The sequence below is a fragment of the Salinivibrio sp. SS3 genome (genome assembly GCF_001722105.1).
GTDB classification, from domain to species: domain Bacteria; phylum Pseudomonadota; class Gammaproteobacteria; order Enterobacterales; family Vibrionaceae; genus Salinivibrio; species Salinivibrio kushneri.
The window spans coordinates 1-57,671 of sequence record NZ_MEBQ01000012.1 but is presented as its reverse complement, the minus strand read 5'-3'; the positions used below and the strand labels follow the sequence as shown (position 1 = coordinate 57,671).

The 57,671-nt window shown below is 52.1% G+C and carries 56 protein-coding genes (1 of these 56 running past the window's edge); 39 read left to right on the top strand and 17 right to left on the bottom strand.

The window, feature by feature from the left end; genetic code table 11:
- Both BGL48_RS06385 and metF read left to right on the top strand, forming a co-directional pair.
- Positions 1–359: the 3' portion of a bifunctional aspartate kinase/homoserine dehydrogenase II gene (locus BGL48_RS06385; protein ID WP_069361876.1), read on the top strand. The gene continues 2,083 nt to the left of window position 1, outside the view; the window shows 359 of its 2,442 coding nt (coding positions 2,084–2,442); its start codon lies beyond the left edge, outside the window; it ends in the stop codon at positions 357–359.
- Between the two features lie 261 nt (positions 360–620).
- Positions 621–1,520 carry a methylenetetrahydrofolate reductase gene (metF, locus tag BGL48_RS06380; protein ID WP_069361875.1) on the top strand — a complete coding sequence of 300 codons (900 nt, stop codon included), beginning with the start codon at positions 621–623 and terminating at the stop codon, positions 1,518–1,520.
- Positions 1,521–1,578: 58 nt separating this feature from the next.
- On the opposite strand, the gene BGL48_RS06375 is transcribed toward metF, so the two are convergent.
- The 3 genes from BGL48_RS06375 to ppc all read right to left on the bottom strand — a co-directional run bounded on the left by BGL48_RS06375 (position 1,579) and on the right by ppc (position 6,288).
- Complete coding sequence (locus BGL48_RS06375) at positions 1,579–2,127, bottom strand: PadR family transcriptional regulator (RefSeq protein WP_069361874.1); 549 nt, start codon at positions 2,125–2,127, stop codon at positions 1,579–1,581.
- Positions 2,128–2,193: 66 nt separating this feature from the next.
- Entirely contained in the window at positions 2,194–3,471 is a 1,278-nt protein-coding gene (locus BGL48_RS06370; RefSeq protein WP_069361873.1) for an O-acetylhomoserine aminocarboxypropyltransferase/cysteine synthase family protein, read from the bottom strand.
- Positions 3,472–3,654: 183 nt separating this feature from the next.
- Positions 3,655–6,288 (bottom strand): phosphoenolpyruvate carboxylase, encoded by a 2,634-nt coding sequence (ppc, locus tag BGL48_RS06365; protein ID WP_069361872.1) that lies wholly within the window; start codon positions 6,286–6,288, stop codon positions 3,655–3,657.
- Positions 6,289–6,816: 528 nt separating this feature from the next.
- On the opposite strand from ppc, the gene argC reads away from it, so the two are divergent.
- The 5 genes from argC to BGL48_RS06340 all read left to right on the top strand — a co-directional run bounded on the left by argC (position 6,817) and on the right by BGL48_RS06340 (position 13,479).
- Positions 6,817–7,827 (top strand): N-acetyl-gamma-glutamyl-phosphate reductase, encoded by a 1,011-nt coding sequence (argC, locus tag BGL48_RS06360; protein ID WP_069361871.1) that lies wholly within the window; start codon positions 6,817–6,819, stop codon positions 7,825–7,827.
- Positions 7,828–7,836: 9 nt separating this feature from the next.
- Positions 7,837–8,616, top strand: coding sequence for an acetylglutamate kinase (gene argB, locus BGL48_RS06355; RefSeq protein ID WP_069361870.1), 780 nt, complete (start codon positions 7,837–7,839; stop codon positions 8,614–8,616).
- Positions 8,617–8,670: 54 nt separating this feature from the next.
- Positions 8,671–9,882, top strand: a complete 1,212-nt coding sequence (locus tag BGL48_RS06350) for an argininosuccinate synthase (RefSeq protein WP_069361869.1) — start codon at positions 8,671–8,673, stop codon at positions 9,880–9,882.
- Positions 9,883–9,917: 35 nt separating this feature from the next.
- Positions 9,918–11,798, top strand: a complete 1,881-nt coding sequence (gene argH / locus BGL48_RS06345; RefSeq protein WP_069361868.1) for an argininosuccinate lyase — start codon at positions 9,918–9,920, stop codon at positions 11,796–11,798.
- Between the two features lie 214 nt (positions 11,799–12,012).
- The gene (locus tag BGL48_RS06340) at positions 12,013–13,479 is read left to right on the top strand and encodes an alkaline phosphatase (protein ID WP_141698065.1); all 1,467 of its coding nucleotides are present in this window, start codon (positions 12,013–12,015) and stop codon (positions 13,477–13,479) included.
- Here the strand turns inward: BGL48_RS06340 and BGL48_RS06335 are convergent.
- From BGL48_RS06335 to BGL48_RS06325, 3 genes are all read right to left on the bottom strand, one after another.
- Complete coding sequence (locus BGL48_RS06335; protein ID WP_069361866.1) at positions 13,476–13,748, bottom strand: DUF3624 domain-containing protein; 273 nt, start codon at positions 13,746–13,748, stop codon at positions 13,476–13,478. The two genes, BGL48_RS06340 and BGL48_RS06335, sit on opposite strands and share 4 nt — an antisense overlap.
- Before the next feature lie 160 nt (positions 13,749–13,908).
- Positions 13,909–15,360, bottom strand: coding sequence for a dihydrolipoyl dehydrogenase (locus tag BGL48_RS06330; protein WP_069361865.1), 1,452 nt, complete (start codon positions 15,358–15,360; stop codon positions 13,909–13,911).
- Between the two features lie 52 nt (positions 15,361–15,412).
- Positions 15,413–16,144, bottom strand: a complete 732-nt coding sequence (locus BGL48_RS06325; RefSeq protein WP_069361864.1) for a glutathione peroxidase — start codon at positions 16,142–16,144, stop codon at positions 15,413–15,415.
- A gap of 147 nt (positions 16,145–16,291) precedes the next feature.
- Between BGL48_RS06325 and oxyR the strand changes: the two genes are divergently transcribed.
- The gene (oxyR, locus tag BGL48_RS06320) at positions 16,292–17,200 is read left to right on the top strand and encodes a DNA-binding transcriptional regulator OxyR (protein WP_069361863.1); all 909 of its coding nucleotides are present in this window, start codon (positions 16,292–16,294) and stop codon (positions 17,198–17,200) included.
- 82 nt (positions 17,201–17,282) lie between these two features.
- On the opposite strand, the gene BGL48_RS06315 is transcribed toward oxyR, so the two are convergent.
- Positions 17,283–19,775, bottom strand: coding sequence for a penicillin-binding protein 1A (locus tag BGL48_RS06315; protein WP_069361862.1), 2,493 nt, complete (start codon positions 19,773–19,775; stop codon positions 17,283–17,285).
- A 142-nt stretch (positions 19,776–19,917) separates the two neighbouring features.
- Here BGL48_RS06315 and BGL48_RS06310 point away from each other — a divergent pair, with 142 nt between their 5' ends.
- The 9 genes from BGL48_RS06310 (at position 19,918) to dam (ending at position 28,562) form a co-directional block, all read left to right on the top strand.
- Entirely contained in the window at positions 19,918–20,814 is an 897-nt protein-coding gene (locus BGL48_RS06310) for a hypothetical protein (RefSeq protein ID WP_069361861.1), read from the top strand.
- On the top strand, positions 20,811–21,392 hold the full coding sequence (locus tag BGL48_RS06305) for a PilN domain-containing protein (RefSeq protein ID WP_077458671.1): 582 nt from the start codon (positions 20,811–20,813) through the stop codon (positions 21,390–21,392). Before BGL48_RS06310 ends, BGL48_RS06305 begins: the two co-directional genes overlap by 4 nt.
- Positions 21,389–21,970, top strand: a complete 582-nt coding sequence (locus tag BGL48_RS06300) for a type 4a pilus biogenesis protein PilO (RefSeq protein WP_158012902.1) — start codon at positions 21,389–21,391, stop codon at positions 21,968–21,970. The genes BGL48_RS06305 and BGL48_RS06300 overlap by 4 nt, the downstream gene beginning before the upstream one ends.
- Before the next feature lie 20 nt (positions 21,971–21,990).
- Entirely contained in the window at positions 21,991–22,518 is a 528-nt protein-coding gene (locus BGL48_RS06295) for a pilus assembly protein PilP (protein WP_069361859.1), read from the top strand.
- Positions 22,515–24,260, top strand: a complete 1,746-nt coding sequence (locus BGL48_RS06290; protein WP_069361858.1) for a type IV pilus secretin PilQ — start codon at positions 22,515–22,517, stop codon at positions 24,258–24,260. Before BGL48_RS06295 ends, BGL48_RS06290 begins: the two co-directional genes overlap by 4 nt.
- A 144-nt stretch (positions 24,261–24,404) precedes the next feature.
- Positions 24,405–24,923, top strand: a complete 519-nt coding sequence (aroK, locus tag BGL48_RS06285) for a shikimate kinase AroK (RefSeq protein ID WP_025739049.1) — start codon at positions 24,405–24,407, stop codon at positions 24,921–24,923.
- A 19-nt stretch (positions 24,924–24,942) separates the two neighbouring features.
- Positions 24,943–26,022: a 3-dehydroquinate synthase gene (gene aroB, locus BGL48_RS06280; RefSeq protein WP_069361857.1), complete on the top strand. Its 1,080-nt coding sequence runs from the start codon at positions 24,943–24,945 to the stop codon at positions 26,020–26,022.
- Between the two features lie 11 nt (positions 26,023–26,033).
- Positions 26,034–27,659 carry an AAA family ATPase gene (locus BGL48_RS06275; RefSeq protein WP_069361856.1) on the top strand — a complete coding sequence of 542 codons (1,626 nt, stop codon included), beginning with the start codon at positions 26,034–26,036 and terminating at the stop codon, positions 27,657–27,659.
- Positions 27,660–27,731: 72 nt separating this feature from the next.
- Positions 27,732–28,562, top strand: coding sequence for an adenine-specific DNA-methyltransferase (dam, locus tag BGL48_RS06270; RefSeq protein ID WP_069361855.1), 831 nt, complete (start codon positions 27,732–27,734; stop codon positions 28,560–28,562).
- Positions 28,563–28,583: 21 nt separating this feature from the next.
- Here the strand turns inward: dam and BGL48_RS06265 are convergent, their stop codons facing one another.
- Positions 28,584–28,772, bottom strand: coding sequence for a DUF2970 domain-containing protein (locus BGL48_RS06265; RefSeq protein WP_069361854.1), 189 nt, complete (start codon positions 28,770–28,772; stop codon positions 28,584–28,586).
- Between the two features lie 150 nt (positions 28,773–28,922).
- Here BGL48_RS06265 and rpe point away from each other — a divergent pair, with 150 nt between their 5' ends.
- The 9 genes from rpe to BGL48_RS06220 all read left to right on the top strand — a co-directional run bounded on the left by rpe (position 28,923) and on the right by BGL48_RS06220 (position 39,494).
- Positions 28,923–29,597, top strand: coding sequence for a ribulose-phosphate 3-epimerase (gene rpe, locus BGL48_RS06260; protein WP_069361853.1), 675 nt, complete (start codon positions 28,923–28,925; stop codon positions 29,595–29,597).
- 9 nt (positions 29,598–29,606) lie between these two features.
- Positions 29,607–30,287, top strand: a complete 681-nt coding sequence (locus tag BGL48_RS06255; RefSeq protein ID WP_069361852.1) for a phosphoglycolate phosphatase — start codon at positions 29,607–29,609, stop codon at positions 30,285–30,287.
- A gap of 61 nt (positions 30,288–30,348) precedes the next feature.
- A complete protein-coding gene (trpS, locus tag BGL48_RS06250; protein ID WP_069361851.1) occupies positions 30,349–31,362 on the top strand; it encodes a tryptophan--tRNA ligase in 1,014 nt (337 codons plus the stop codon).
- Positions 31,363–31,561: 199 nt separating this feature from the next.
- Entirely contained in the window at positions 31,562–33,904 is a 2,343-nt protein-coding gene (locus BGL48_RS06245; RefSeq protein WP_069361850.1) for an ExeM/NucH family extracellular endonuclease, read from the top strand.
- A gap of 92 nt (positions 33,905–33,996) precedes the next feature.
- Positions 33,997–34,572, top strand: coding sequence for an anthranilate synthase component II (locus tag BGL48_RS06240; RefSeq protein ID WP_069361849.1), 576 nt, complete (start codon positions 33,997–33,999; stop codon positions 34,570–34,572).
- Between the two features lie 367 nt (positions 34,573–34,939).
- Positions 34,940–36,157 (top strand): aspartate aminotransferase family protein, encoded by a 1,218-nt coding sequence (locus BGL48_RS06235; RefSeq protein ID WP_069361848.1) that lies wholly within the window; start codon positions 34,940–34,942, stop codon positions 36,155–36,157.
- Positions 36,158–36,186: 29 nt separating this feature from the next.
- Positions 36,187–37,209, top strand: coding sequence for an arginine N-succinyltransferase (astA, locus tag BGL48_RS06230; RefSeq protein ID WP_069361847.1), 1,023 nt, complete (start codon positions 36,187–36,189; stop codon positions 37,207–37,209).
- A gap of 1 nt (position 37,210) precedes the next feature.
- On the top strand, positions 37,211–38,692 hold the full coding sequence (gene astD, locus BGL48_RS06225) for a succinylglutamate-semialdehyde dehydrogenase (protein ID WP_069361846.1): 1,482 nt from the start codon (positions 37,211–37,213) through the stop codon (positions 38,690–38,692).
- Between the two features lie 10 nt (positions 38,693–38,702).
- Positions 38,703–39,494 carry a DUF1338 domain-containing protein gene (locus BGL48_RS06220; protein ID WP_069361845.1) on the top strand — a complete coding sequence of 264 codons (792 nt, stop codon included), beginning with the start codon at positions 38,703–38,705 and terminating at the stop codon, positions 39,492–39,494.
- 69 nt (positions 39,495–39,563) lie between these two features.
- Here the strand turns inward: BGL48_RS06220 and BGL48_RS06215 are convergent, their stop codons facing one another.
- From BGL48_RS06215 to BGL48_RS06185, 7 genes are all read right to left on the bottom strand, one after another.
- Entirely contained in the window at positions 39,564–40,430 is an 867-nt protein-coding gene (locus tag BGL48_RS06215) for a hypothetical protein (RefSeq protein ID WP_069361844.1), read from the bottom strand.
- Positions 40,431–40,560: 130 nt separating this feature from the next.
- On the bottom strand, positions 40,561–41,193 hold the full coding sequence (crp, locus tag BGL48_RS06210; protein WP_002535199.1) for a cAMP-activated global transcriptional regulator CRP: 633 nt from the start codon (positions 41,191–41,193) through the stop codon (positions 40,561–40,563).
- Between the two features lie 249 nt (positions 41,194–41,442).
- Complete coding sequence (locus BGL48_RS06205; RefSeq protein ID WP_069361843.1) at positions 41,443–42,312, bottom strand: phosphoribulokinase; 870 nt, start codon at positions 42,310–42,312, stop codon at positions 41,443–41,445.
- A 56-nt stretch (positions 42,313–42,368) separates the two neighbouring features.
- Positions 42,369–42,587, bottom strand: a complete 219-nt coding sequence (locus tag BGL48_RS06200) for a YheU family protein (protein ID WP_069361842.1) — start codon at positions 42,585–42,587, stop codon at positions 42,369–42,371.
- Positions 42,588–42,715: 128 nt separating this feature from the next.
- Positions 42,716–43,705 (bottom strand): hydrolase, encoded by a 990-nt coding sequence (locus BGL48_RS06195; RefSeq protein WP_069361841.1) that lies wholly within the window; start codon positions 43,703–43,705, stop codon positions 42,716–42,718.
- Positions 43,689–44,165, bottom strand: coding sequence for a TIGR02444 family protein (locus BGL48_RS06190; protein ID WP_100297956.1), 477 nt, complete (start codon positions 44,163–44,165; stop codon positions 43,689–43,691). Before BGL48_RS06190 ends, BGL48_RS06195 begins: the two co-directional genes overlap by 17 nt.
- Before the next feature lie 8 nt (positions 44,166–44,173).
- Entirely contained in the window at positions 44,174–46,102 is a 1,929-nt protein-coding gene (locus tag BGL48_RS06185; RefSeq protein ID WP_069361839.1) for an ABC transporter ATP-binding protein, read from the bottom strand.
- Positions 46,103–46,298: 196 nt separating this feature from the next.
- Here BGL48_RS06185 and kefG point away from each other — a divergent pair, with 196 nt between their 5' ends.
- Genes kefG through slyD form a run of 4 tightly spaced genes read left to right on the top strand, consistent with a single transcriptional unit; the run spans position 46,299 to position 49,427 of the window.
- On the top strand, positions 46,299–46,880 hold the full coding sequence (gene kefG, locus BGL48_RS06180; RefSeq protein WP_069361838.1) for a glutathione-regulated potassium-efflux system ancillary protein KefG: 582 nt from the start codon (positions 46,299–46,301) through the stop codon (positions 46,878–46,880).
- A complete protein-coding gene (kefB, locus tag BGL48_RS06175; RefSeq protein ID WP_069361837.1) occupies positions 46,873–48,672 on the top strand; it encodes a glutathione-regulated potassium-efflux system protein KefB in 1,800 nt (599 codons plus the stop codon). Before kefG ends, kefB begins: the two co-directional genes overlap by 8 nt.
- Before the next feature lie 9 nt (positions 48,673–48,681).
- Positions 48,682–48,885 (top strand): YheV family putative zinc ribbon protein, encoded by a 204-nt coding sequence (locus BGL48_RS06170; RefSeq protein WP_046074780.1) that lies wholly within the window; start codon positions 48,682–48,684, stop codon positions 48,883–48,885.
- 50 nt (positions 48,886–48,935) lie between these two features.
- On the top strand, positions 48,936–49,427 hold the full coding sequence (slyD, locus tag BGL48_RS06165; RefSeq protein WP_046074781.1) for a peptidylprolyl isomerase: 492 nt from the start codon (positions 48,936–48,938) through the stop codon (positions 49,425–49,427).
- A gap of 52 nt (positions 49,428–49,479) precedes the next feature.
- On the opposite strand, the gene BGL48_RS06160 is transcribed toward slyD, so the two are convergent.
- Both BGL48_RS06160 and BGL48_RS06155 read right to left on the bottom strand, forming a co-directional pair.
- Positions 49,480–49,701: a SlyX family protein gene (locus tag BGL48_RS06160; RefSeq protein ID WP_069361836.1), complete on the bottom strand. Its 222-nt coding sequence runs from the start codon at positions 49,699–49,701 to the stop codon at positions 49,480–49,482.
- 12 nt (positions 49,702–49,713) lie between these two features.
- Positions 49,714–50,697, bottom strand: a complete 984-nt coding sequence (locus BGL48_RS06155) for a WD40 repeat domain-containing protein (protein ID WP_069361990.1) — start codon at positions 50,695–50,697, stop codon at positions 49,714–49,716.
- 126 nt (positions 50,698–50,823) lie between these two features.
- Between BGL48_RS06155 and fkpA the strand changes: the two genes are divergently transcribed.
- From fkpA to BGL48_RS06110, 9 genes are all read left to right on the top strand, one after another.
- Positions 50,824–51,609, top strand: coding sequence for an FKBP-type peptidyl-prolyl cis-trans isomerase (fkpA, locus tag BGL48_RS06150; protein WP_069361835.1), 786 nt, complete (start codon positions 50,824–50,826; stop codon positions 51,607–51,609).
- 159 nt (positions 51,610–51,768) lie between these two features.
- Positions 51,769–52,458, top strand: a complete 690-nt coding sequence (locus BGL48_RS06145; RefSeq protein ID WP_069361834.1) for a helix-turn-helix transcriptional regulator — start codon at positions 51,769–51,771, stop codon at positions 52,456–52,458.
- Positions 52,455–52,847 (top strand): sulfurtransferase complex subunit TusD, encoded by a 393-nt coding sequence (gene tusD / locus BGL48_RS06140; RefSeq protein WP_069361833.1) that lies wholly within the window; start codon positions 52,455–52,457, stop codon positions 52,845–52,847. Before BGL48_RS06145 ends, tusD begins: the two co-directional genes overlap by 4 nt.
- 7 nt (positions 52,848–52,854) lie before the next feature.
- Positions 52,855–53,211 (top strand): sulfurtransferase complex subunit TusC, encoded by a 357-nt coding sequence (tusC, locus tag BGL48_RS06135; protein ID WP_069361832.1) that lies wholly within the window; start codon positions 52,855–52,857, stop codon positions 53,209–53,211.
- Between the two features lie 10 nt (positions 53,212–53,221).
- Positions 53,222–53,512: a sulfurtransferase complex subunit TusB gene (tusB, locus tag BGL48_RS06130; protein ID WP_069361831.1), complete on the top strand. Its 291-nt coding sequence runs from the start codon at positions 53,222–53,224 to the stop codon at positions 53,510–53,512.
- 177 nt (positions 53,513–53,689) lie between these two features.
- Positions 53,690–54,064, top strand: a complete 375-nt coding sequence (rpsL, locus tag BGL48_RS06125; protein ID WP_025673238.1) for a 30S ribosomal protein S12 — start codon at positions 53,690–53,692, stop codon at positions 54,062–54,064.
- Between the two features lie 97 nt (positions 54,065–54,161).
- A complete protein-coding gene (gene rpsG / locus BGL48_RS06120) occupies positions 54,162–54,632 on the top strand; it encodes a 30S ribosomal protein S7 (RefSeq protein ID WP_025673237.1) in 471 nt (156 codons plus the stop codon).
- Between the two features lie 75 nt (positions 54,633–54,707).
- A complete protein-coding gene (fusA, locus tag BGL48_RS06115) occupies positions 54,708–56,804 on the top strand; it encodes an elongation factor G (RefSeq protein WP_069361830.1) in 2,097 nt (698 codons plus the stop codon).
- A gap of 100 nt (positions 56,805–56,904) precedes the next feature.
- Positions 56,905–57,671: elongation factor Tu (locus tag BGL48_RS06110; RefSeq protein ID WP_141698064.1), on the top strand; the 767-nt coding region annotated here is incomplete at its 3' end.

Here is a 57,671-nt window from a genome sequence, read left to right as displayed (position 1 = left end):
TCAAGGTCGAGTCCCTGGTGCCTAAATCACTGGCTGATCTGTCTTTGGATGCGTTTCTTGATCATGCCCACCAAATGGATGAACAACTACAAGAGCGATTAGACAAGGCGCATAAAAACCGGTCAGTGCTCCGCTATGTCGCGCGCTTAAATGCTGACGGTAAAGCGCAAGTGAGCCTAGAAACCTTACCCAGCGAGCACCCACTGGCTCATCTGTTGCCGTGCGATAATGTGTTTGCGATTGAAAGCCATTGGTATCGCGAGAATCCCTTGGTGATTCGTGGCCCTGGGGCGGGACGCAATGTCACGGCGGGCGCCATTCAATCCGACTTAAATCGCTTGATAAGTCGCCTTCACTAGTTTGCTCGTGGATAACCGTGATCAAGCTGTCTACGCGTTGCGGAGGCAGCTTTTTTTGTGTGAAACATGGACAATCTAGGCGCATTTTGGTGGCCGCGTCGTCTATCTTCATCATACCATGAGTATTTTTCATAGCCCGTATCGTTGACATTTTCATCGAATCACGACAATCTTTAGACATATGGACGTCTAAACGTATAAGTATAAAACACAGCAGATACAGTCATACTGAACAGCGCCGTTCGGTGTCAGGGAGAGGATATGAGCTACACGCACGCAGGCCACATTGATGCACTCAATCAGAATATTGCTGACTTAGATGGCGATATTAATGTCTCATTCGAGTTTTTTCCGCCCAGCACCCCAACCATGGAGGAGACGCTTTGGAACTCCGTGCATCGCTTAAAAGCGCTCAAACCTAAGTTCATGTCGGTGACCTATGGCGCCAACTCGGGTGAGCGTGATCGCACCCATGACATCGTGAAAAGCATTCATGATCAAACCGGTATCGCCGCGGCGCCCCATCTAACCTGCATTGATGCCACTGAAGATGAGCTTCGCCACATTGCCCGCGACTATTGGCAGAATGGCATCCGTGACATTGTGGCGTTACGCGGGGATTTACCCTCGCCAGAGAAAAAGCCGGATATGTATGCGGTGGACTTGGTGCGTTTGCTCAAAGAGGAGCATGACTTTGATATCTCGGTTGCCGCTTACCCTGAGGTACATCCAGAAGCGAAAAGCGCACAGGCGGATTTAATTAACCTTAAACGCAAAGTGGATGCGGGGGCCAGCCGTGCCATTACCCAGTTTTTCTTCGATGTTGAAAGCTATCTGCGCTTTCGTGACCGCTGTGTGGCCGCGGGGATTGATGTGGAGATTGTGCCGGGGATTTTGCCCGTCTCTAACTTCAAGCAGGCGTCACGCTTTGCCAAGATGACCAATGTGCGTGTGCCGCAGTGGATGCACAAACAGTATCAAGGATTGGAAGATGATCCCGTCACGCGCCAGATGGTGGGCGCCTCGATTGCGCTTGATATGGTGCGGGTGCTAAGCCGCGAAGGGGTGAAAGATTTTCACTTTTATACCCTTAACCGTGCGGAATTAACCTATGCCCTGTGTCATACCTTGGGGGTTCGCCCACTTGCGGTCACACCTTAAAAATACGCCCCGGTTATGTCGGGGCGTATTAGGTTGCGTGTTGTGTTTGTTGTATTGATTAAGCACTGGCCGCGAGCATAGTGAGTTCGTCGCGCACCTCCTGCGCCCAGGCCAACCAGGCGCGGCGTTGATGAATACTGCGTCGCAGTGCGAGGCGCATTAAACGTTGTTGTGAAGTCAGTAGTGTGACTTGGCCATATTCACGTTGTTCCAGTAGCGTATAGTGATTAAGTAGCTGCTGAGACTCGGCAATCAAGTTATTCACATGATCCAGCATGGGAGCGGGGTCGAGCACCTCACAACTGAGTAATCTTGCCACGTACTCGTCACGCGGTGGCGCTAACTTGGGCGTTTGAATAAACCACGCTTCTAGCATGTCGGTGCCAACAGGCGTGATGGCGTACACCTTTCTATCCGGTTTCCCGACTTGCGGTTCAAGCCGGTAGGTGACCGCACCTCGATCGGCGAGCTTATTGAGTTCACGATATACCTGTTGATGGCTGGCTTTCCACACATTACTGATGGTGGTGGAAAACGCCTTGGTAATATCATAACCCGTCGCCTCACAGTTGCTTAGCACTGTCAGTATTACATGGGGAAGTGACATCTCTTATATCCACAGTTTTGTTGGTACAACGATTGTTTAGCCCGGGAGCGGCTAGCCTTCTTTGGGCTATTTCGCCGTCGCCAAGGCTTGTTCTAAGTCGGCAATGATGTCATCGATATGCTCAATGCCGACACAAAGACGGATCATCTCGGGTGTCACCCCGGCTTTCGCTTGCTCTTGCTCGTTCAACTGGCGGTGCGTGGTCGAGGCGGGATGGCACGCCAGTGACTTGGCATCACCAATATTCACCAAGCGCTTGAAAAGATTCAGCGCATCATAAAATTTCACTCCCTCGTCAAAGCCGCCTTTTAAGCCGAATGACAGCAATGAGGCCGGCAGTCCACCGCGGATAAGCGACTTAGCACGTTGGTAATGAGGGTGATTGAGTTGACCGGCATAGTTGACCCACGCTACGGCCGGGTGATTGGCAAGGTAATCGGCCACGGCTTTGGCGTTCTCGCAATGGCGCTCCATACGTAGGCTTAAGGTTTCTAACCCCTGCATCAACATAAAAGCATTCATCGGCGAGAGGGCCGCGCCACTGTTACGTAGCGGCACTGTACGTGCGCGGGCAATAAACGCGGCTGGGCCAAAGGTCTCACTATAAACCACGCCGTGATAGGCCGGCTCCGGTTGTGAGAATTGCGGGAAGCGGGCTTGATGGGCCACCCAGTCAAAGGTGCCGCCATCGACAATTATACCGCCAAGGGTAGTGCCATGACCGCCAATGTACTTGGTGAGTGAGTGCACCACGATATCGGCACCATGCTCAATCGGTTTGCACAGAACAGGCGTGGCGACGGTATTATCGACGACCAAGGGGACCCCATGCGCGTGAGCGACCTTGGCAAAACCGGGGATATCCGCGATATTGCCGGCAGGGTTACCAATCGACTCGCAATAGACCGCTTTGGTGTTGTCATCAATCAGCGCCTCAATCGCACTGGCGTCGTCACTGGGGGCAAAACGTACTTCAATGCCTTGCTCGGGGAGCATATGGGCAAACAAGGTATAGGTGCCCCCGTAAAGCTGTGGTGTGGCGACGATGTTATCACCGGCCTTGGCGAGAGTTTGCATGGTATAGGTGATGGCGGCCGCACCAGCACTGACACAAAGCCCCGCGATACCGCCCTCTAATGCCGCCACCCGTTGCTCCAACACGTCGTTGGTCGGGTTCATTATCCGAGAGTAGATATTGCCTGGAACATCAAGGTTGAACAGGTCAGCACCGTGTTGGGCATTATCGAACTCGTAAGCGACGGTTTGATAGATAGGGGTGGCCACCGATTTGGTGGTGGGGTCGGTCTGGTAGCCGTGATGAATCGAGAGGGTTTCGTCTTTCATGGCAATTCCTTTGCGTTGTTGGGTCGCGTCAGTGCGACCTTTAATAGTAATAATATTATCAATGTAACAGCAAGCATTCGCTGACGCTTTAGCGAAAAAAAACGAGCAGCGGTCTCTGTGACACGACAAATCGATACAAAAACAAAAAAGCCGCACCCGAGGGTACGGCTTGACTAACAAGGATTAGCCGGTATTACGCAGGCCGGCGGCAATCCCCGCGATGGAGATCATCAAGGCATCGTCGAGCGATTGGTCCGGATCAGCTTGCTGACGCGTACGGTATAACAGCTCGGCTTGCAGCATATTGAGCGGCTCGACGTAAATATTACGTAAGCGAATCGCTTCCGCCCCCCACGGGTTTTGCTCCATCAGGTTATCGCTGTTTTCCACCGCCAGTACCACTTGGATATCTTGGCGCAACTGATCCCGCAAGGATTCACCCAACGGCCAGAGGCTTTCATCGACCAAGCGCTGATCATAGTACTTGGCAATATCGAGGTTGGTTTTGGTAAATACCATTTCCAGCATCCCAAGACGGGTGGAGAAAAACGGCCATTCGCGGCACATTTCTTCCAGCTGGGCTTTGTGGCCTTTTGCAATGGCGTGATCGATCGCTTGTCCAGCCCCCAGCCAAGCCGGCAGCAATAAACGATTTTGACTCCAGGCGAAAATCCAAGGAATCGCCCGCAAGCTCTCGACACCGCCATCGGGATTGCGTTTGGAAGGGCGCGACCCCAATGGCAGTTTGCCTAACTCAAGCTCCGGCGTGGTAGAGCGGAAGTAAGGCACAAATTGCTCATGACCACGCACCACATCACGATAGGCTTGGCAGGAGATGTCACTCAAGGTGTCCATCAGCTGACGCCATTCTTGCTTAGGCTCCGGCGGTGGCAGCAAGTTCGCTTCCAAAATCGCGCTAGTGTACAGGTTTAAGCTGTTAACGGCGACGTCGGGCAGCCCCAGCTTGAAGCGGATCATCTCCCCTTGCTCGGTCACCCGTAGGCCACCTTTTAGGCTGCGAGGAGGCTGTGAGAGCAAAGCCGCATGTGCGGGCGCCCCACCGCGACCCACGGTGCCACCGCGGCCATGGAAAAGGGTGAGATTAACTCCTTGCTCATCACATAAATTGACCAAGGCTTCCATGGCGCGATATTGCGCCCACCCGGCAGACATTACCCCAGCGTCTTTGGCGGAATCCGAATAACCGATCATCACCATTTGAACGTTCTGGGTAAAGCCACGGTACCAATCAATGGCTAGCAGCTCCCCAATCACTGCCTCGGCATTGTTCAGATCGTCCAAGGTTTCGAACAACGGACATACGTCCATACGGAACGAGCAGCCGGCTTCTTTCAGCAATAGATGCACGGCCAGCACGTCGGAGGCGGTGCGTGCCATGGAAATCACATAGGCACCCAAGGCTTCGCGCGGCTGTTCGGCGATCACGCGGCAGGTGTCGATCACCTCTTGTACCTCAGGTGACGGTGACCAATCACGTGGCAGCAACGGACGTTTAGACGCCAGCTCGCGGGTTAAGAAGGCTTGCTTGTCTTGCTCGCTCCATTGGGCGTAATCGCCCATCCCCAAATAACGGGTCACTTCTGAGAGCACATCGGCATGGCGGGTGCTTTCTTGGCGAATATCGAGCTTGATCAGGTGTACACCAAAACATTGCACGCAGCGAAGCACATCAAGCAACTTGCCGTCGGCAATAATGCCCATGCCACAGTGGTGGAGAGACTGGTAACACGCCAGTAATGGTTGCCACAACTGCTGGGTGTCGGTCAGGATCCCTTGTGAGGAGGCGCGCTCGCCTTTCAGTTTGGCGTCCAAATAGCTCAGGGTGTGAGTTAGCTGACTGCGCAAGGTTTTGAGGATAGCGCGATACGGTTCGTGTGCCTCGCCGGCCATCTCACGCACAGTGTCATCACACTGGGTCATTGACAGTTCACTGATCAAATCCTGGACATCGCGCAAATACAAATCCGCCGCTTTCCAGCGTGATAACAGCATCACTTCACGGGTGACCTCGCTGGTGACATACGGGTTACCGTCGCGATCTCCACCCATCCACGAGGAAATTTGTACTGGCTTGGCATCAATGGGCAAGTTGATATCGAGATGGCTTGCAAGCTGCTGATCAAATTGGCGTAAAAACGCCGGCACCGCTTGCCACAGTGAATTTTCAATCACCGCGAAGCCCCACTTGGCTTCATCAAGCGGGGTAGGTCGGTCTTGGCGGATCACATCGGTGTGCCAGGCTTGCGCAATCAACTGCTCGAGACGTTTCTCGGTTTTGGCGCGCTCTGCCGCCCCCAAATGTTCACTGAGCTCTAATTTCGATAAACATTTATTAATCTGCACCAAGTTATGAATGGTGGTACGGCGTGCGATTTCGGTCGGGTGAGCGGTCAGGACTAACTCAATTTTTAAATCGGCGATCGCTTGTTGCGCGTCATTGGCATTAATCTCACCTTGGCTGACACGGCGGAGTAAATCGTCGATAGCATCCGGGCTGCACTCCAGCGCGTCGCATTGACGCGAGACGGTGTGATATTGCTCGGCGATATTAGTCAGATTCAAAAATTGGCTAAAGGCGCGGGCGACCGGAAGCAGTTGGTCAGCCGGCAAGTTTTGCAGCACGGTTTTCAGCTTAGCATGATCGTCCTGATTGCCAGCGGCAGCCGATTTTGAGAGCTGACGAATTTCCTCAACTTTTTCTAAGAGTGCGGGGCCATGGGCATCTTGGATGGTGTTACCCAGCAGGCGGCCAAGCATACTGACATTGCTTTTTAAGGCAGAGTACTTTTCGTTCATAGCGTATCCATTCTGTAACAAAGTTACATCCTACTGTGACTGTAAAGAACCAATCTAGCGAATATTGCGCGATCGGGTCAACTTAACCGCAAATTAGCGCGAAAACTGGCCGCCGGATTTGATGCTTATCATAGAGCCACCCCAAAAGCTGAAAAAAAGTTTCAGCTTTCAGGTTTGCCAGTCTTCCGAGGGCTTCTCCGCGCCCGCCATATCGCGACTTTCTCGTGAATAGCGTCAGTGTCATTTGCATGGTTAGATGGAATTATTGCTCTAATATGAATGAATAGACATTAAAAGTGATTTTTTACGCTTTTTGGGGTTGACGGCCAAACGGGAATGCGATAAAAAATAACCATTCACTATTTATGAATAAAAATATTTTTGAGAGTTGACCATGATGCCACTCGCTGCCAAACACAACGCCCTTTCTGCTCGACGACGCTAGCCTGCTTTGCGTGGCTATCGGCTACGCCCTCGATCCTCTGCTGCCCCGCAGCACGCCTTAAACACCCATAAAGAGAGACACCCATGACACTCAACACCATTATTGTCGGTGCCAGTGGCTACACAGGAGCCGAGCTTGTTGCCCTTGTCCATCGCCATCCGCAATTGCACTTGGCCGGTTTATATGTCTCGGCAGGCAGTGAAGACGCTAATCGCCCTGTGAGCGCGTTGCACGGCCAACTGCGTGGCGTGGTGGATAGGCCACTGATGCCGTTGTCCTCGCCACAGGATGTCGCTAAGCAAGCCGATGTGGTGTTTTTAGCCACCGCGCACGCGGTCAGTCATGACTTGGCGCCGATGTTTCTGGCTCAAGGTTGCGTGGTGTTTGATTTGTCGGGGGCGTATCGGGTCAATCAAGCCGATTTTTATCCTGCCCATTACGGCTTTGCGCACCAATCACCGACATGGCTTGAGCAAGCCGTGTATGGCTTGGCGGAGTGGCAACAGGAAGCATTATCGGCAGCACAGCTGGTCGCTGTGCCGGGATGCTATCCCACCGCCAGTCAATTAGCGCTCAAACCTGTGCTAGATGCAGGCTTGTTGGATAAACAAATGTGGCCGGTGATCAATGCCACCAGCGGCGTGACGGGTGCGGGGCGCAAAGCGAGCCTGACCAACAGTTTTTGCGAAGTGAGCCTGCATGCCTACGGGGTGTTTTCTCATCGTCATCAGCCAGAAATTGCCGCACACCTCGATACGCCGGTGATTTTCACCCCGCACCTTGGCAGCTACAAGCGCGGCATTCTTGCCACCATTACCGCCAAATTAGCCCCAGGTGTCAGTGAGGCCGAGGTGGGGCAGGCACTCTCTCACGCCTATCAAGAGGCGCCGCTGGTACGGGTGCTCCCAGCCGGCGAGGTGGCCAAGCTACAAGCGGTGCAATACACCGGCTTTTGCGATATTGGTTATCAGGCCGCGCATGGGCACCTGATCCTCACCAGTGCGATTGATAATTTACTCAAAGGCGCGGCCAGCCAAGCCGTGCAGTGTTTAAACCTCAAGTTTGGCTTTGCCGAAACCACAGCGATTGTCTAGGAGAAACGGATGAAAACGCCATTAGTGATTAAATTAGGTGGCGCGGCACTGAGCTGCAGCGAGACTCTCGCCAAGGTTTTCGGCGCGATCAACACCTATCGCAGTGAGGCTGAGCGCCCTTTAGTGCTGGTGCACGGTGGCGGCTACTTGGTCGATGAGCTACTCAAAAAGCTCGCCCTCACCAGTGTGAAAAAACAAGGCTTGCGGGTCACGCCGGCCGACCAGATTGATTATGTCACCGGTGCCCTCGCCGGGACGGCGAATAAGCTGCTGTTAGCCGAAGCGCGTAAGGCGAAGATTAAAAGCTGTGGCTTGAGCTTGGCCGATGGCGGCTTGTGTCAGGTCAGCCAGCTGGACCCTGAACTAGGTGCTGTGGGTGAAGCTAGCGCCGGTGATCCTAGCCTGCTACAGGCGGTATTGGCCGCGGATTGTGTCCCCATTATTAGCTCGATTGGCATCAGTGACCAAGGTGAGCTGATGAACGTCAATGCCGACCAAGCGGCGGTGGCGGTGGCAACCACGCTAGGCGCTGAGCTGGTGTTGCTGTCAGATGTCAGCGGTGTGTTAGACGGCAAAGGCCACTTACTGCCTTGCCTCACCGAGTTAGATGCGCAGCACTTGATGGAAAAAGGCGTGATCACCGATGGCATGGTGGTCAAGGTCAACGCGGCGTTTGCCGCCGCCCGCGAATTAGGTAAACCGGTAGAGATTGCCACCTGGCGTTATCCAGAAAAACTCACGCAATTATTCGATGGCCAGCAAATCGGTACCCGGTTTAGCGCCAGTTAATAAGACGTATAACGACGCGACGACACCGTCGATTTAGGATTTAAGGAGAGCAAGATGAGCAAGGTAAATAAAGTGGTACTGGCCTATTCGGGTGGATTGGATACCTCGGCCATCATTCCATGGCTAAAAGAAAACTACGACTGTGAGGTGGTGGCTTTTGTTGCCGACGTCGGTCAAGGCGAACAAGAGCTCGAAGGCATTGAGCAAAAAGCGCTCGCCTCTGGGGCATCACAGTGTTTTATCGCCGATCTGAAACACGAAATGGTGGCAGATTATATTTACCCTAGCCTAAAAACCGGTGCGGTATATGAAGGTAAATATCTACTAGGCACCTCGATGGCGCGTCCTATCATTGCCAAAGCGCAGGTCGCGTGCGCCCTTGAGGTCGGCGCGGATGCGCTTTGCCACGGCTGTACCGGCAAGGGGAACGATCAAGTCCGTTTTGAGAGCACCTTCTCCGCGCTGGCGCCGCAGCTGAAAGTGATTGCGCCTTGGCGTGAGTGGGATCTCACCAGTCGTGAAGCCCTGCTCGATTACTTGGCCGCCCGTGATATTCCTTGCACGGCGAGCCTTGAGAAAATTTATTCACGTGATGCCAATGCTTGGCATGTCTCAACCGAAGGCGGCGTGTTAGAAGATACCTGGACGGCGGCCAACCAAGATTGCTGGGTATGGACTGTCGCGCCGGAAGAGGCGCCCAATACGCCCGAGTTTGTCACCTTGGGAGTACAAAGCGGGGAAGTGGTCTCGGTCGATGGTGAATCCATGTCGCCTTATGACGTGCTAACGCTATTGAATGACAAAGGTGCCGAACATGGCGTGGGACGGATTGATATCGTTGAGAACCGTTTGGTGGGGATGAAATCCCGCGGCTGCTATGAAACTCCGGGTGGCACTATCATCATGGAAGCGTTGCGTGGCGTTGAACAACTGGTGCTGGATAAAGAGAGTTATCAGTTCCGTGAGGAGCTCGGTTTAAAAGCCTCTCACCTGATTTATGATGGGCGTTGGTTTACGCCACTTTGCCAGTCGATTGTTGCCGCGGCCAATTCTCTTGCCGCGCCGGTAACGGGCGAGGTGGTGATCAAGCTCTATAAAGGGCAAGCGACGGTGGTACAAAAGCGCTCGACCAATAGCTTGTACTCGGAAGACTTTGCCACCTTTGGGGATGATGATGTCTACGATCACAGCCATGCCGAAGGCTTTATCCGTTTGTATTCGCTGTCGAGCCGGATTCGTACGCTGAACAAACAAAAACAATCCTAATTAAAAAAGCATCGTGAGCAGTAAGGAGAGACAGCATGGCATTATGGGGCGGACGCTTTAGTCAGGCAGCCGACAAACGGTTTCAAGCGTTTAACGATTCACTGCGCTTTGACTATCGCCTAGCAGAGCAAGACATTGTGGGCTCCATTGCTTGGTCGAAAGCCTTGCGTTCAGTGGGCGTGCTGAGTGATGACGAGCAACAGCAATTGGAGCTGGCGCTCAATGAGCTCAAGCTGTCGGTGATGGAAAACCCTGAGCAGATCTTAAACTCAGACGCCGAAGATATTCACAGCTGGGTCGAGCAGCAACTGATCGATAAAGTCGGGGATTTGGGCAAAAAGCTGCATACCGGACGCTCGCGCAACGATCAGGTGGCCACGGATCTTAAACTCTGGTGTCGGCAACAAGGCCAGCAAATCTTGCTGTCTCTCGACAAGCTTCAGCAGCAGCTGGTGGATGTGGCCAGCCAACACCATGATACCGTGTTGCCCGGCTATACCCACTTACAGCGTGCACAGCCGGTGACCTTTGCCCATTGGTGTTTGGCCTATCTCGAGATGTTTGAGCGCGACACTACCCGCTTAAAAGATGCACTTAATCGTCTGGATACCTGCCCGTTAGGATCTGGGGCGCTGGCAGGCACCGCGTACCCGATTGACCGCGATGCCTTGGCACAAAATCTGGGATTTAAACGCGCCACCCGTAATAGTTTGGATTCGGTCTCAGACCGAGACCATGTGATGGAGATGATGTCCGCCGCGTCTATGTCGATGCTGCATCTCTCACGGATGGCCGAAGATATGATCTTCTACAATTCGGGCGAGTCCGGGTTTATCGAGCTGGCGGATACGGTGACGTCAGGCTCGTCGCTGATGCCACAAAAGAAAAACCCCGATGCGCTAGAGTTGATACGTGGCCGAACGGGGCGGGTGTACGGTGCTTTGTCGGCGATGATGATGACGGTCAAAGCGTTGCCGCTTGCTTACAACAAGGACATGCAAGAAGACAAGGAAGGACTTTTCGATGCCATGGACACCTGGCATGATTGTTTGGACATGGCCGCCTTGTGTTTTGAAGGTATTACCATTCACAAAGACAAAACCTTGCAAGCGGCGCAGCAAGGTCATGCCAATGCGACCGAGTTGGCCGATTATTTGGTGAGCAAAGGGATCCCGTTTCGTGAAGCGCACCATATTGTGGGTGTGGCGGTGGTGTCCGCTATTGAGCAAGGCTGTGGACTGGAAGATCTACCGCTCGCCACCTTGCAGCAATTCTCACCGGTGATTGAAGACGATGTGTATGCCATGCTCACGATTGAATCCTGCTTGGCCCAACGTCGTGCGCTCGGTGGGGTTGCGCCCGAGCAGGTTAGCTTTGCCATTCAAGAAGCGCAAAAGCGTTTGGATAAGCGCTTTACCCCCAAAGTCACGGTGCGCTCAGCGCGGCTGACGGATCTCGATACCATCGAAGGCATGGTGGTGTATTGGGCGAAGTTGGGGGAGAACTTACCTCGCGACCGCCATGAATTGGTGCGTAATATCGGCCTGTTTGCGGTATCCGAGCATCAAGGGGACTTGACCGGTTGCGGCTCGCTGTATATTTACGACTCAGGGCTGGCAGAAATTCGCTCTTTGGGAATCGAAGCTGGCTGGCAGCGCCAAGGTCACGGTACGGCGTTGATGATGCACTTGATTAAAAAAGCCAAGCAAATGGCGATTGAGCAAGTTTTTGTCCTCACCCGAGTGCCAGAGTTTTTCACCCAATTAGGCTTTACCCCAGTGTCAAAATCGCAACTGCCTGAGAAAGTTATGAAAGATTGTGAAATCTGTCCTCGCTTCCACGCCTGTGACGAAGTGGCGCTAACTTATAACATTGCTGGGCCAGCCACGATCTCGACCTTCTCTACGTTGGAGTAGGGTGACATCGTCCATTGCCTGACGATATCAGCGTCGTCGTTATCCCTCCCTAAGGCTGCGTGCTGACTAAGTCGCAGCTTTTTTGTGTATTCGTCATAAAAATTTCATCAAAATGAGCCGCTTACAAATTGTTACATTGTACGGTTTGTCACAGAAGCGTCACGCGTAATGATCATCATGCCCGCGTTTTCTCGTTAATAATGGAGATTTTGTGGTGAAGACAATTCTTACGGCCGCGGTGGCCTCAGCCTTATTAGTGGCAACTGCACACGCGGCAGTGCCTCAGCAAAACGATGTCTGGTATCAAGACGCGCAAGCGGCATTGGCGGCCGCTAAAGCTAACCCACCTATCACGGGCAAAGCCAAAAATGTGATCCTCTTTGTCGGCGACGGCATGAGCGTGGGGACAATCACAGCGGCGCGGATTTATCAGGGCCAGCAGCAGGGGCAAACCGGTGAGGAAAATCGCCTTGGCATGGAAAGCCTGCCGCATGTTGCGCTAGCCAAAACCTATAATACCGACATGCAAACCCCTGACTCGGCTGGGACCGCGACGGCCATGGTCACTGGGGTGAAAACCAAAGCCGGGATCATCAGTGTTGACGATAACGTTCAGCGTGGTTTTTGTAGCACCGCAAAAGGTAACGAAGCGAAAACCCTATTTGAAATGGCGGGCGAGAAGGGCAAAGCATTAGGTTTGATCTCAACCGCCCGTTTAACCCACGCCACCCCAGCCACCACTTATGCGCACAGTGCGGAGCGCAATTGGGAAAACGATAGCAAGTTGCCCAACATTGCCAAAAACCAAGGCTGCACCGACATTGCCAGCCAGTTTGTCGACTTTGATGCTGGAGAGGGGTTTCAGGTGGCCTTCGGTGGCGGACGGCGTGAATTTATTCCTGCCGATAGCGTCGATCCTGAGGGCAAAAAGGGCAAGCGTAAAGATGGACGCAACTTGATTGAGGCATGGCAAACCCGCCACCCTGATGGCCAATACATTTTCGATAAATCCGGTTTTGATGCCATCGATCCGGCGACCACTTCACGCGTGTTTGGTTTGTTTGAAAGTAGCCACATGAAATATGAAGCGGATCGCCGTGAAAGCCAAGATGAGCCGTCATTGTCGCAAATGACCAGCAAGGCGATTGATATGCTTAGCCGCAACAAAGACGGCTATGTGATGATGGTGGAAGCCGGACGTATCGATCACGCTCACCATGCGGGCAACGCCGCGCGAGCGTTAGAAGATACGCTGGCTTACGATGATGCCATTCAAGTGGCATTAGCGAAAACCAACCCAGAAGACACTCTGGTTATCGTTACCGCGGACCACGCTCACACCATGGTGATGAACGGCTATGCGGAGCGGGGCAATCCCATTCTCGGCCTGTCACGTCAAAAAGGACGCTTGAATCAGGATGACTTTGGTAAAACCTATACCACCATCACCTATGGCAACGGCCCGGGGGCGGTCAAAGGTGAGCGGGAAAACTTGCAAGAAGGGCAGGTGCGTAAGCTGGATTACAAACAGCAATCCTTGATTAAACTCGGTTCGGAAACCCACTCTGGTGAAGATGTGGCCATCATGGCACGTGGGCCGATGGCGTGGTTATTCCAAGGGGCCGTGGAGCAAAACTATATTTTCCATGTGATTAACGAAGCCACGGATCTGGCTGATTAATCATCTGGTGTGTCTGACGACCCGTGCTTCGGCGCGGGTTTTTTATTGCGCCGAAATGGATAAATCAATAAATGAAGCATGAGCAAGGCGCTGGCACTGCCGGCGGCGAACAACAAGGCAATCGACTCCACTTGTCGTGGTGTGTCGGCATAGGCCCACCACCAAAGCGGCCAAAGTATGGCAGACATGATAGCAAGTTGGGCCATACAGCGCGTGCAGCGTCCCAGCTTCTGCTTCCAAATGCTAGATTGACAGTATTTGCAAGCCATGTGGTTTCTCTTGGTCGGTAACGGCGATAGCTTATTGTGACGCAGTGAACCGCGGGATACAAAAAAGCCCTCCGCGAAGGAGGGCAAAGGTAAGCAAGTGCTTGGGGAAGCAACAGGCAGTGCCTGTAAAGCGCCGAACGTCGGCGAAAAGGGCAGTGGATTAGCAGCCAGGGCCGCAGTCCATGCAGTGTTTGATCATTTCAGGACCGAGCTTGAGCTTGGCATTCACATCTCGCAGCGCGGTGCGCACGCCTTCTTCAATCACTGGGTGATAGAAGGGCATATCCAACATTTGCGAAATGGTCATTTGGTTTTGATGTGCCCATGCCAACAAGTGAGCCAAGTGCTCGGCGTTCGGGCCAATCATTTCAGCGCCCAAGAAACGGCCAGTGCCTTGTTCGGCATAAACGTGTAACAAGCCTTTGTTGCGCAGCATCACCCGTGAGCGGCCTTGCCCTTCAAAAGAGACCACGCCGGTTTCAAAGCAGCCGCAGGGGCCGAGACGGTCGGTAATTGCTTTGTAGCTTTCGCCCACCATCGCAATTTGCGGGTCAGAGAAGACCGCAGAGAGCTTGCTGCGGCGCAATCCAGCACGAATATCTTTACCGCGCCCCGCGTTGTCACCAGCAATGCGCGCTTGGTCAGCCGCTTCGTGCAGCAACGGAATTTGATTACTGGCGTCGCCGGCAATAAAAATGTGCGCTGCCGTGGTTTGCAGGGTATAACTATCGGCAACCGGCACCCCGCGGGCATCCACTTTGATGCTGGTCGCGTCAAGGTTAAGTTTGTCGACATTGGGGCGACGACCGGTGGCGGCAACCACATAGTCGACCCAACGCAATTGGCTCTCGCCCTCTTTATCACGGTAACGGATTTGCACCTTATCGCCTTCACGTACCATCTCTTCCACCTTGGCATCGGCGTCGAGATAAAACTCCTCGCTGAAGGTCTTATCCGCATATGCCATGATATCTGGATCGGTGAGGGGGCCCACTTGGCCGCCGACGCCAAACATAGTCATCTCGACCCCGAGGCGATGCAGCGCTTGACCCAGTTCAAGGCCAATCACACCTGGGCCAAATACCGCAACCGAGTCAGGCAGATCGTCCCATTCAAAAATATCATCATTGACCACTAAACGATCACCAAGGTGATCCCAAGCAGACGGCCAGCTTGGTCGCGAGCCTGTCGCAATCACGATGCGATCAGCATGGATACTAGTATGATCGTCGACCATTAAGGTGTGATCATCGATAAAACGCGCATAGCCGTCGATTTTGTCTTGGGCGGGGATATCGTCGACACTTTCCAGTACAAAGCCGACAAAACGGTCACGCTCGCGTTTCACTCGATCCATCACCTCACGGCCATTAATGTCCGTGGTGCCGCCGGGATACACACCGAAGCCGGGCGCTTTGTCGATATGATGCGCCGCTTCAGCCGCCGCAATTAACAGTTTGGATGGCATGCAGCCAACCCGTGCACAGGTGGTGCCATAAGGGCCGCCTTCAATCATCACCACGTTATCCGTATGCGCTTTGGCTGCGCGATAAGCACCGAGCCCGGCGGTCCCGCCACCAATCACAGCCACATCAACCGTTAATGTTTTCATTGCTTTCTCCTGGGGAAATAACGGGCGGCAACAATGCCGCCCAAACAGCGGATTACTGGTTCAGATAGGTGTCGAGTTCTTCACTGCCACCGATGTGACGGCCACCGATAAACACTTGTGGCACCGTGGCGCGACCGCTGACCGCACGCAAAGAAACCGTGGTAGCGTCTTTGCCAAGGATAATTTCTTCAAACTGAAGGCCTTCGTCGATCAGTGTTTGCTTGGCTTTGGCACAGAACGGACAGCCTGGCTTACTAAACACGGTGATCGAGTCTTGCAGTTTGTGTTCAGGGGCGATGTAGTCAAGCATGGTGTCAGCGTCAGACACTTTGAACGGGTCGCCTGGCTCGTTGGGTTCGATAAACATTTTCTCGACCACGCCGTTTTTCACCAGCATGCTGTAGCGCCATGAGCGTTTGCCAAAGCCAAGATCGTTTTTATCGACCAGCATGTCCATGCCATCAGTGAACTCGCCATTACCGTCAGGCAGGACATGGATGTTGTCGGCGTCTTGGTCAGCTTTCCACGCGTTCATCACAAAGGTGTCGTTGACGGACACACAGACAATGTCATCGACGCCGTACTGTTGAAAAACAGGGTACAGCTCGTTATAGCGTGGCAGGTGCGAAGATGAACACGTTGGGGTAAACGCACCTGGCAAGCTGAATACAATCACGGTTTTATTGGCAAAGATGTCATCGGTGCTTACGTCTTTCCATTGGTCGCCTTCGCGAGTACGGAAGGTGACTTGTGGTACGGGCTGACCTTCTTTTGTTGCTGTCATGAATCGTTCCTTTTGTTTTCAATCTAAGTGGTTAAGCGAGAAGTGACTCGCTGTGTTTTGATGGGTCTAGTATTGCTAAATAAGATTGATAGCTCTAATCGCTTGATGCTATGGTTTTGATAGTTATCCCCTATAGAAGAGGCAACGATGAACATTCGTGACTTGGAGTATCTAGTCGCGTTGGCTGAACACCGCCATTTTCGCAAAGCAGCTGAAGCCTGTTTTGTCAGCCAGCCGACCTTAAGCGGGCAAATTCGCAAGCTGGAAGATGAGCTGGGTGTGAGTTTGTTAGAGCGAACCAGCCGTCGTGTGTTATTCACCGATGCCGGTATGAGGTTAGTACAACAGGCACGTAACGTATTGAGGGAGGTCACAATTTTGACCGAATTGGCCAGTGAGCAAGGGGAAAGCATGACCGGCCCTTTGCATATTGGCTTAATCCCCACTGTCGGCCCTTACCTGCTGCCGAAAATTATTCCACTGCTGCGTGATCGTTTCCCTGATCTGGAGCTGTTTATTCACGAAGGACAGACGCAGCAGCTAGTGCAGCAACTGGAAGAGGGTAAACTCGATTGCATTATTCTGGCCTCAGTGGAGGAAACGCAGCATCTAAAAGAGCTGCCTCTTTACGACGAGCCGATGCTGCTCGCGGTCAATGAAAAGCATCACCTCGCCGATTGTGCCGAGGTGGCGTTAGATGTGCTGCAAGGCGAAACCTTATTAATGCTCGGTGATGGCCATTGTTTGCGTGACCAAGCGATGGGTTTTTGTTTTAAAGTGGGCGCGCGTGAAGATCAACGCTTTCGTGCCACGAGTTTAGAGACCTTGCGCAACATGGTGGCCGCAGGAAGTGGGATCACCTTATTACCACAATTGTCTGTTCCTGCTGATAAGCGAGATGGTGTGGTGTATATACCCACCACGTCACCAACGCCATCTCGCCAAATCACGCTCGATTACCGTCCTGGCTCGCCGCTACGAGGACGTTATGAGCAGCTGGCTGACGCTATCCGTGAACAAATGACCGACGTGATGAGTGATCGCCACCGCCACTAGCTTATCGCGTGACGTGGATATAAAAAGACGCCCGCATGATGATGCGGGCGTCTTGATGGAGGCTATTGACGATGCGACAGGGTCAGAACAGCGACTCTGTGCCTGACTCATAAATGTTGCCATCCGGCTGTGACGATACATACTCGGTGGGTTCAGTGCCTTTTATAAAGTACTCAAACATCGACGTATGATCGGTTTTTCTGGTTAAAAGCCCGGTCTCACGGTCAATCCGCACTTTCACAATACCAGGGGGGACGGCTTTATTCTGCTCAGGCACATCCGCGAGAGCATGCTGCATAAAATCAATCCATGCCGGTTCCGCTGTTTTTGCGCCTGATTCTGCCCCGCGGATAGGCTGACGCTCGTCGCCTAGATTGGCATTGCGAGTGGTGCGCCCAAGCTTGCGCGAATGATCATCAAAACCGACCCACACGGTGGTGACAATCCCTGGGCCGTATCCGGTGTACCAGGTGTCCTTGGAGTCGTTGGTGGTACCGGTTTTACCGCCGATATCGCGTCGTTTGAGGGCTTGCGCGCGCCAGCCCGTGCCATTCCAGCCTGTCCCATAGCGCCAATCACCGCCACCCCAGATGTTGCTTTGCATCATCTCGCGTACCAAAAATGCATTTTGTTCATCAATGACTTGTTTGGCATGACGCTGTGTGGTGGTGTCATCTTGCGCGAGCAAATTCTGCTCATTAAACGGATCGGCTTGTTCCGTTTGCTGCTCGCAATTATCACAAATCACTGGTGGGTTAGCGCGATAAATCTCTTCACCGAATGGGGTTTCGACCCGATCAATGATAAAGGGCTCCATAAAATAGCCGCCATTGGCAAACACGCTAAAGCCCTGTGCCATCTCAACCGGCGTCAAGCTCCCAGCGCCAAGTGCAATCGCCTCTGCACGCGGCAAATCATCACGCTTAAAGCCAAAGCGGGTGAGATAATCTAGGGTATCATCCAGTCCGACACGACGTAGCACCCTTACCGCCATCACGTTTTTCGACTGTGCCAGACCCAGTCGCGCTCGCAGTGGCCCTTCATAACGTGGCGGCGAGTTTTTCGGTCGCCAGGCCACGCCTTGACTGCGATCCCAGCGATTGATGGGGGCGTCATTAATCAAGGTGGCGAGTGTCATGCCCTCATTCACTGCGGCGGAGTAAATAAATGGCTTGATACTTGAGCCCACTTGGCGAACTGACTGTGTGGCACGATTAAACTTGCTATGGACAAAGTTAAAGCCGCCCACCAGTGCTTTGATTGCCCCCGTTGAGGGTGACATAGAGACCAAGGCTGTATTAGTGGTAGGGACTTGGGCCAAATGCCAGCTGTTATCCACTTGGCGAATAAATATTTGTTGGCCACTGGCGAGGAACTCGTCAGCACGTTTGGGCGCTGGGCCTTGGCGACTATCAGTGATATAAGGTCGCGCCCAGTCTAGCCCTTTCCAAGGCAGTTCGATTTCACGACCATTGGGCCCAATAACCTGTGCCGATTGCGCTTGGACATCGATCACAACCGCTGGCTCTAGTGGGCCGTAGCTGGGCTGCTTGGCAAGATGGTCGACAATCCGCTGGTGCTGCCAACGCTGGCTTGGCGCTTGCCACAAGGTCGCAACGGGGCCACGGAAACCATGGCGGCGATCGTAGGCGAGAACGTTTTCTACTGCCGCCTCATTCGCGGCGCGTTGCTTATCAGCATCAACGCTGGTGAAGATACGCACCCCTGAGGTATAGGCGTCTTCGCCAAACTGCTCAACCGCCCATGCGCGGGCCATTTCTGCCACGTAAGGTGCGGACAGTTCAATTTCAGCCCCATGATAGCGGGCCACAATAGGCTCATTCTTCGCTTGCTGATACTCGGCATTGGAAATATACCCCTCTTTCAGCATCCGCCCCAGCACCACATTCCGGCGATCGGTGGCGCGCGAGAGCGAATACAAAGGGTTCATGGTGGAGGGGGCTTTGGGTAATCCGACAATAACCGCCATTTCGCTCAAGGTGAGTTGATCAAGGGTTTTGCCAAAGTACACCTGGGCGGCTGCTCCCACCCCGTATGAGCGATAGCCTAAAAAGACCTTATTAAAGTACAGCTCGAGGATTTCTTCCTTGCTAAGCAGTTGCTCAATATGCACCGCGATAAAAATCTCTTTTATCTTGCGCATAATACGTTTTTCGTTAGAGAGGAAGAAGTTACGCGCCAGCTGCTGGGTGATGGTACTGGCCCCTTGCTTGGCCGTACCTGACATCGCCACCACCACCGCGGCGCGGGCAATGCCGATAGGGTCAATCCCTGGATGTTGATAAAAGCGACTGTCTTCTGTCGCAATCAATGCATCAATCATGGGCTGAGGGATGTCCTCGAGCATGACGGGGATGCGACGCTTTTCACCAAACTGGGAGATCAACGCCCCATCGGCGCTATAAACCTGCATCGGAGTCTGCAGTTCGACACTTTTGAGTGTCGCTACATCGGGGAGGTCAGGTTTTACATACAGGTAAAACCCAAAGATTGTAGTGACTCCAAGCACTGTGCAAACCAGTGCAAAGATAAGCAAACGCTTTATGAACTTCACCTGAGATTTCCCGTTCTATTGCCATTGAGCCGTTCAATAATCATACGTGAGTAGTATAAAGGCACCAGCATTAAAAATAACCCGTGATGCGGTCAGTTTTGTAAATACTGACTTCACGCTAACGTTGGGAGCCTAACACGAAATGATGCGAAGTTCGGCAGTTTTAGGTCTCGCTTTGGGCCGACAGACGAGTCATGCGGTGGCCATTCAGCCATCGTCCGCGACTCAGCAGGTAGTCAGCTTACACACACTGGCTACCGATCACGATGATCACTTGGTTGAGTCAATTAAAACGCTGAAAGCCGACATGCTCGAGCCGCTGCCTTGGTACCAGCGCTGGATGACGAGTGTGGTGATTGGTGTCGATGACGACACTGTGATCAGCAAAACATTAACGGCGGCGGATGTCGATGATCCGCTAGAGCAAGAAGCGATGGTCGGGCAGGCGCTGAGCCAAGCGCTCAATATGGACATCAGCGATCTCCTGTTCGACTTTTCTAAAAAAGACGTCGGGACGCAGCCTGGCGACGCACATTACCAGGTAACCGCATGCCGCCAATCCACGCTAGCGCCCATCCTTGCCGCTTGTCACCAGGCCAAGCTAAACGTGAGTGTGGTTGACCGACAACAGCATGGTCTTCAAGCATTGTATGAGGCGTTAGTGGCCTACCATCAACCCGATGCTTGGCCCCTTTGGTTACATGTGTGTGCGGGGGCACTAACGGTCACCGGAAAACGCACCGATGGGGAGGATTACCAGCAGCGATTATCGCTGACGTCCCCGAGACAGGCTGACGCCGATGACCTGTCCTATCAGGTGCTATGCCAACATATTGAACACGCCTATCACGCCTACCTGACGCAACCTGGTAGTCACTCTGATGCCAGCGTTTGGTTAAGTGGTGATTGGCCGGAAGCGATGCGCTTTCCGGCTCAGATAGCGTGCCATTTTATCAATCCTGGTGCGCCGTTTGGTTGTGAAAACTTGAATGCCCCCGCCACTGTGGCACTTGGGCTGGCTCTGCGAGGTGCGCAATGATGGCGATTAACTTATTACCATGGCGGGCACAAGCACAGCGCCGCCAACAGCGTGCCTTCGCCATGGCCACGCTGATGGTCGTGGCAGTAACACTCCTGTTTGGCTGGACAGTCACGGCAGTACAGCAGCACAGGATCGCGATTCAGCAAGAACGCAACCAACAACTCGAACAAGGTATCAAGCAGTTTAAACACACCTTGGCTCAGTTTGAGAAACAAGACACGCAGCGTCGCGCGTTGCAGTCACGATTGGGGCTGGTAAACCAATTGCAGCAACAGCGTAATAATGTGACCGCCGTACTCAACTTTATTCCTCGTGTGATGCCCCCTGGGGCCTACCTTACTCGCATTGCACAACAGGCGGAGCGCATCAGTCTAGAAGGTTGGGTTCATTCCAACGCGGAGCTTGCGCGTTTACTGGCCTCACTGGAAACGGACCAAGCCGTGGACGATCTGGATATAGAGACGGTCGTCACGAATGGCAAAGCGGCTGGGCCCAATAAACGCTTTACGCTCAGCTTTTCCTTTACCCAGTATGTTGCCCCCGAACGATTAAGTGGCGAGGAGGATGCATCGTGATCGAATGTGACTGGCGAGATCTCCCCTTTGCACCGCGATGGGTCAAGCTGAGTGTATGGCTCTTCTTGGGCGGGATAATCTTAAGCCTCATTTGGGTGGTGGGGATTGAGCCGCAACATGCGCAGTGGCAGCGAGTGAACCAGCAAGAACAACCATTAAAAGCCCAGTATCGAAAGCTTGCGCATGAAGTGGCGGGCTTGCCGGATGTTGAAGCGCAACTCAACGCGTTGAATCAACAGTATAACCAGCTGATCGCGCAGTTGCCCGAAGAAGAGGAATTGGCGGAATTATTGGCGGGCATTAGCGACGTTGGGGGGCGCCATCAACTCAATTTCGACACTTTAGCTTGGCGGCCTCGTCGGCAGGGGCAATGGTTGGATGCGATCCCCATCGATATTGTCTTACACGGGCAGTATCGAGACATTGGCGCATTCAGCGCTGATATCGCGGCAATGACGCGTTTGGTGTCACTGCAAAACTTTACCCTGACGCGTGACCAAGCGTCACCAGCCGACGACTTACGACTGTCAGTGTCGGCCACCACCTATCGATACACTGGCCCTGATGGGCGTCGTTAATCATGGTAGTAAGGAGCAGTATGAGACGCTACGGGTACATCTTTCTAGCACTTCTCAGTGGCTGTCATCATGATCATACCGACATTGATCAGTTTATGAGACAGGCAAAATCGCACGCCGAGGTGAGCGCCACCCGGATCCCGCCCGCGCCAACCTACCAGCCGCTTGCTTTTTCCGCGAGCGGTCGCGACCCCTTTTTTCTTGCGCCTGATAGTCGACAGGATCTCGCAGCAATGGGGGATTGTTGGCAGCCCACTTCGGGAGAACTGACGTCTCCACTGACGGCGGTGCCACTCGATCAGCTTCAGATGACAGGCAGTTTAACCAAAGGTGAGCAGAGGCAAGCACTCATGGCGTTACCTAGCGGTTTGGTGCGCAAAGTGAAGCGGGGAGACCGATTAGGACCGCATCATGGTCGTGTGATTCAGGTAGCACCTAACCAGGTGAGAATTAAACAGTTGTTGCCAGATGGGTTGGGTTGCTGGCAGCCGCGTTTTGTGACTTTGTCAACCCACCCCGGCGTGTCGGAAAAAGGATGGCGTGAATGAAAGCAAGCAGGGTAAAACGCACACTCGGATCAGGACTAGCGCAAGCTGTCATTGTGACTATTTTCGTTTGTGGGATGGTATGGAGTACCGTTGTGGGGGCCGCTGAGGCAGTGACTTTAGTGCAGGCGCAACTTACGTCTCCCACGCCGCAAGAGACGCAGATCAGCTTGCGTTTTGACAGTGCCTCGGTGATGGCGGACTTTCGCCAGTTGAGCCCTAAGCAGCTTATGATTCGATTACCTCAGGTGGTCGTCAAGCCAGACTTACTTGGGCGGATGAAAGGGCAAGAGACGGGGTTGCCTGTGAACGCCGTTCACATCACCCAGGTCGCAGGCTACACCAAGATAGAAATTGATGCCCAGCAAGCGATGACGTTTGATTACCAACAACAGCATCAGCAATTAATTATCACCTTGCGCGACGCCGATCCGGCGACCGCCCAAGCCCCTGATCCCGATGCACCGATTTCCATCAATTTCCAAGATATTCCTGTGCGGGCGGTGTTACAACTGATTGCCGAGCAAAATCAATTTAATTTGGTGACCACTGACAGTGTGCAGGGCAATATCACCATGCGTATCGACGGAGTACCCTGGCAAGATGTGCTGGATGTGATTCTCAGGGTCAAGGGGTTAGACAAGCGCCAACGTGGGGATGTGATGTTAGTGGCCCCTCGTAAAGAACTGATGGCGCAAGAAAAACAAGATCTCGAGATGGCGCAACAAGCAGACGCGCTGTTGCCTTTGTCTTCTGCCGTGATCACCGTTAACTACGCCAAAGCCGCTGACGTCGCGGCGTTAATCCGAGGTCAGGGGCAGGGAGTCAGCTTGCTGTCTCCTCGTGGTGCTGTCTCACTCGATTCGCGCACCAATGCGATCATCATCCGTGATATCGAGAAGAACATCGATCGTATTCGCACGTTAGTGAGTCATTTAGATGTGCCGGTTAAGCAAGTCGAGATAGAGGCACGCATTGTGACTGTTGAGCAAGGCTCAGTGGATGAACTCGGTGTGCGCTGGGGGCTATTGAATCGAAATGGCTCAACCACGGTTGGTCCGTCTGTGGAAGGTAACTTGATGTGGGATAGCAATGTGACGGGGCAAGGGCCTGAAAGCTTAAACGACGCGGCGACAGACGGCGTAAATATGGGGGACTTTCTCAATGTGAACCTCGCGGCTGCGAGCCCTTCCGCCTCAAGCATGGCGATGCAAGTGGCGAAGCTCGGCAATGACCTTCTACTCGATTTGGAGCTGTCGGCACTTGAAAGTGAAAGGAAAGCAGAAGTGGTATCCAGCCCTCGTCTGATCACCACCAATAAAAAAGCGGCCTACATTGAACAAGGGACAGAGCTGCCTTACCTTGAGGCGTCTTCAAGCGGTGCGGTGGCGGTGTCGTTTAAAAAAGCGGTGTTGAGCTTATCGGTGACCCCACAAATTACGCCCAACAATACGCTGGTCTTGGATTTAAAGTTAACCCAAGATATGCCCGAAAAAGCGGTGGTGGCCGGAAAAGGCGAAGCGATGTCGATCAGTACCAAGCGCATTAATACCCAAGTGTTGGCGGAAAATGGTGAAACTGTCGTCTTAGGGGGGATCTTTCAGCAAACCATGATCAACAAAGAGACCCAAGTGCCGCTGTTGGGGGATATTCCGTTGGTTGGTAACCTGTTTAAGCACCAGTTAAAAGACCATGCAAAACGTGAACTTCTGATCTTTGTGACCCCTAAAATCGTCACAGACTAGGTTAGGTGTTGCCAAAGGGGCCACTGTCCTGAGATAATTTTTAATCTGATCACGAAATATCTGTGAGGAATTGGCGCCTCGGGCTTTTTTCATTAAGCCTGCGGGCGGTGTTGTCTTATTTAACCGCGCGTAAAATTGCTTAAAATGGCTGAAAAACGAAACATCTTTTTGGTAGGCCCTATGGGGGCTGGTAAAAGCACAATTGGTCGTCATCTCGCTCAGCAACTTCATATGGAATTCTATGATTCTGATTCAGTGATTGAAGATCGTACTGGAGCAGACATTGCATGGGTATTTGACGTTGAGGGTGAAGAAGGTTTCCGTAAACGCGAAGAAAACGTGATAAACGACCTCACTGAAGAGCAAGGTATCGTTCTCGCGACTGGCGGTGGCTCGATCATGAGCAAAGAAAGCCGCAACCGTCTCTCTGCTCGTGGTGTGGTGGTGTATTTAGAAACCACCATCGAGAAGCAGCTGGCACGCACCCAACGCGATAAGAAACGACCACTATTACAAACTGACCAACCACGTGAAGTGCTTGAGTCGTTAGCGGAAGAGCGTAATCCTCTTTATCAAGAAATTGCTGATTATGTTGTCCGTACTGACGATCAAAGTGCCAAAGTGGTGGCGAATCAAATCATGGCGCTGTTAGAGCAGCAATAACCAAACACAGGACCCGACCATGGAACGGATAGACGTTAACCTAGGGGCACGTAGCTACCCTATCTCGATCGGTGAAGGGCTGTTAGCTGATGCTAGCCTATTTGGGAGCGTCCATTCGCGTCGGGTTGCTGTCATCAGTAATGAGACAGTGATGCCGCTATACGGCGACGCACTGGTCTCAACCTTAAAACAGGCAGGCGCGGCGGATGTCGCTCGCTTGAGCCTCCCCGATGGTGAGGCTTACAAGTCTTTAGAGACGTTTAATACCATCAATACCTTCCTATTAGAAAACAATTACAACCGTGATGTGGTACTCGTCGCGCTGGGCGGCGGCGTGATTGGTGACATCGTTGGTTTTGCCAGCGCCTGCTATCAGCGCGGGGTGGACTTTATCCAAGTGCCCACCACGTTATTGGCGCAGGTGGATTCATCGGTTGGTGGCAAAACAGCCATTAATCACCCACTGGGCAAAAACATGATTGGAGCTTTTTATCAGCCCCAAGCGGTGGTGATTGATACGCAAGTGCTTAGTTCTCTACCGCGTCGTGAGTTCGCCGCTGGTATGGCCGAAGTGATCAAATACGGCATTATCGCCGATGCGTCTTTCTTTGATTGGCTAGACAGCGAAATGACGGCACTGACAGCGCTCTCGCCGGATGCGCTCAGTTATGCCATTCGCCGCTGTTGCCAGATAAAAGCCGATGTCGTCGCACAAGATGAAACCGAAGCGGGCATTCGTGCACTCTTAAACTTGGGTCATACGTTTGGTCATGCCATTGAAGCTGAAATGGGATATGGCAACTGGCTTCACGGTGAAGCGGTCTCGGCAGGGACGGTGTTGGCGGCTAAAACGGCGCAGCGACACGGTCTTATTGAGCCAAAAACTGTGTCACGCATCACTGCCTTACTGGAAAGTGCGGATCTTCCCATACAGGCACCCAGTGAGATGAACTACGATGCTTTTATTAAGCACATGATGCGTGATAAAAAAGTGCTTTCAGGACAGTTGCGCCTGGTTTTGCCGACAGCGATAGGCCAGGCTCAAGTGGTTGCAGATGTGCCCCATCAGTGTATTGCTGATGTGATTGATGCCGGTTAACCATTGAATGCATGACAGACACTTTTGATACTCTAGCATTGGATCTGGAAAGCCAAACCCAGCTCCTTTCTCGACTGCAATTTATTACCCGCTTTAGCGCCAACTTACTCCAAGTGACTGGGCCTGAGGGGGCAGGTAAAACCTGGCTCAGTGAGCGCTATATGGAGCAGTGGGCAGATGCGCATGTTCACGCCTTATTGGCGTGCCATACCGCCCAGAGCGATGCACAGCGCCGCGCTATCTTGTTGCGGCAAATTGTTAAAGATGGCGTGTTTAACGAAGCCGACCCGCTTATCGATAGCCTCACCATGATGCTCGATGGCGGAGGGTGCGATGCCTTATTGGTGATTGATGATGCGCACCGTTTGACCCCAGGCTTGTTGTCAGAGTTGTGGGCCTTGGTGCAACACGCACAGCATCAGGCTAATTGGCGTATCAATGTGGTGCTTTTCGCGCTCCCTGGAAAGTTGAACAAGTGGCTAAGCCAGGTGTCCTACGGGCACGAGCAAAAACCCCTGGAGCTGGAAATCTCCCCCCTCAATGAGGGAGAAGCCGAGATGTTTATTGATGTGTTGGCGGTTACCCAGCGCATCGGTGGCGAGAAAAAGAAACAGTGGTTAGCCAAACTTGCCAATCAAACCGTTTACCCCGGCACCATTATGGGAAAGGACAATCAGGAGACAGGCGCTGTGAGTAAAGATAAGAAAAAGCCCGCTAAAAACAACAAACCCTTCTTAATGCTGATTCTAGCTGTGGTATTGATGATCCTTGGAGCCGGTGCAATTTGGTGGGTATTTCCAAGCCAACAAGCTGACTCTGCGTCAGAGGCGGTGCTTCCTGAAGGGCTCAAGCAGTTAGACGATTTGCTCAGTGAACAAGAGGAGCAGACGATCACTGACCCGCAAACAACGACCCAAACAGATGTACAACCTAGTGCGTCTAACGCGGACGCGGGGAGTGGGACGATTGCCTCGCCATCTAGCGATAATGGTGCGGTAACGGAAGATCAGGCCGCCCTGCCAGACGATATCAATGGGGAAGGGCTGACTGTCGGGCGCAGTGATGAAGGCCAGCGAGTCGTGGTACCGGATGACGTGGTTGATGCGATTATTGATGAACAAGATGCCGGGGGAGACGGTACCGACGCCGTTGAGGAGCCGTTAGCCAGCGAAATCAGTGAGGCAGTGCCTGCACCTGCGGCACCGCAAACCACCGCTGATAACAGCGCGAGTTCAGATCAAGCGACCGATGAGGGCGCAACGGCGTCGCCGACCAACTCTGAATCAGACAATCGCAGCCAAAACAATCTCAGCCAGAATGAGGATGGGCTGCCATTCGCGCCACAAGCTTTGCTTAATGTTCCAGCCCAGCGTTATGCCTTGCAATTGGCCGCGCTGCAATCGCGGCAAGATGCCGTTGCCTTGATTGAGGATTATCAATTGGCTGACCGCGTGCAGGTGTACCAAACACCGCGAAACAACGCGACCTGGTATATGGTCTTGTTAGGTGACTATGCCAGTGTGACGGAAGCGCGTCGTGCTGAATTAAACTTAGCGGATAATGTCCGTGCACTGCAGCCTTTTGTGAAATCATTCAGTCAGATTCATCGCGAAATTAACCGAGCGAATGGCCAGTAAAATCCGCTGATTGATGACGCAAAATAGGGTACAATCCGCCCCTTTTCAGACCGCAGAGATAGATTAGGGGCAATGAGAAAGCATCGCGCGTTTCTAAAGTGGGCGGGAGGTAAGTACTCACTGGTTGATGACATTCGTCGTCATCTTCCTGAGGGTGACACGCTGATAGAGCCCTTTGTTGGGGCCGGATCGGTGTTTCTCAATACCGATTATGACCACTATATCTTGGCGGACATCAATCCTGATCTGATCAACTTATACAACATTATAAAACAAACGCCATCGCGGTTTGTGACGGATGCGCGCGCGTTTTTCTGCCAAGAGTACAACCAAAAAGAGCGTTATTTGGATGTACGCCGCGAGTTTAATCTCACCACGGATCCCTACTTACGTTCACTGTTTTTCCTTTATATGAATCGTCACGGCTTCAATGGCTTGTGTCGCTACAATAAAAAGGGTGGCTTTAATGTCCCCTTTGGCTCCTACAAGAAACCTTACTTTCCGGAAAAAGAACTGGCGGTTTTTGCTGAAAAAGCGCAACGGGCAGAGTTCGTGTGTGAGGGGTACGCGGAAAGCTTTGCCCGAGCAAGCAAAGGCGACGTGATTTACTGTGATCCGCCGTATGCGCCGCTCACCGCCACGGCAAACTTTACCACCTACGCCACCAATGGCTTTACGCTGGACGATCAAGCCTTACTGGCCGAACAGGCTGAGCAGGCCTCTGTCAGCCAAGGGGTCCCGGTTCTTATCTCTAATCATGATACGCCTTACACCCGCCGCCTATACCGTGGCGCGTCGTTTAATGTCGTGAAAGTGAAACGCACCATCAGCCGTAATGGCCAAGGTCGCAATAAAGTGGATGAGTTGCTGGCACTGTTCGCTCCGCCGTCTTCTGAGCAGTAACGCTTCCCTCCATCTCGACCGTTAGGCCAACACACTGACTAACGCCAGCAAAGCGGCGACAAAGATCCCAATCATCACCACACCGGTGATGATATACGCCGCCGGCGAATCATGGCCAAAATCTCGCTCGCGATTTTGTTGCGATTGGACGCCAAATAATGCCGCGATGACGCTTTTCATAACGTCAATGAGCCTAGGTTTTTTATCCATGATGCCTCCTTTTTTGGCGCCTCTGTTTACTCTAGTCAAGCGACGATAACTTGTCAGTGTCAGCGATGAGAAAACCGCGAACGGGTAAGACTTCACGGCCAATATCGGGTAGAATTGCGGCAACTTTTTGGTAATTGAGGCGACCGTGCTATGAAGGATTTTTTGATCGCGCCATCGATTTTATCTGCTGATTTTGCGCGACTGGGTGAAGAAGTGGACAAGGTGCTCGCCGCGGGGGCGGACGTAGTCCATTTTGATGTGATGGATAATCATTATGTCCCCAATCTCACCTTTGGTGCCCCGGTTTGTCAGGCGTTACGTGACTATGGCATTACCGCCCCCATTGATGTCCACTTGATGGTTAAGCCGGTTGATCGGATTATTCCGGATTTTGCCAAAGCTGGCGCGAGTATGGTGACGTTTCATGCCGAGGCCAGCGAGCATATCGATCGCACGTTACAACTGATCAAAGAGCATGACATGAAAGCGGGTCTGGTCTTTAACCCGGCCACCCCGTTGCACCATCTTGACTTTGTGATGGATAAGTTGGATATGATCTTGCTGATGTCGGTCAACCCGGGGTTCGGCGGTCAGTCATTTATTCCTACCACGCTTGATAAACTGCGGGCAGTGCGTGAGCGTATTGATGCCAGCGGTCGAGACATCCGTCTCGAAATCGATGGTGGGGTGAAAGCGAACAATATCGCGGATGTTGCTGAGGCCGGCGCAGATATGTTTGTGGCGGGCTCCGCCATTTTTGGTCAGCCGGATTACAAGGCTGCCATTGATGAAATGCGTGCCGAACTGGCAAAAGTAGAAAGGTAATGAAGTCGTATGAGCCTGCGTTATATTGCATTTGATTTAGATGGCACCTTAGTCGATAGCGTGCCAGATTTGACCCAAGCGCTACAGATGATGCTGGCGGATTTGGACCGACCCACAGTGAGCGTGGCCGAGGTGACCGGCTGGATTGGCAACGGTGCCGATATCATGATCCGTCGCGCCTTGTCGCGCGCCCATGCGCACGACCCCGATTTAGACCCAGCCTTAGTGGCACAAGCCAGAGAGCGCTTCAATTTCCACTATGAAAACAATGGGCACGAAAAGACGGTATTGTACCCTGGGGTGAAAGACACCTTGAACCACTTACACCAGCAAGGTTATCAACTCGGGGTGGTCACCAATAAGCCCTACGCCTTTGTGCCGGCCATTTTAGCGGATTTAGGCCTGGCCGAATTATTTACCGATGTGATCGGCGGCGATAGCTTATCGACCAGCAAGCCTGATCCTGAAGGCCTACACCTGCTTCGCGACAAGCACGGGTTAACCAATGCCCAGATGTTGATGGTCGGTGATTCAAAAAATGATATTTTAGCGGCCCAGAATGCCGGATTCGCCTCCGTCGGCCTGACCTATGGCTACAACTATGGCGAGCCTATCAGTGACAGCCGACCTACCTATATCTTGGATCAGTTTAGTGAGTTAGTTTCTGTGGTTGCTAACCACTCCGTATAACGCGTTTAATAAGTAAATTAAGACCGCCCCCACGGGCAATATGTAAAGGAATCAAATCATCATGAGTCAACCTTCAAAACCCATTGTATTGAGTGGTGTGCAACCCTCTGGCGAGCTAAGTATTGGTAACTATCTAGGCGCGTTGCGTCAGTGGGAACAGATGCAAGATGATTATGACTGCCAATATTGCGTGGTGGATTTACATGCGATCACCGTCCACCAGGATGCTGACGCGTTACGCGAAGCCACGCTTGATGCCTTAGCCCTTTGCTTGGCGGTGGGGGTGAGCCCAGAAAAAAGTAACCTGTTTGTGCAGTCACACGTGCCTGAGCACGCGCAACTGAGCTGGGTCCTTAACTGTTACACCCAAATGGGTGAGCTAAACCGGATGACCCAGTTCAAAGATAAGTCGCAGCGCCATGCTGAGAATATTAACGCGGGATTGTTTAGTTATCCGGTATTGATGGCGGCAGACATTCTTTTGTATCAAACCAACCAGGTGCCCGTTGGTCATGACCAAAAGCAACACCTGGAGTTGGCGCGTGATGTGGCGACTCGCTTTAACAATCGTTATGGCGATGTATTTGTGCTCCCAGAGCCGTATACACCCGACGTCAATGCCCGGGTAATGAGCCTGCAAGATCCGACCAAAAAAATGTCTAAATCGGACGATAATCGCAACAATGTGATTGGTTTGCTGGAAGACCCTAAAGTGATCGCGAAAAAAATTAAACGTGCGGTGACTGACTCCGAAGAGCCACCACGGGTGCGTTTCGATATTGCGCAAAAGCCAGGGGTGTCTAATCTGCTTGGATTATTGTCGGGCGCCACGGGTGAGTCGATTGACGCGCTCGAGCAAGCCTACGAGGGCAAGATGTACGGGCATTTGAAAAAGGATACCGCAGACGCGGTGGTCGCTATGCTTGAGCCGTTGCAAGCGCGTTATCACGAGTACCGTGCCGATCGCGCATTGCTTGATAGTGTGATGCAAAAAGGGGCTGCTCATGCCTCGGCGCGCGCGCAAGAGACATTGCGCAAAGTCTATGACGCAGTGGGCTTTGTTCCTCGCGTATAGCACGTCACTAAACGATGGCAAAAGCAGCGGGTGAAAGCTCGCTGCTTTTTTTTAACATAACTGAACCAGCTTCTCACTTCTAATTACTTCATCAATAATCGCTGATTCCGGTGCGATTCATATCACGTCATATCCTGTACCTATCATGAATAATACACTCGATTTTCGAGTAAACACTCAATTACGTGAAGGAACAGGTATGAAAAAGCCAATGATGTGGTCACCGCTTGCGCTGGTAATGGCGGGGATTGCACTACCCGCGGCGGCAAAAGCGCCACTTACCGAGAGCTACCAATGTGGGGTGACCACCCCGACCCCCATTTATGCCATTCAAGGTGATGGTGCACGGAGCCCGCTCGTCCCAGATGGCCAATATAGCTCAGACAAAACCTATGCCGTACAAGGGGTGGTGACGGCGATTACCCAAGGCCTATACAAAGGGGTCTGGATTCAAGATCCGCAAGGCGATGGTAACCCGGCAACGTCCGACGGATTGTTTGTCTATTTGCGTGACGCGCAAGACTTAGACTTGGTGCCCGGTGATACGCTTTGTGCCAGCGGGAAAATTAAAGAGTACTACGGCCATACCCAGCTAGGTGTCACGGACGGACAGGTAGCAAAGGGGGCTTACCAAGGTGACGTGCTACCCACTGCTATCCGTGTGGGGGCCGAGGAAACCCTCGATCAGGCACTGGAGCGCTATGAAGGCATGAAGGTGACCATGGACGCTGACAGTGAATTAGTGATCACCCGTAATTTCGGTTTTGATTACGATGCGTTCCGCAACAACATGGTGTTATCGCATCAGGCCCCTTTGTATAAACCGACACAATGGCATCCAGCATTAACACCAGGTGCTGAGGCGCTGGCAGAGAAAAATGCCCAAAACCAGCTTTATATTGAAACCGATAAAAAAGCGAAAGATGGCGAGATCCCGTACTTCCCTGGCCTCGATGCCGAGCAAGGCTATTTGCGGATTGGCGATCGCATCGAACGGTTAAGTGGTGTGCTGGGCTATAGCTATAGCCAGTATCGTCTGGTGGCGACTAACACCATCACCGCTGGGGATATTGTGCATCGCAATGACCGTCAAGCGGCGCCTAAAGCGGTACCAGGCACAGATATTAAGGTCGCGAGCTTTAATGTGCTTAACTACTTTACTAGCGCCAGTGCAGTCGGTGGCCCACTCAATGTCACTTGCGAGGATCAGGCGGATGCCGATGCAAACCGCGGCTGTAATCGCGGGGCAAAAACGGCGGCTGAGTTTGAACTGCAACGCGCGAAAATCGTTAACGCGTTGACGGCAATGGATGCTGATATCGTTGGGCTGATGGAGATTGAAAACAACGGCTTTTCAGCGGGTAGTGCCATCGATGATCTGGTGACTCAACTTAACGCCCAGTTTGCTGATCCCCGTGATCACTACCAATTTGTTGAGCCGAGTGAGGCGGAGAAAACCCAAGGCGCTTACTTTGGCTCTGATGCCATCATGGTCGGCATGATTTATCGTCCGGCGACAGTCGCATTAGCAGGTGATGCTCAGGCTATCCCAATGCCGGAACAGCATATCAGTGGCGAAAGCCCAGACGGAGAAACCAAGACACTCGACAAATACCAGCGTGATAGCTTGATCCAACGCTTTATGGTCAATGATCAACCTTTGAATGTGGTGGTGAATCATTTTAAATCAAAGGGCTCGGGCTGTTATGAAGATTGGATTGCCGGCGAGTTTGATAGTGAAACGGCTGATCTGCAGGGGCGTTGCAATGAGTTCCGCGTCTCGGCGGCGGTGGCATTAGGTGAGCGATTAGACACCGTAGATGGCGATGTCCTGATCTTGGGTGACCTAAATGCGTACGCCAAAGAAGATCCTGTTCGTGTGCTGACGGACTATCAGCGTCGCGAGGGGCAGCGCGACATTCTCACCGCTGCGGGCACCGAAATTCGTGGTGTGCCTATGCATGCAACCGGCCAACCCGTGGAAGAGGGATTGGGGTATACCAATCTGGCCACCGACTGGTTAGGGGACAAAGCCTATTCATATTCGTTCTCGGGTGAGCTGGGTGCGTTAGATCATGCTTTGGCCAATGCCAGCTTGGCGAGCAAAGTGGTTGGCGTGGAAGAGTGGCACATTAACTCGGTAGAAAGCACGCTGTTTGAATATAGCCTCAAATATACCGGCGATTTGGTGAAATCGGACAATGTGTTCTCATCCTCTGATCACGACCCTGTCTTGATCTCGCTTGACTACCCAGAGCCTGTGGTGCCTGTTTCTGTGACCGTGAACAATCGCAGCATTTTACCCATTGTACCGCTGCTTAATGGGCAAAAAAGCCCGGCTCATGCGTGGATGAAATGGCGCGCGACGCGCACGTTCAACCAAGCCAGTCCTTTGGTTCAATCCTTGGAGTTAACCGCAGATGACCGTATCGCGGTGTCGGTAAAAGCCTTGGGGCTGTTCCCTGTTTATTGTGGTCGTGCGCCTGCCGATACGCCGATGACAGTGACATACACTGGCTTTCGCTGTCAGTTAAACCGTTAACCAATAAGCGTCGTCCCAGGTTCACGCTAGGATGACGCTCTATAAGCACTGTGTTAGCATCATGCCGGTTTTCAATCGCATGGCCGAGCACAGTGCTTCTTATCATCGATAACTACGATTCTTTCACCTATAACTTGTATCAATACTTTTGTGAATTGGGCGCGTCTGTTTGCGTCAAACGCAATGATGCGATTAGCTTGGCGGAGATAGAGGCGATGGCGCCCACGCATATCGTGGTCTCGCCAGGCCCTTGTACCCCCGATGAGGCGGGGATCTCGCTGGCGGTGATTGAGCACTTTGCGGGAAAGGTTCCCCTTTTAGGTGTTTGTCTAGGCTACCAAGCCCTGGCGCAAGTATTTGGTGCTAAGGTGATACGCGCAAAGGCAGTGATGCATGGTAAAACATCGCCCGTCGACCACAAAGAACAAGGTATCTTTGCGCATTTGCCAAGCCCGCTTACCGTCACGCGATATCACTCCTTAGTGGTGGATCTACACAGCTTACCTGCTTGTTTGATGGTAACAGCGACCACCACGGAGGCGGATGGGCGCGAAATCATCATGGGGTTAAAACACCGAGAGCTGGCGGTAGAAGGGATACAATTTCATCCAGAAAGCATTCTCACCCAAGAGGGGCATGCGTTACTGGCCAACTTCCTCCAACAATAACCCCGTCAACTAAAGGTCACGACCGTTTTAAGCGCCATGACTTGGGGCCATCTCAGTCGTGCGCTATTACACACCATTGCACTAAATCGCGATCTTTATCACTAATTTTACATTTCGCGATTTTTGACTGCCTTATCAATGGCTGCAACCTTATGCAGCCTGGGTATTCTCTCCCCTCAGTCTTGCCTATTTGGCATCATAGCCTTGCTTGCTCTGCGCTTCTCCCTGCTCACAGTTTATGCATAACTATCTCTGTAAACTGCATGAGTTCGGTTACCCTGCTGAAAACAAAACATAATCTGCTATTGCTGCAGTTAAAATAATGTAAATACTATGCGTCATAGATAAAACACAGAAGGATTGAGTGATGACAATGGAGCACAAAGTAGAACGTAAACTCTTCGACGAAGTCATGGTGCCATGTTACAACCCAATGCCGATGATCCCGGATCATGGTAAAGGGTCGCGTATCTGGGATCAGGAAGGTCGAGAGTATATCGATTTTGCCGGTGGTATCGCGGTGAGCTGTTTAGGTCATTGTCATCCGGTCATGGTGGATGCACTGACTGAGCAAGCGCAGAAGCTGTGGCACTTGAGCAATGTGATGACCAATGCGCCCGCGTTGCGCCTCGCCAAACGCCTCACCGAGCTTTCCTTTGCCGACCGCGTGTTTTACGCGAACTCAGGCGCCGAAGCCAACGAAGCAGCGCTTAAACTGGCGCGCCGCTGGGCAAAAGAGGAGCACGGCGAGCACAAAAGTGAAATTATCGCGTTCACCAAAGGTTTCCACGGTCGCACCTTCTTTACCGTGACAGTGGGCGGTCAGCCTGCCTACTCTGACGGTTTTGGTCCAAAGCCTGGCGATGTTACCCACCTTCCTTACAACGATATTGCCGCATTGGCTGACCATATTTCCGATCGCACCTGTGCGGTGATGATGGAGCCATTGCAAGGTGAAGGTGGGATCGTGCCGCCAGAGCCAGGCTTTTTGCAGGCCGTGCGCGAGCTGTGTGATAAGCACAATGCGTTGCTGATATTTGACGAAGTGCAAACTGGCAATGGCCGTACTGGTACCTTCTATGCCTATCAAGAATCAGGGGTCGAGCCAGACATTCTGGCGACGGCTAAATCATTGGGTGGCGGTATCCCCATTGGTGCCATGCTTACCACCGAACGTCTCGCGGCACATATGAAGCCGGGTGTTCATGGCTCCACCTATGGCGGTAATCCATTGGCGTGTGCGGTGGCAGAAGCGGTGGTCAATGAAGTGACCAAGCCTGACGTCTTAGACGGTGTGATGGAGCGCGAGCAATGGTTCCGTGATGGTTTAGAAGCGATTAACGATAAGTACGGCATTTTCAGTGAAGTCCGTGGCAAAGGCTTGCTACTCGGTGCGGCACTGAACCAAGACTGGGAAGGCCGTGCACGTGATATTCTGGTTGCCGCGGGTGAAGAAGGCCTGTTGGTATTAGTCGCCGGCCCAAATGTGGTGCGGTTTACTCCCTCATTGGTGATTACCAAAGCCGATATTGAAGAAGGGATGGCACGCCTGGAGCGCGCGATTGCGAAGGTTGTTGCAGGATAAGCGACCTCATACACTCGGAGGGATTTGAGATGTTAGTTATTCGGCCTATCCGTGCATCAGATTTTGATGCACTGATGTTGTGTGCGGAAGCGTCCGGCCACGGGTTTACCTCGTTGCCGGTAGATGCCGATTTGCTCCAAGGGCGAATTGATAATTCGTTAGAAAGTTTTGCCAAAAAGGTGACTGAACCTGGCCCGGAAGGGTATTTAATGGTCGCTGAAGATTTAGAAACCGGCGAAATTGCGGGAACAACAGGTATCGAAGCCGCGATTGGTCTCGACAATCCATTTTACAGTTACCACCTGACTAAGGTGGTGCACTCGTCGCGTAAATTGAATGTGCACAACATTGTGGAAGTGCTGACGTTTGGCAACAACTACACCGGCACCACAGAGATCTGCACCTTATTTATGCGCCCTGAGTTTCGTGGCGGCCTAAACGGCAAGCTTTTATCTAAGTGTCGGTTCTTGATGTTGGCACAATTTCCCGAGCGTTTCGCAGACGTGGTGTTTGCAGAAATGCGTGGCGTGTCGGATGACGACGGCAACTCGCCGTTTTGGCAATGGTTGAAGGATAACTTCTTCAACATTGACTTCACGTTGGCCGACTACCTCACCGGGATTGGGGCCAAGGGCTTTATTGCCGACTTGATGCCAAAATTACCGATTTACGTGAGCTTACTCAGTGAAGAAGCACGTGCTGTCATTGGGCAAGTGCATCCAAATACCCGTCCAGCACTGCGTTTGTTGGAAAAAGAGGGCTTTTCGTGCCGAGGTTATGTCGACATCTTTGATGCCGGCCCCACGGTAGAATGCTTACGTCACAATATCGAATCCGTGCGTCATTCTTTCAACGCCTCGGCAAGCGTCAGAGAGCACAGCAGCGCGCAGGACTATTTAATATCGAACACGGAGTTTGCCGGTTTCCGCGCCACGGCGGCGAAAGCGGCGGTCGATCATGAAACCAATCAGGTAGTGATTAGCCCCGCGGTAGCAGACGCATTGAATGTAAAAGAAGGCGATCAGCTGCGTTTGATTGCCATGGAGGGATAAGATGACAACGCAATCAGCAGGCCATCTGATTAACGGTGAATGGGTCAAAGGCGAGGGTGAGGTAATGACCTCGCAAAATCCCTTTGATAGTCAATGTATTTGGCAAGGTGAAGAAGCGACGCGTCCTCAGGTTGAACAAGCGGTGAGTGCCGCTCGTGAGGCCTTCCTCCGTTGGCGAAATACCGACTTTGCCGAGCGCCAAGCGTTGGTTGAACGCTTTGCCGAGATAGTAAAAGCGAATACCGATGATTTAGCGCGCACTATTGCTGAAGAGACGGGCAAACCGTTCTGGGAAACCAAAACCGAAGTCGGTGCCATGGTAGGCAAAGTGGCGATTTCATTGCGCGCTTACCACGAGAGAACAGGATCCCGCGAGAAGGACGTCAATGGCACGCAAGCTGTGTTGCGTCACCGTCCGTTAGGTGTGATGGCGGTTTTTGGTCCGTACAACTTCCCGGGTCATCTGCCCAATGGCCACATTGTTCCCGCATTACTGGCCGGTAATAGTGTGGTGTTTAAACCCTCAGAGCTAACGCCAAAAGTGGCGGAGAAAACGCTGGAATATTGGGTAGAGGCGGGGCTGCCGCATGGCCTTATCAATTTGGTGCAAGGTGGCCGTCATACCGGTGAGGCACTGGCGCAAGCCCGAGGCATTGATGGTTTGTTGTTTACCGGTAGCGCCAATACCGGCCATATCCTCCATCGCCAGTTCGCCGGTCAGCCCGATAAGATGCTGGCGCTAGAAATGGGGGGAAATAATCCCTTAGTGGTCAGTGATCAGTTTGGTGATTTAGACGCCACCGTCTATACCATCATTCAGTCCGCGTATCTCAGTGCGGGGCAACGTTGCACCTGTGCACGCCGCCTGCTGCTGCCTGAGGGAGAAGTGGGTGACAAGATCTTAACGCGCCTAGCACAATGGACAAAAACCGTGCGAGTGGGCGGCCAGTTTGATGATCCGGCCCCGTTTATGGGCGCACAGATCTCAGTGGCAGCGGCGGAAGGTATTTTGGCCACACAGCAAAAGTTGGTCGACCTCGGCGCGAAGCCGGTGATTGAGTGTGAACATCAGCATGATGCGGTGATCTCGCCAGGGATCTTGGATGTCAGTGGTATCCAAGACTTGCCGGATGAAGAGTATTTTGGTCCGCTGCTGCAAGTGCAGCGCTATCAGGATATGGCCGATGCGGTGACCAAAGCTAATGACACCCGTTATGGGTTGTCTGCTGGGCTCATCAGTGAAGACGATGGGGAATGGCAATATTTCCTTGACCATATTCGTGCCGGGATTGTGAACCGCAACCGTCAATTGACCGGAGCCAGTGGCGATGCACCCTTTGGTGGGCCAGGCGCGTCGGGGAACTTACGCCCTAGCGCGTATTATGCGGCAGACTATTGTGCTTATCCCATGGCCTCCATGGAGGGCGAGCAGGTAGTGCTGCCCGAGACGTTCGCCCCCGGTATACCGACGCAACAGGACTAAGGAGAGCAACATGGACAGTGGCCAAGCGTTATTCGACAAACTGTGGCAGGACTACATCAACCGCCTGTGCCCATCAGCACACAAGGTGCATGCCTTGTTAGAAGAAGGGCAGCCTTTGATCAATGATCATATTGCCTTGCGGACATTTGGATTACCCAAGGTTGGGCTTGAGGTATTGGCGCGCCCCTTCCTGGCGTTAGGCTATCAGCAAAAAGGGGACTATACCTTTGAAGCGAAAAAGCTCAACGCCTGCCATTTTGAGCACCCCGATCCTCTGATGCCAAAAGTCTTTATTAGTGAGTTGATGGTTGAGCAATGCTCGCCCGCGCTTCAGGCGATTGTTGAGAAGCTGGTGGCACAAGTTGATGCGTCGTCACTCACAGGGAGTGACTTTCTCCATCAGGGTCGCTTGTGGGATCTTGACTGGGCAACCTATCAAACACTTGCCGAAGAGAGTGAATATGCGTCTTGGGTGGCGGCACACGGTTATGGTGCCAACCATTTTACCGTGAGTGTGAATCAGCTGAATGCGCATGATGATTGCCTCTCGGTGAATAACCGATTGCGCGACAATGGCTTTGCGATTAACGAGTCAGGCGGGGAAGTCAAAGGTGACGCGTCGGTGTATCTGGAGCAATCCTCCACCATGGCAGATCGCGTGCCAGTTGCTTTTTCTGATGACACGCAAACCATCCCGGGTGGTTTTTATGAGTTTGCTAAGCGTTATGTTCTGCCCAATGGTGAGCTTTACCAAGGTTTTGTGGCTGCCTCGGCAGACAAAATCTTTGAAAGCACCCATTAGTGCGTCGCGCATCGCTTAATCGACATCATAGGAAAAAGGGAGCGTGTACTATGCTCCCTTTTTTATCGTCTATTGAGCCTCGATATCGAGCCAATACGTGTCTGGAATGGCTTGTGTTTCGTTGCTTAAATGCGGGTTATCGACCCGGATCACGGTGCGTTCACCAATGTTGGCTTTTTCAAACGTTTCTTTGACCAGCGGAGCGTTGTTGAAAAACTCAATAAATGATCCGTCTTGGTATGCCGCTTCAAAAGCACCATTCAACATGTCGGCGACGTCAGCATGTTGCGGAGACACAAACAGGAACATCGGGAAGCGATAGATCAGCATCAGATGCGGGTCAACTAACAGATTACCGTATTGTGGCCGCTCGGCTAATTCACTAAAAGGCTCAATCAAGGCACGCGGGAAGAGATCAGCACGACCTGTATCAACCACTTTGAAAATATTTTCAAAGCTCGATATTTCGCGTACGCGAAATCCCGCTGAGTTGAGCACCTTGACGTCGGCCCAGCCCTGTCCCTGAATCATAGTAAGAGACTGCAAATCACCCGCGCTACTTATCTGAGCGAGTTGGGGCTCCGTGGCTTGGTTGGTAATAAACAGGCGATGGCCGAGTAGACCACGAAACACGGGATAGCGAATGGGGATCAGTTCAGATTCCAGCGTGCGGTCGGCACCCAGCCAGTCGATAGTGAGCTTGCCTTGCTTGAGCATTTCCACCTTACGAGACTGAGAGCCAATTTGGCCGTCAAAAGCTTGCAAGGTGACAGGCTCTCCTGATTTTTCGGCAAGAAACTCAATCAGCTCAATGGCATAGAGATCAAGCGCCGACCCAGCGCGTGGCTCGGGGTGCACAATTGTGGTATTGGACACGGCATGGGCTGAAAACACAGAGAGCGCCAAGGCGGTGAGAGAAACCATGAGTTTTTTCATAAACGATACCTTGTTAGTTTTATGTTAACCATATCGTTTTGAGTGTAGAAGTTATCCAGACGCTTGCCAGAAAGCGGAGATAAAAAAACCGACGCCAGGGCGTCGGTTGGTGATACAGAGAGCGGCGCAATTAGCGTGTGCCGTATACCACGATGGTTTTACCGTGTGCGGAAATGAGGTTTTGCTCTTCCAGCATTTTGAGGATACGTCCCACGGTTTCACGCGAACAGCCGACGATTTGGCCAATTTCCTGACGGGTGATCTTAATTTGCATACCATCAGGGTGAGTCATGGCATCCGGCTGTTTAGCCAAGTTCAACAAGGTTTGCGCGATGCGGCCTGTGACGTCCAGGAAGGCGAGATCCCCGACCTTTTGGCTCGTTACCTGCAAACGACGCGCCATTTGTGAAGACAGGCGCATTAAGATGTCAGGATTCACTTGAATGAGCTGGCGGAACTTCTTAAACGAAATTTCTGCCACTTCACACGGTGATTTAGCGCGCACCCAAGCAGTGCGCTCCTGGTCTTCTTCGAAAAGTCCGAGCTCACCAATGAAGTCACCTTGGTTAAGGTAAGACAGGATCATTTCCTTGCCTTCTTCATCTTTGATCAGTACGGCCACAGACCCTTTCACGATGTAATACAAGGTCTCCGCCTTCTCACCTGCATGGATAAGCGTGCTTTTAGACGGATACTTATGAATATGACAATGTGAAAGGAACCACTCGAGTGTAGGGTCTGTTTGAGGTTTTCCTGGAACCATATAACTTATTTCCTCTGCATGTGTTGCCCGGCAACAACGTCCTATCTTTGTCTGAGGGGTAACCCATCAGATCATTGCACAGAATACGAAGTCTGAACGCGGGCTACAAGCTCACTGTATGTTAACAAGAGTGTATCTTTTTTTGTTGGTGATTTCTTGATTTTGATCTAGGCCAACCGCCTAAAAATCTGGCAAAAACGTGGCTAAGATCACGGCTTGAGAAGTAATACATCATGGATGCGCTACGCCTTAGCCAATCTTGCCTTTTTCTATCAATTGTTGGATCAATGGACGGATGATCAATTCCATCGCAAAGCCCATTTTTCCTCCCGGCACCACTAAGGTGTTATGCCGTGACATAAACGACCCGGTGATCATTTGCAACAGATAAGGGAAGTCGACGTTTTTCATTCCACGAAAGCGGATCACCACAAAACTTTCATCCAAAGACGGGATACCTTTGGCATTTAATGGGTTTGAGGTATCTACCGTCGGCACGCGTTGAAAGTTGATATGGGTGCGAGAAAACTGCGGGGTGATGTAGTGCAGGTAATCATCCATTGAGCGCACAATCGAGTCGGTCACCGCCTCACGAGAGTGGCCTCTATCGCGCGTATCGCGGACAAATTTTTGAATCCACTCTAGGTTGACGATCGGCACCATTCCAATCAAGAGATCGACATGCTGTGCAACATTGACATCACCATCGACCACCCCGCCGTGCAGTCCCTCGTAAAACAATACATTGGTATTGTCGGCTAAGTCTTGCCATGGCGTGAAGGTGCCAGGCATTTGGTTATAGGGCACCGCTTCATCAAAGGTATGTAAATAGCGGCGATATTTCCCGGTGCCTTGCTCACCATACTCACGGAAAAACTGCTCGAGCCGCGGGAAATCGTTGGCCGTGGGGCCAAAGTAGCTGATATGTTTGCCTTGTTCACGTGCTTTACGGATCTCGACGTCCATTTCAGGACGGGTAAAGCGATGAAAGCTATCCCCTTCTAGCCAGGCCGCTTTGATGTTCATCATCTGGAACATCTTTCGGAAGGCTTCCGAGGTGGTGGTGGTACCGGCTCCTGATGAGCCGGTGACCGCAATAATAGGATGTTTAGCCGACATGACGCGCCCTGTCATTCAGTCTGAATTTGTATCGCGATACGGCGTGTACTGCGATGCTAAGAGCCGAGTGCTGTTTTACGACGAATATCCACTGTCTCGTGCAACTCGGAATATACAATCACGGCGTCCCCGGATTGCAATTGTTGGCGAACATCATCCACTTTTTGTGCAAAGCTGACTTCTTGCTCACCATAATCGGTTCCTTCCCGTAACACAAAGTGCTCGATTAACGCTGTCAGCGTCTCGTCAGGAATCGACTGCCATGGAACCATCATACTACATCACCTTTTATTGATCTCAGGATGGCATCCTCGGATGCCTGATGTGAATGTTGTGAATTGGCTCGCATTTTACCCGATCATACCAGTCAATGCAGTGGTTCTCTTTGCTTCCTTTGACGGTGTTAACGCGCCGACTTACTCAGTGACTCATGCGGCAAATAAGCGGCGAGCCAGCCAGGCACCGCTTGCTCAAGCCAAAACTGAGGTTGGCGCCAACTACCGGCGACAAAGCCAACATGGCCGCCATGCTCAGTGAGTTGATAGTCAATGTTCGCGGGTAATGGGGAGGTTGGGATCACCGCGTCGGTCATAAAAGGATCGTCTTTGGCATGAATGATGGCCAACGGTGTCTTAATGGTATTAAGCACGGAAAGGCCGCTACAGGCGTGATAATAATGGTGCGCATCGTCAAAGCCATGAAGCGGGGCTGTCACGGTTTGGTCAAACTCGAACAGGGTTTTTATCGTCGGGCGCTCCCCCGCGTGCCATCGGCCCACTTGTTGATGACGTGTGAGTTTTTCCGCTAGGGTTTGGCGCATCGAGCGCAACAAATAGGCTTGATAAACACGGGAAAAGCCTTGTTGGATACGCATCGAGCAGGCGGCAAGGTCAAGTGGCGGCGACACGGCGCAGCCACAGGCCACGATGGGATCATCGTGATAGTCCGCCAGGTAACGCACCAGCATGTTCCCCCCCAAAGAGACCCCGACTGCGCCAATTTGACTCTTTGGATAGGTTTGACGCAAATGGGTGAAGAAGGCACGCGCGTCCTGGGTTTCTCCCGAGTGATAGGTTCGCGCGGCACGATTAAGGCGGCCACTGCAGCTGCGAAAGTGCATCACCACGCCGCACCAACCTTGGCGTTGGAAGGCCGCGAGCAAGCCGTTGGCATAGGGGCTGTCGAAACTGCCTGCTAAGCCATGGAATAAAACAACAATCGGCTGTCCAGGCTGCGGCTGATGTGTCCATGCCAGATCGACAAAATCGCCATCAGGCAGATCAAATTGCTGCCAGCGAGGGGTGAAAAGCGGGGCTCGACGCAAAAAGCGAGGCAACAAGGTTTGTAAGTGCGCGTTCCGCGCGCTGGGAATGGGTTTAAACGGTGTCATCATGGTTGCTTCCCTCTTCCTCGGCGGGCGTCACCTTCAGTGATGTATATAGGTTGCGTGCTGATGGTGACAGCTGACGGCAATAGTAGGCGAGAGGAGAGGCGGTGTCCGTGAGCCAGGTTTGACGATTGAGGGCATCGACTAAATCTTGCTGTTGGAATTTTTCTAAACTGAGCTCAAAGTTGAGCATTTTTTTGTACTGCCCACTGCCGACCCGCGGCTTCAACTCTCGCCGAAGGTGACGATAGGCAATAAGCAAATGCTCAGAGCGGCTTAACGCATGCTTCAGTTGTGTGAGGCTCTCGGGCGCAAGCCCATAGCCGTGTTGTTCAATCCAGGCGAGTAACAAGGCAAGATTCACGTTGCCTTGGTGCTCGTCTTGCAGCCTGAGGCAAGCTTGCTTTACCTCGGGCTTGCCATAATGATGTAAACAAAACTGCCACAGGTCGGCGGGATTCGCCATCCCAGGGGTTAGTCCTGATTGAATGTCGCCTCCAGGGCTTCCAGCTCTTCTTGTCGCTCCATCCATTCTTGTTCCACCTCTTCGAGCGTCGATTTAGCATCCGCTTGACGTTGCAATTGCGCCGTGAGCCGCGCCTTATTATCACTGTGGTAAATCTCGGGGTCCGCCAACTGATTTTCTGCGTCAGAGATAATGGCAGAGAGTTGTTCTATCTGTGTGTCGAGATTGTCAATTTTTTTCCGCAAAGGCGCGGTTTGCTTACGTAACTCGGCATCGCGGCGTTTTTGTGCTTTACGATCCACCTGTGTTTGTTGCGGCGCCGTTTTCTCCGCGGCCGCTTGTTTTTTGCTCTCAGCGCGATCAGCGCGCTGTTGATCGGTCAGCCAACGGTGATAATCGTTCAAGTCTCCATCAAAGGGTAGCACTGCGCCATTGTCGACCAAATACAAGTCATCGGTGGTGGCGCGCAGCAAGAAGCGATCGTGACTGACAATCACCATCGCACCCTCGTAAGACTGCAAGGCGAGTGTCAGCGCTTGGCGCATATCCAAGTCCAGATGGTTGGTTGGCTCATCGAGTAACAGTAAGTTCGGTTTTTGCCATACCAATAAGGCGAGCACCAAGCGGGCTTTTTCGCCTCCAGAGAAGGGCCCGATGGGCTCGAGCGCCTTGTCGCCTTGAAAGCCAAACCGGCCGAGAAAATCACGTAAGGTTTGCTCAGCGGTGGTGGGGGCTAACCGGTTTAGGTGCTGAAGTGGCGTATCGTCGATGCGCAACGTATCGAGTTGGTGTTGGGCAAAGTAGCCAATTTTCACCCCTTGTGAATAGGTTAATTCACCGGCCATGGCGGGTAAGCTGCCCGCGAGGAGTTTAATCAGGGTCGACTTACCCGCCCCATTGCGCCCCAGCAAGCCAATGCGTGCCCCCGGCACCAGGTTAAGGCGAATGTTTTCAATAATAGGTGTCTTATCATAACCCGCCGCCACTTTGTCCATCATTAAAATGGGGGTGGGTAAGGCGTCCGGCGTGAAGAAGGTAAAACTAAACGGGTTATCGTATTGCGCGGGCAATACCTTCTCCATCCGCTCAAGGGCTTTGATCCGGCTTTGCGCTTGGCGGGCCTTGGTGGCTTTGTAACGAAAGCGATCGATATACGATTGCATGTGGGCAATTTGCTTTTGTTGCTTTTCGTACTGCGCCTGTTGCTGCGCCAATTTTTGCGCGCGCATTTGCTCAAAGTCGGAATAATTACCGGTGTATTCATTGAGCTGTTGATGCTCGATGTGAATGATGCGATTGACAACAGGATCCAAGAAATCCCGGTCGTGAGAGATCAACACCAAGGTACCTGGATATTGCTGTAGCCATTTTTCTAGCCACATAACCGCATCGAGATCTAGGTGGTTAGTGGGTTCATCGAGCAACAATAGATCAGAGCGACATAATAGCGCTTGTGCTAAGTTCAGCCGCATTCGCCAGCCACCTGAGAACTGGGTGAGTGACCAGTGGATTTGTGGTTGGCTAAAGCCCAAACCATCTAATAAGCTGGCCGCACGCGCATCAATGGTATAACCACCAATGGCATCCAATTTATCGTGTAACATCGCCACCGCGTTACCGTCATCACGAGCTTCGGCGTCGCGTAGGGCTTGCTGTAGCGCGCGGTATTCGCTGTCGCCATCAATCACGTACTCGAGCGCGCTTTTGTCGAGCGCGGGGGTTTCTTGCGCCACCCATGCTACCTGCCACTGACTCGGGTAGTCACAATGGCCGGCATCCAACGATAATTGATGGCGCAGCAAGGCAAACAAGCTCGATTTGCCACAGCCATTTTTGCCCACCAGACCGACTTTGTCGCCCGGTGAGATAGTGGCAGAAGTGTGGTCAAGCAGGGGCTTACCCCCTCGAAGCAGTTGAATATCGGAGAAGCGAATCATGATTTCTCAGTCTGTCTCGGGTTGATGGGTGCGCATTGTCGCGCGGTCGTTATACCAGCTTGATACCGGGATTGCCAAATTCTACCGCGTCATCCCACTGGTCAGACACAGACGGCGCATATTTGTGTGTTAAAGTTAAAAACACGGATAAATGAACAGATTGCGTTCTGACCATAATCATAAGACAAGGAAGCCTATGCCCCGAGATAAGGCTGAAAGCCCCTCTCTTCCCAAGGTACTGGTGATTTTTGCTCACCCCGACCCCGATGAATCTGTTGCCAATCGTCGTTTAATTGAGGCCATTACGCCGCTGGCCCATGTCAGCGTGCACGATATTTACGCCGCCTACCCGGATTTTGTGGTGGACGTCCATCATGAGCGCGCGTTGGTCACTGACGCCGATGTGTTGGTCTTTCAGCATCCACTGCAAATGTATTCCTGTCCGGCGCTGTTGAAAGAGTGGATAGATGTGGTGCTCGGGAAAGGGTTTGCACATGGGCAAGGCGGGGATGCGTTGGCCGGTAAAACCTGCCGTTTTGTGGTGACCACCGGCGGGGCGGCCGAAGCGTTTAGTCAACAAGGTTACAACAAATATTCAATGGCCGAGCTACTGCAGCCTTTTGAGTTAACCGCCTCATTATGTCGGATGTATTGGATCCCACCGTTGGTCTTGCACTGGGCGCGCCGCGTTGGCGATGCCGATCGCGAAGCGTTTGCTGAGATTTATGCCGATTGGCTCGCTGACCCATTGGCGCACCAAGGAGGCGAGGATGGATAACAACCTCTTATCGGTGGCCTTTGTTTTTTTATTGGCGGCGGTGATTGCGGTTCCTCTTGCCCAGCGCTTGGGTATGGGCTCGGTGCTTGGCTATTTGCTGGCAGGCATAGTGATCGGGCCCTGGGGGCTGGGTCTGGTCCGTGATGTGGATGCGATTCTCCATTTTGCCGAATTTGGCGTGGTGCTGCTGCTTTTTCTGATCGGTTTGGAGTTGAACCCCAAAAAGTTGCTCCAGATGCGACGACCGATTATCGGTCTGGGGGGCAGTCAGGTCGTGGTCACAGCGTTGTTTATCGGTGTGATTTGCGCATTGGTCGGCTTGACACTCTCGCAAGCGTTGGTGATTGGGGTTGGCTTGGCGCTCTCTTCAACCGCGATTGCGATGAAGATTATCGAAGATCAACGCCTAATGCGCAGCGAAACCGGGCAAGCGGGATTTGCCGTCTTGCTCTTCCAAGATATAGCGGTGATCCCGATGCTCGCGATGATCCCCGCGCTTGCCGGTGGCAGTGCTGGCAGTTGGCTCGACGTATTATGGATGTTTGTCGGCATTGGTATTTTGCTGGTGGGCGGTCATTTCCTGCTGCGTCCGCTGTTTCGTTTAGTGGCCATGAGCGGCGTCACCGAGCTATTTACAGTGACCTCGCTGGCCTTGGTGATTGGGATTGCCCTCGCCATGCAAGCGTTAGGCCTATCGATGGCGCTGGGGGCGTTTCTTGCGGGCGTATTGCTTGCGGAAAGTGAATACCGTCATGAATTAGAAACCGCGATTGAGCCTTTTAAAGGTTTGTTGCTTGGGCTGTTCTTTATTGCAGTGGGAATGACCGTTGATCTCGGTCTATTGCTCGACTACCCACTGGCCATACTGGGAGCGGTCGCGGCGTTGATCTTGGTGAAGACCTTGCTGCTTTATGGCTTGGCGCGTGCCTTTGGGGTGGTGCCAAAAGCGCGCAGTCAAATGGCGGTATTACTCAGCCAAGGGGGAGAGTTTGCGTTTGTTATTTTCAATGCAGCGCGTAGCCAGGGCTTACTTGACCAAGAGTTAAACGCGTTTTTGTTGGTGGTGGTGAGCTTGTCGATGATGACCACGCCTTTAATGCTGACGCTTCAACAACGCTGGTTTGCTCGCACGTTTAATGAGCCTGAAGAAGCGCCACCACAAGGGCAGTTTGAGCAGGCCGATGCGCGCGTGATCATTGCCGGTTTTGGTCGCTTTGGTCAGGTGGTAGGCCGGTTGATGTTCGCCAATAAAATTGGGGTAACCATATTAGAACGTGATCCGACGCAAATTAAGCTGCTACGTCGTTTTGGCTATGAAGTGTATTATGGCGACGCAACCCAGCTCAGTTTATTACGGGCGGCAGGCGCGCATACCGCTGAAGCGATTGTGATTTGTACCGACTCGCCTGATGAAGTGATGGAGATTGTTGATCTTTGTGCGCGCCATTTCCCTAACCTTAAAGTAATGGCGCGGGCGCGGAGTCGTGTCGAGGCCTATCAATTGATGGCACAGGGCGTGGATCAATTCTCGCGTGAAACCTTTTTGGGGGCCCTTGAGCTCGGGAGGCAGACGCTAGAGTCACTGGGTATGCATCCGTATAAAGCCAAGCGAGCCGAAATTTTATTTCGTAAGCTGGATATGCGGGTATTGCAAGATCTCTTGCCGCAACACAGCGAAGACTTGGCGACGGCCTCCCGAGCGAAAGAAGCACGCAAAGAGTTGGAAGAAATTTTTGACCGAGAAATGCGTGGTGATAGTGAGCGGCACCAAAGTTGGAATCGAGATGAGTAAGGTGTTGAAGTGAAAAAACGTTTCATTGCTGGGGCAGCGTGCCCGGCGTGCCAACAGCTCGATACGTTACGAGTATGGCGCGAAAATAATATTGACAAAGTAGAGTGTGTCAGCTGCGATTATCATGATAGTCGGTTGCCTGATTCGGCACAACAGTCACACTCTGGTGCCGAGTCAGCAGAGAATGTCATTGGGATCTTTAAACCGGAGTAGGGGATCCGTTATCATCGTCAGTCCATTTACCTTCCGGTCTCGGAGCGAGCATGAAAATTGCAAAAGATGTGGTAGTCAGCCTGGCTTACCAAGTAAAAAATGAAGATGGTGCACTTGTTGACGAATCAACAGCACAAGAGCCTCTCCAATACCTGCACGGTCACCGTAACCTGATTGTAGGTCTTGAGAACGCGCTGGAAGGCCGCGAAAAAGGTGAGAGCTTTGACGTGACTGTAGGCCCAGATGAAGCCTACGGTGATTACCAAGAAGCTATGGTACAACGCGTACCAGCTAACGTATTCCAAGGCGTAGACCAAGTAGAAGTGGGCATGCGCTTTATGGCAGAAACGGACCAAGGCCAAATTCCAGTTGAAGTGACGGAAGTGGATGGTGAAGAAGTGGTAGTTGACGCTAACCACATGCTAGCCGGTCAAACCCTGTCTTTCTCTGTGGAAGTGGTTGACGTTCGCGAAGCGACAGAAGAGGAAGTGTCTCACGGTCATATTCACCAAGACGGTGAAAGCTGTGGTCACGACCACTAAGACGGTATCCGTCTGTGGTGAATGAAAGGCGCCGAATGGCGCCTTTTTCGTATCAATAGTGTGGTGGCGGGGTTTCTTCTGCTTGGCTGGCAATGTTTTCCGGCTCTATGTTTTTTAACTTACTGACTAAGTATTGAATTTGCACTGTCATACGCTTAATGTCCCCTTGCTGCTGGGTTAACGCGTGGTTGAGCTGCTCGATGGTGTCTTCTTGAAAAGCGACCTTATATTCCAGGTCGTCGATTTGCTGCTGTAACTTATCAATCTCGCTCATACTGCTCTCTCGCTATTGCGCGTCGGTTAACCAAGCTTGGGCGATACCGGCGGATGTCCCGGAAATCACTCGCCCGGTGGGGTCGATAGCCACATCATACACGACTGCGCTAGGTGGGCGAGTGTCTGGTTGCGCCAAGGCTTGCCAGCGGCCAATGTTTTCACCGCTTTGTACGTCCCATAATTCGACCCGCTGTGAGGGGGTGCCAGTGGCCAACTGACGGCCATCATCGGAAAAACGGGCACTGGCGTAAATCGCTTGGCGAGCAAAAATATCCAGCTCACTTACCTTTTCACCACTGGGCAAAGCCCAAATCACCGCGCGATTGCCGCCATCAGAGACGAACGCGTATTGGCCTTCACGATGCAAGGCCACTTGCTTAACCCGTTGATCATAGGCGAAGTCGTTGATAATTTGCCCCGACTCGGTATCCCAAAAATAGGCATGATGGTCATTTCCCCCTGATAGAACGTAAGCACCATTGGGGGAAATCGCGACCGCATTGACTTTATCGCGATGCGCAAGGAACTCTAGGCGCCTTCCCGTGCCTAAGTCGATGAATAATGCTTTACCGCTAGACATGGCCAGTACCAGCTTTTCACCATTGTTGCTGATCGCGGCATCGCGGATGATGCCGTCAGAAATAGACCAGAGTCCTTGAGACTGGCTCCAAGCCAGATCCCAAACGGCAAAGTTTTGTGCCGTTGCGGTGATAGCGTAGCGCTTATTATCGGAAATATGGCTGACCACGACAGGGTTGGCATTGGGATCTTGCGGCCCTAGCTCCGCCAACCGCTGATTGGTGACCAGATCCCACAGGACAATGTCGGTTTCGTCCGAGGCGAGTAAAGCAAAACGGCCATCGCGGCTAAGACTAAAGCTGGTGGCGCCCTCAGGGTGGATTGACCAGCGCTGGGCTTCTTTGCCAGACTGCCAGCAGCCCGTTAGGCCGCTTAACAGAATAAAAATGCCAACAATGTGGCGGATTTTGGGCATCATACTTGAGTTCCAGAGTGTGCAGCCATATAACCACGAGTATATGGATAGAATCAGGCTTTCGCATGGTGGATGCGTCAGTAAATACAATACGAGGATTAATCCTTACCATCAACGGAGTACCCAATGAAATCAGTAATGAAGATGTCGCTACTCGCGGCAACCGTTGCCTTTGCCGTCGGCTGTCAACAAGAAGACGCAAAAGTAGAGCAAACCAACCAAGCGGCTGAACAAGCCGAAGCGGCGTTTGCCAACGAAGACGACAAAGCAGCCTACGCGATTGGCGCTTCTTTGGCGCAATATCTCAACGCCAACTTGGAGCAGCAGGCCGAAATTGGTCTCGAGCTGGATAAAGAGGTGGTATTGCAAGGGGTGCAAGACGTCTTTCAAGGTGAGTCAAAGTTAACCGATGAGCAAGCACAGGCGGCGTTGCAATCGCTTGATCAGCGTGTGACCAAGCTTGCCCAGCAACAAGCAAAAGAAAAAGCAGAAGCCGCGATCGCTGACGGTGAAAAATACCGCACTGAGTTCGCGCAGAAAGAAGGCGTGAAAGAAACTGATTCTGGGCTGTTGTACAAAGTCGATAGCATGGGTGATGGTGAGAAGCCATCAGCAGAAGATACGGTTGTGGTGCATTATAAAGGTACCCTGACTGACGGTACGCAATTCGACAGCTCATACGATCGTGGTGAACCGGCCACTTTCCCACTCAATCGAGTGATCCCTGGCTGGACTGAAGGGGTGCAGCTGATGCCGGTCGGCTCTAAGTTTACCTTTGTTGTACCGCCAGAGCTGGCTTATGGTGACCAAGACACTGCATCGATTCCTGCCAACTCGACCTTGGTATTTGATGTTGAGTTACTCGAAATCAAAGATGATGCGAAAGAAGGTGATAGCGCGAGCCAAGGCTAAAAGCTAAGGTCTTGACTCGTGATACCAGCCCCGGCGTTGCCGGGGCTTTTTGCATTTTTAGATAGGAATTCTGTTAAACTGAGCGCAGAGCAATAAAGATAAATGGTCGAATAAGGGTAGGCGTACGTGGTACCGACAGAGGGTTTTGGCGCGAACATTATGACGGAAAGTGAGCTCATCGAGCCCAATCCACTTAACCAACAAGACAGCATTATCTTGCAGTCCTACTCGGCCGTGGTCGATGGGCTAGCCGCCTTGATTGGTGGGCACTGTGAAATCGTGCTGCATGCATTAGACGATTTAAATAAGTCGGCGATAAAAATCGCCAACGGTGAAAATACCGGGCGTCAGGTGGGTTCACCCATCACTGACTTAGCCTTGCGCATGCTGCGTGATATCGAGGGCTCCGAGCGCAACTTCTCTCGCGCTTACTTTACCCGCGCGAAAAGTGGCACCTTGATGAAATCAATCACGGTGGCCATTCGTAACGGGGACAACCGCATCATTGGGCTGTTATGTATCAATATCAATTTAGACGCGCCTTTTTCTCAGGTACTGCAAGCCTTCATCCCCGACGATCAAGCGAAGCAAGCGGCCTCATCGGTTAATTTTGCCAGTGATGTGGAAGAGCTGGTGGATCAAACGGTCGAGCGTACCGTTGAAGAAGTGAACGCCGATAAAAGCGTGTCTAACAATACCAAAAACCGCCAAATCGTCATGGCGCTCTATGATAAAGGGATTTTTGATATCAAAGATGCCATTAATCGGGTCGCGGCCAGGCTTAATATTTCTAAACACACGGTGTACCTCTACGTTAGACAACGCAAAACCGAAGAGGCGGCGTCATGAAATTGCAATATGTGTTAGTGGTCACGGAGCCGGCTTACGGCACACAAATGGCACGTACCGCGTATCAGTTTGCTTGTGCGGCAATAGAGGCCGGGCATCAAGTCAGTAAGGTATTTTTCTATCAAGATGGTGTATTGAATGGGGCAGCGAGCACCGTCCCTGCAAATGATGAATTTGATTTGGTGGGCGCGTGGCAGGCGTTAGCCCGTGATCATCACGTGGAACTGGAAACCTGTGTGGCTGCAGCGCTGCGCCGTGGTGTGATCAGTGATCAGGAAGCGGCACAACATGGGTTATCGCAAAGCACCTTGGCAACCGACTTTTCCCAAGCGGGGCTTGGGGCGCTGGCGGAAGCTTTATTGACCGCCGACCGTGTGATGCAATTTTAAGAGGGCAGTGATGAAAATAGGGTTTGTTTTTTCCTCGGCACCTCATGGCAGCGCAAGTGGCCGAGAAGGGCTGGATGCACTGCTTGCTGCGTCCGCCTTTTGTGACAACTTGGTGGTGTTTTTTATCGGCGACGGTGTCTTTCAATTGCTTGAAGGGCAGCAACCGGGCCAGATTTTGAGCCGTGACTATATCGCCAGCTTTAAAATGCTCCCCTTGTGTGATGTCGAAGCGATTTATGCCTGTCAGGCCTCGTTGACCGCACGAGGACTTGAGCAAACGTCTACGGTGCTGTCGACTCAAGCGTTATCCCTCGAGCAAATCAAAACGCAGCTGTCAGGCTGCGATCGCATTCTACATTTTTAAGGAGAAGGCCGTGCTTCACCTGGTCAAACACTCACCATACAGCCGTCAAGCCTTGGCACAGTGCTTAGACTACGCGCCATCGAACAGTGCGATTGTCTTGATCAGTGATGCTGTTGTCGCCGGGGTGGCGGGGAGCGAGTGGGCAATCCGATTGTTTACCGAGACGCATGCTGTTTATTTGCTGAAAGAGGATGTGGACGCTCGTGGGCTTGGTGAGAAACTACACCCCAGTGCTGAGCTGATTGATATGCATCAATTGGTCGATTTGAGCGCTGAACATGTCACGCAAATGACATGGTAATCGGCTAGTCTTTGTCGTGTGTGAAAATCCCCCGCGTGCTGTTCGAAAAACAAACAATGCAAAGATCTCTGTATAAATCTTGACACCCCATACCCCGACGCCTAAAATTTCGCGTCCCTGTTGTATTGGGGCTAGATTTTTCACACTTATACGTTAAGTAATATCAGGAGCTATTTAATGGCAACTATTAACCAGCTGGTTCGCAAGCCACGCTTGAAGCAAGTTGCGAAAAGCAACGTGCCTGCGTTGGAAGCGTGTCCACAAAAACGTGGTGTATGTACTCGTGTTTACACCACTACTCCAAAGAAACCAAACTCTGCACTGCGTAAAGTATGCCGTGTGCGTTTGACCAATGGCTTTGAAGTCACCTCTTACATTGGTGGTGAAGGCCACAACCTGCAAGAGCACAGTGTTGTGCTTATCCGCGGCGGTCGTGTTAAAGACTTGCCGGGTGTGCGTTACCACACTGTTCGTGGCGCACTTGACTGTGCAGGCGTTAACGGCCGTAAACAAGGTCGTTCTAAGTACGGTGTGAAGCGTCCTAAGTCTTAATGGATTCCGTTAAGTAAGGCCAAACACTCAAACAATTGAATTTTGAAAAAACTGAAAAGTTTTGGATAAAACCTGAAGAAGACAACGGAGATAATCCATGCCACGTCGTCGCGTAATTGGTCAGCGTAAAATTCTTCCAGATCCTAAGTTCGGATCAGAATTGCTGGCAAAATTTGTAAACATCCTGATGGTTGACGGTAAGAAGTCAACGGCTGAAAAAATCGTTTATGGTGCACTAGACATCATGGCTGAGCGTTCTGGTAAAGAGCACTTGGCTGTATTCGAACAAGCTCTTGAAAACGTACGCCCAGCGGTCGAGGTTAAATCTCGCCGTGTAGGTGGTTCAACTTACCAAGTGCCAGTAGAAGTACGTCCTGTACGTCGTAACGCACTGGCTATGCGTTGGTTGGTTGAAGCCGCTCGTAAGCGTGGTGAAAAATCTATGGCTCAGCGCCTAGCAAGCGAGATGCTAGACGCGTCAGAAAACAAAGGTACTGCTGTTAAGAAACGTGAAGACGTTCACCGTATGGCAGACGCGAACAAAGCGTTCGCACATTACCGCTGGTAATGCCTTCATGGCGTGTCCCACTCGGGGCACGCCAAACCCATTTTCTAAGGTTAACCTTAGCAAGAGGATACTATTGTGGCTCGTAAAACCCCTATCGAGCGCTACCGTAACATCGGTATTTGTGCTCACGTAGACGCCGGTAAAACCACGACTACCGAGCGGATCCTGTTCTACACAGGTCTGTCACACAAAATCGGTGAGGTACACGACGGCGCCGCTACCATGGACTGGATGTCGCAAGAGCAGGAGCGTGGTATCACCATCACCTCAGCCGCGACCACGACTTTCTGGGCCGGTTCTGATCAGCAGTTCAAACAACACCGCGTAAACATCATCGATACTCCTGGACACGTTGACTTCACTATCGAAGTTGAGCGTTCTTTGCGTGTGCTTGATGGTGCGGTGGTTGTATTCTGTGGTTCATCAGGTGTTGAGCCTCAGTCTGAAACCGTATGGCGTCAGGCTGATAAATACGAAGTACCGCGTATGGTATTCGTCAACAAGATGGACCGTGCGGGTGCTGATTACCTGCGCGTTGTTGATCAAATCAAAAACCGTCTTGGCGCACACCCTGTGCCAATTCACTTGAACATCGGTGCAGAAGACCAGTTCAAGGGCGTGATTGACCTGATCAAAATGAAAGCGATCAACTGGAACGAAGCAGACATGGGTATGACTTATACCTATGAAGAAATTCCAGACGATCTGAAAGAGCAAGCAGAAGAGTGGCACAACTTCTTGGTTGAGTCTGCTGCTGAAGCCTCTGAAGAGCTGATGGACAAATACCTTGAAGAAGGTGAGTTGTCTGAAGAAGAAATCAAGACAGCCCTGCGTCAGCGTACCCTTGATAACGAAATCGTACTGGCAACCTGTGGTTCTGCGTTTAAGAACAAAGGCGTTCAGGCAGTACTGGATGCGGTTATCGAATACTTGCCATCACCGATTGATGTGAAGTCAATCAAAGGTGAAGACGAAGACGGTAACCCAATCGCACGTCACGCTGACGACAAAGAACCGTTTGCAGCATTGGCATTTAAAGTCGCGACTGACCCATTCGTAGGTACGTTGACCTTTATGCGTGTTTACTCAGGTGTGGTTAACTCGGGCGACACTGTCTATAACTCAGTGAAGCAAAAGCGTGAGCGTTTGGGTCGTATCGTACAGATGCACTCCAACAAGCGTGAAGAGATCAAAGAAATCCGTGCCGGCGACATCGCTGCTGCGGTTGGTCTGAAAGACGTGACCACGGGTGATACCCTATGTTCAATGGATTCAAAAGTAATCCTAGAGCGCATGGAATTCCCTGATCCGGTTATCCAGATCGCGGTTGAGCCTAAGTCTAAAGCTGACCAAGAGAAAATGGGTATCGCGCTAGGTAAACTGGCGGCCGAAGATCCATCTTTCCGCGTTGAGTCTGACGAAGAGTCTGGCCAGACCCTGATCTCGGGTATGGGTGAGCTTCACCTAGACATCATCGTTGACCGTATGCGTCGCGAATTTAACGTTGAGTGTAACGTTGGTAAGCCACAGGTTGCTTATCGCGAAACCATCCGTGGTAGCACCAAAGTTGAAGGTAAGTTCGTTAAGCAGTCTGGTGGTCGTGGTCAGTACGGTCACGTATGGCTGAAAATCGAACCATCAGAGCCGAACGAAGGCTTTGTCTTTGTTGACGAAATCGTTGGTGGTGTGGTTCCACGTGAATACATCAGCTCGGTGGCTAAAGGTATCGAAGAGCAGATGGCTAACGGTGTACTGGCTGGCTATCCGGTACTTGACGTTAAAGCAACCTTGTTCGATGGTTCTTACCACGATGTTGACTCTAACGAAATGGCGTTTAAGATCGCCGCATCAATGGCATTCAAGAAAGGTGCTCACGACGCGCAGCCTGTTATGCTTGAGCCAATGATGAAGGTTGAAGTAACCACGCCAGAAGAGTGGATGGGTGACGTTGTCGGTGACTTGAACCGTCGTCGTGGCCTGATCGGTGGTATGGAAGAAGGCCCTGCGGGTCTGAAGATCGTACGCGCCCAGGTTCCACTGTCTGAAATGTTCGGTTACGCTACTGACCTACGTAGTGCGACACAAGGCCGTGCATCTTACTCGATGGAATTCAGCGAGTACGGGGAAGTGCCTAAGAACATCGCTGACGCCCTGATCGCAGAGCGTAGCTAATTATTTTGGTCCAGATGCCGACATCGTGCTCGGCATCAAACACTGACTTCTGAGTTATTAGGCCAAGTCCTTTAACTCACAACTAGGAAGGAAGACGATCGTGTCTAAAGAAAAATTTGAACGTACGAAAACGCACGTTAACGTTGGTACTATCGGCCACGTTGACCATGGTAAAACTACGCTAACTGCCGCTATCTGTACGGTACTTGCAAAAGTACACGGCGGTGCAGCGCGTGATTTCGCGTCAATCGATAACGCACCAGAAGAGCGTGATCGTGGTATCACCATCGCAACGTCTCACGTTGAGTACGATACACCGACTCGCCACTACGCACACGTTGACTGCCCAGGACACGCTGACTATGTGAAAAACATGATCACCGGTGCGGCGCAGATGGACGGTGGTATCCTGGTTGTTGCGGCAACTGATGGCCCAATGCCACAGACGCGTGAGCACATCCTACTTGGCCGTCAGGTTGGTATTCCAAACATCATCGTGTTCATGAACAAATGTGACATGGTTGATGACGAAGAGCTGCTTGAGCTGGTTGAAATGGAAGTTCGTGAGCTACTTTCAGAGTATGACTTCCCAGGTGACGACTGCCCAGTTATTCAAGGTTCTGCACTGGGTGCATTGAACGGCGAAGAGCAGTGGGAGCAGAAGATTGTTGAACTAGCAGAAGCGCTAGATTCTTACATCCCAGAGCCAGAGCGTGCGATCGACAAGCCGTTCATCCTGCCAATCGAAGACGTCTTCTCAATCCAAGGCCGTGGTACGGTTGTAACCGGTCGTGTTGAGCAAGGCATCATCACTGTAGGTGACGACGTTGAAATCGTGGGCATGAAAGACACCGCGAAGACCACCTG

Bases quoted from the DNA above. Each gene is read 5' to 3' on its own strand.
- dam (WP_069361855.1), top strand. From the start codon at position 27,732: ATGAGAAAGCATCGCGCGTTTCTAAAGTGGGCGGGAGGTAAGTACTCA.
- aroB (WP_069361857.1), top strand. From the start codon at position 24,943: ATGGAACGGATAGACGTTAACCTAGGGGCACGTAGCTACCCTATCTCG.
- BGL48_RS06375 (WP_069361874.1), bottom strand. From the start codon at position 2,127: ATGTCACTTCCCCATGTAATACTGACAGTGCTAAGCAACTGTGAGGCG.
- argB (WP_069361870.1), top strand. From the start codon at position 7,837: ATGAAAACGCCATTAGTGATTAAATTAGGTGGCGCGGCACTGAGCTGC.
- BGL48_RS06330 (WP_069361865.1), bottom strand. From the start codon at position 15,360: ATGAAAACATTAACGGTTGATGTGGCTGTGATTGGTGGCGGGACCGCC.
- crp (WP_002535199.1), bottom strand. From the start codon at position 41,193: ATGGTTCCAGGAAAACCTCAAACAGACCCTACACTCGAGTGGTTCCTT.
- BGL48_RS06370 (WP_069361873.1), bottom strand. From the start codon at position 3,471: ATGAAAGACGAAACCCTCTCGATTCATCACGGCTACCAGACCGACCCC.
- BGL48_RS06160 (WP_069361836.1), bottom strand. From the start codon at position 49,701: ATGAGCGAGATTGATAAGTTACAGCAGCAAATCGACGACCTGGAATAT.
- BGL48_RS06185 (WP_069361839.1), bottom strand. From the start codon at position 46,102: ATGATTCGCTTCTCCGATATTCAACTGCTTCGAGGGGGTAAGCCCCTG.
- kefB (WP_069361837.1), top strand. From the start codon at position 46,873: ATGGATAACAACCTCTTATCGGTGGCCTTTGTTTTTTTATTGGCGGCG.
- argC (WP_069361871.1), top strand. From the start codon at position 6,817: ATGACACTCAACACCATTATTGTCGGTGCCAGTGGCTACACAGGAGCC.
- BGL48_RS06220 (WP_069361845.1), top strand. From the start codon at position 38,703: ATGGACAGTGGCCAAGCGTTATTCGACAAACTGTGGCAGGACTACATC.
- BGL48_RS06265 (WP_069361854.1), bottom strand. From the start codon at position 28,772: ATGGATAAAAAACCTAGGCTCATTGACGTTATGAAAAGCGTCATCGCG.
- BGL48_RS06305 (WP_077458671.1), top strand. From the start codon at position 20,811: ATGATGGCGATTAACTTATTACCATGGCGGGCACAAGCACAGCGCCGC.
- astD (WP_069361846.1), top strand. From the start codon at position 37,211: ATGACAACGCAATCAGCAGGCCATCTGATTAACGGTGAATGGGTCAAA.
- BGL48_RS06235 (WP_069361848.1), top strand. From the start codon at position 34,940: ATGACAATGGAGCACAAAGTAGAACGTAAACTCTTCGACGAAGTCATG.
- BGL48_RS06190 (WP_100297956.1), bottom strand. From the start codon at position 44,165: ATGGCGAATCCCGCCGACCTGTGGCAGTTTTGTTTACATCATTATGGC.
- BGL48_RS06145 (WP_069361834.1), top strand. From the start codon at position 51,769: ATGACGGAAAGTGAGCTCATCGAGCCCAATCCACTTAACCAACAAGAC.
- ppc (WP_069361872.1), bottom strand. From the start codon at position 6,288: ATGAACGAAAAGTACTCTGCCTTAAAAAGCAATGTCAGTATGCTTGGC.
- BGL48_RS06275 (WP_069361856.1), top strand. From the start codon at position 26,034: ATGACAGACACTTTTGATACTCTAGCATTGGATCTGGAAAGCCAAACC.
- BGL48_RS06335 (WP_069361866.1), bottom strand. From the start codon at position 13,748: ATGGCTTGCAAATACTGTCAATCTAGCATTTGGAAGCAGAAGCTGGGA.
- BGL48_RS06290 (WP_069361858.1), top strand. From the start codon at position 22,515: ATGAAAGCAAGCAGGGTAAAACGCACACTCGGATCAGGACTAGCGCAA.
- BGL48_RS06245 (WP_069361850.1), top strand. From the start codon at position 31,562: ATGAAAAAGCCAATGATGTGGTCACCGCTTGCGCTGGTAATGGCGGGG.
- rpsL (WP_025673238.1), top strand. From the start codon at position 53,690: ATGGCAACTATTAACCAGCTGGTTCGCAAGCCACGCTTGAAGCAAGTT.
- BGL48_RS06200 (WP_069361842.1), bottom strand. From the start codon at position 42,587: ATGATGGTTCCATGGCAGTCGATTCCTGACGAGACGCTGACAGCGTTA.
- argH (WP_069361868.1), top strand. From the start codon at position 9,918: ATGGCATTATGGGGCGGACGCTTTAGTCAGGCAGCCGACAAACGGTTT.
- BGL48_RS06350 (WP_069361869.1), top strand. From the start codon at position 8,671: ATGAGCAAGGTAAATAAAGTGGTACTGGCCTATTCGGGTGGATTGGAT.
- slyD (WP_046074781.1), top strand. From the start codon at position 48,936: ATGAAAATTGCAAAAGATGTGGTAGTCAGCCTGGCTTACCAAGTAAAA.
- BGL48_RS06215 (WP_069361844.1), bottom strand. From the start codon at position 40,430: ATGAAAAAACTCATGGTTTCTCTCACCGCCTTGGCGCTCTCTGTGTTT.
- trpS (WP_069361851.1), top strand. From the start codon at position 30,349: ATGAGTCAACCTTCAAAACCCATTGTATTGAGTGGTGTGCAACCCTCT.
- BGL48_RS06325 (WP_069361864.1), bottom strand. From the start codon at position 16,144: ATGACAGCAACAAAAGAAGGTCAGCCCGTACCACAAGTCACCTTCCGT.
- tusD (WP_069361833.1), top strand. From the start codon at position 52,455: ATGAAATTGCAATATGTGTTAGTGGTCACGGAGCCGGCTTACGGCACA.
- metF (WP_069361875.1), top strand. From the start codon at position 621: ATGAGCTACACGCACGCAGGCCACATTGATGCACTCAATCAGAATATT.
- BGL48_RS06195 (WP_069361841.1), bottom strand. From the start codon at position 43,705: ATGATGACACCGTTTAAACCCATTCCCAGCGCGCGGAACGCGCACTTA.
- rpsG (WP_025673237.1), top strand. From the start codon at position 54,162: ATGCCACGTCGTCGCGTAATTGGTCAGCGTAAAATTCTTCCAGATCCT.
- BGL48_RS06310 (WP_069361861.1), top strand. From the start codon at position 19,918: ATGATGCGAAGTTCGGCAGTTTTAGGTCTCGCTTTGGGCCGACAGACG.
- aroK (WP_025739049.1), top strand. From the start codon at position 24,405: ATGGCTGAAAAACGAAACATCTTTTTGGTAGGCCCTATGGGGGCTGGT.
- BGL48_RS06295 (WP_069361859.1), top strand. From the start codon at position 21,991: ATGAGACGCTACGGGTACATCTTTCTAGCACTTCTCAGTGGCTGTCAT.
- rpe (WP_069361853.1), top strand. From the start codon at position 28,923: ATGAAGGATTTTTTGATCGCGCCATCGATTTTATCTGCTGATTTTGCG.
- fkpA (WP_069361835.1), top strand. From the start codon at position 50,824: ATGAAATCAGTAATGAAGATGTCGCTACTCGCGGCAACCGTTGCCTTT.
- BGL48_RS06255 (WP_069361852.1), top strand. From the start codon at position 29,607: ATGAGCCTGCGTTATATTGCATTTGATTTAGATGGCACCTTAGTCGAT.
- oxyR (WP_069361863.1), top strand. From the start codon at position 16,292: ATGAACATTCGTGACTTGGAGTATCTAGTCGCGTTGGCTGAACACCGC.
- kefG (WP_069361838.1), top strand. From the start codon at position 46,299: ATGCCCCGAGATAAGGCTGAAAGCCCCTCTCTTCCCAAGGTACTGGTG.
- astA (WP_069361847.1), top strand. From the start codon at position 36,187: ATGTTAGTTATTCGGCCTATCCGTGCATCAGATTTTGATGCACTGATG.
- BGL48_RS06155 (WP_069361990.1), bottom strand. From the start codon at position 50,697: ATGCCCAAAATCCGCCACATTGTTGGCATTTTTATTCTGTTAAGCGGC.
- BGL48_RS06205 (WP_069361843.1), bottom strand. From the start codon at position 42,312: ATGTCGGCTAAACATCCTATTATTGCGGTCACCGGCTCATCAGGAGCC.